The organism is Type-F symbiont of Plautia stali (assembly GCF_059731105.1).
This window is the reverse complement of the sequence record NZ_AP035909.1, coordinates 3,985,613-4,041,255: the sequence shown is the minus strand read 5'-3', so window position 1 is coordinate 4,041,255 and position 55,643 is coordinate 3,985,613. Positions and strand designations below refer to the sequence as shown.

The following is a 55,643-nucleotide window of genomic DNA, read 5'->3' as shown; positions in this document are numbered from 1 at the left end:
GCCGCTGGCCTCACTGCAAAGCCATTTCCGGATGGATGAGGCGTTCGAACAGCATGAACGCGGTGAGATCAGCGATGAAGATTTCGCGCTGGCCCTCTGCGAAAAGCTGGAGATCGCTCTCAGCTATGAACAGTTTGCTGCGGGCTGGCAGGCGGTGTTCGTTGACGTGCGTCCGGAAACGCTGGCGCTGATGAACCGGCTGCGGCTGGAGGGGCATCGGGTCGTGATCCTCTCTAATACCAATAAGCTGCACTGCGCCTTCTGGCCGACGCAGTACCCCGACGTGCAGCAGGCGGCCGACAAGCTCTACCTGTCACAGGAGCTGGGCATGCGGAAGCCGGAAGCCCGCATTTATCAGCATGTGCTGAATGCGGAAGGGGTAACGGCCGACCAGGCGGTCTTTTTTGATGATAACGCAGAAAATATTGAGGCGGCCCGGGCGCTGGGTATCGAAAGCGTGCTGGTGACGGACAGCCGGACGGTTCCCGACTGGTTTGCAGGTCGACAGTAACGCATGAAGTCACGAACATTTCGTCCCGGGCTGCATGCCTTCTGGCTGTGGCTCAGGCTGCTGTGGAAACGTATTGACGAAGATGGCATGACAACCCAGGCGGGCAACCTGGCCTATGTCTCACTGCTGGCGCTGGTGCCGCTGATTGCGGTAGTGTTTGCACTGTTTGCGGCGTTTCCGGTCTTCTCCGACATCAGCGTGCAGCTGAAGCAGTTTGTCTTCAACAACCTGATGCCCGCCGCAGGCAATACGCTGCAACGCTATCTTGAGCAGTTTGTGGCTAACGTCAACCGGATGACGGCGGTCGGGGCCGTCGGCCTGATTGTGACGGCCCTGCTGCTGATGCATTCGGTCGATACCGCGCTGAATACCATCTGGCGCAGCCACAAGAAGCGGCCGATGGTTTACTCTTTTGCGGTCTACTGGATGATCCTGACCCTCGGCCCGCTGCTGGCCGGTGCCAGCCTGGCGATCAGCTCCTATCTGCTGTCGCTGCGCTGGATTAATGCTACCGGGGTCACCAGCCTGGTTGATCAGATGCTGCGTATTTTTCCACTTCTGCTCTCGTGGCTCGCCTTCTGGCTGCTCTACAGTATTGTGCCCACCCAGCGCGTGCCGCCGCGTGATGCGCTGATTGGTGCACTGGTCGCCGGGGCGCTGTTTGAGCTGGGCAAAAAGGCCTTTGCGCTCTATGTTACGATGTTCCCCTCTTATCAGTTGATCTACGGTGTTCTGGCCGTAATCCCGATTCTGTTTCTCTGGGTCTACTGGACCTGGTGTATTGTGTTGCTGGGCGCTGAAATAACCGTGACGTTAGCCGACTACCGGCAGCTGAAACAGCAGCACAAAGATGAGCAACGCGAGGAAAGATGATTGCATTGATTCAGCGCGTAACGCGCGCCAGCGTCAGCGTCGATCAGGATGTGACCGGTGAAATTGGTGCCGGACTACTGGTCCTGCTGGGGGTGGAGAAGGGCGATGACAATGCGCGTGCGGAACGTCTCGCAGAACGCGTACTGGGCTATCGCATCTTTAGTGATGAGCAGGGCAAAATGAACCTGAGTCTCCGCCAGACGGGGGGAAGCGTGCTGGTGGTGTCACAGTTTACGCTGGCCGCTGACACGCAAAAAGGGATGCGCCCCTCCTTTTCTGGTGGCGCCGAGCCGGCTGAGGCTGAGCGTCTGTATGAGTACTTCAGCGACTGCTGTCGGCAGCAGGGCATTACCACGGCGAATGGCCGTTTCGCGGCAGATATGCAGGTTTCACTGGTGAACGATGGTCCGGTGACGTTCTGGTTACAGGTGTGAGATCGTCAGCTGAGCGGCAGGGAACAGGCCACACCTCCGAGCGGGAGAAACATTTTATGTATCACCTTCGTGTGCCTCAGACAGCGGAAGAGCTGGATATCTACTATCAGTTCCGCTGGGAAATGTTACGTAAACCGCTGCGTCAGCCGCAGGGGTCTGAACGTGACGCCTGGGATGCCTTAGCGCATCATCAGATGGTGGTGGACGAGCAGGGAAATCCGGTCGCCATCGGTCGTCTCTACATTAATGCCGACAACGAGGCCGCGATCCGCTTCATGGCCGTTCATCCCTCCGTGCAGGGCAAAGGGCTGGGAACGCTGGTGGCGATGACGCTGGAGTCAGTGGCGCGTCAGGAAGGCGCAAAGCGGGTGACCTGCAGTGCCCGGGAAGATGCTGTCGCTTTCTTCGCGAAACTCGGCTACGTCAATCAGGGCGAGATAACCGCGCCGCAGACCACGCCGGTTCGTCACTTTCTGATGATTAAGCCGGTCATTACGCTGGATGACATTCTGCACCGCGCCGACTGGTGCGGGCAGCTGCAACAGGCCTGGTACGATCACATCCCGCTCAGCGAGAAGATGGGGGTCCGCATTCTGCAGTTTACCGGGCAGAAATTTATTACCACCATGCCCGAGGCGGGCAACCAGAATCCGCACCATACCCTGTTCGCCGGCAGCCTCTTTTCGCTGGCAACACTGACCGGCTGGGGATTGATCTGGTTGCTGCTGCGCGAGCGTCATCTCGGTGGAACGATTATTCTGGCAGATGCCCACATTCGCTATAGCCATCCCATCAGCGGGCGGCCCGGCGCGATTGCCGATCTGGGCTCATTAAGCGGCGATCTCGATCGTCTGGCGCGTGGCCGTAAAGCGCGCGTGCAGCTTGAAGTGGAGCTGTTCGGCGATGATGAGTGTGGCGCAGTGTTTGAAGGCGTTTATATCGTGCTGCCCGCCGATCCCGACGGACCGCTGGAAGAGGGCGGTTCCGGCGCACGTATCAATTAATCAGCAGGGCCGCACCCGCGGCCCTGCTGCGATTATCGGACCTCACCGGCCTGCATGGTCTGCTGCAGCTGCTGACTGTCGGTTGTCACCGACAGCGTGCCATTTACCGTCGGACGGAGTGGCTGATCAGCGCGTAACGCACCGTTGAGTTGCAGCTGCATATTGCTGTCTCCCGTTAGCGGCAATGCGGGCCATCCCCAGTTCTGCAATACGTTCGCCGGCACCGCACGACCGGTCAGCTGCAGCGTCAGCGGACGGGCGGATTGCTGGCCCACGGTGGCCGTTCCTTCGAGCAGTCCCTTGTTACTGAACGCGCTCAGCTCCGTCACCTTAATCTGCTCTGCATCAGCACTCAGCGCAATGGATGGGTGACGCAGATCGGTACGGTTAAAGGTGGACTCCGCCGCGTTCAGGCTCAGCTTACCCGACCAGATCCCCCACTGATGCTGCTGCGCCAGTCGCAGATTCTCACCCGTGCCATCCAGTGATGTCAGCTGGAAAGGAAAGGCCGGATTGATATCGATAATCAGGTTCCGGTTCGACATAAAACGCGTTACCTCTACACTCTCCAGCCACGCGGGCAGGGTTGCCTGCCAGCGGTCGCGCCAGTCCTGCGGCAGGGTATATTCCAGCCCGGCAACGGCCAGATTTTTCAGGGTCAGGCGTTTATCGCTGCGCGACCAGTCACCGTCAGCCCGAATCACACCGTTCGCCCAGCGTGAACTGAACTGCGTCAGTGCGATGCCCTGCGGAGAAAAATCCAGGTTAACGATAGGGTCGTTAAGCTCGAAACCCCCGTTGATAAAATTGCTGGCATTCAGCGCCAGTGAACCATCATTACTCTGCCAGTCGTCTCCCTGCCAGTTAACGTTTCTCAGCGTCAGGTCGAGGTCAGTTACCGCCCAGTCCGGTCCCTGCAGACGGGCATCGGTCAGATCGAGGCGCGTAATCGCGATGGAGGGAACCACCTGCAGGCTGTGCAGGAAGTCTTTCAGGCTGCTGGCGGTCTGCAGACGGATATCGTTCAGTCGCAGCTGGTTGATTTTCCAGTTGCCTTGGGCATCCCGTTCACCGTTACCGGTCATGGAGCCGCGCGCCAGATCGGCACCGATATTGTCAAAGCGCATCCGGCCCTGGGAAACACTTCCCTGAATCAGTACGTTCTCGCCCGCCACATTGTTCAGCGTCATGCTGCCGGCGCTCATCTGGAAGCGGGCATCGCGGCCCAGCATATCGCGGGCGGTCGGTTTCCACGGCAGAATGCCGCCATTCACCTGCTGAGCAAACAGCGGTAACGCGCTGCCGGGGCTGTCGAGACGCATGTTATTGAGTTGCAGGCGGTCAGCCTGAATCGGAAGCGCGCTGTCTGGCGTCAGGTTGGCCAGATTCACTTCCCCGTCGCGCAGCTCAAGGCTGCTGAAATGCAGCGGGTCGCTGAACTGAATCAGGGCCAGACCTAGATCGACCCGCTTTGCTACCAGCACCGCCGGCTGCCCATCGTGACCAAAGCTGAAATCATCCAGAATGATGTGAGAGGGCGAGGAGAAATTGTGTTCAATTTTACTCAGGGAGAGATGCCATTCGGTTTTGTCGCTCACCCACCGGCTAAACCAGCCTGCACCCCACTGTGTCTGCAGCAGCACATAGATCACCACCAGGGTGAAAAGCAGCAGTAACAGTATGGTGAGGAAAAACTTTCCAAGAAATTTCATCGCATCCTTCCCGCGTTCAATCCGGTGAGAGGTTGTTATGCCTGAATTACCGTTACAGCTCAACAGCCTGGATGTAAATACGAAGAAATAGCAGGCAGGCCGAAGCCTGCCCGTGGACTTACTTCTCTGGCGGGAAAATCAGGTTGAGCAGGATAGCGGTAATACCGCCCGCGGCAATGCCCGAAGAGAGCAGGGTTTTCAGCCAGTCAGGGGCAAACTGCAGGATCAGTGGCTGCTGGGAAACACCCAGGCCCACGGCCAGCGACAGCGCGATGATCATGATGGCGCGGCGGTTGAGCGGCTCGCGTGACACGATGCGAACGCCCGACGCAGCAATGGTGCCGAACATCACAATGGTGGCACCGCCAAGCACCGGCTCAGGGATCAGCTGCACCAGACCACTGACCGCCGGGAACAGCCCCAGCACAATCAGCATCAGCGCCACCACAAAGCCCACGTAGCGGCTGGCCACGCCGGTTAACTGAATCACCCCGTTATTCTGCCCGAAGCAGGAGTTAGGGAAGGTGTTAAACAGCGCAGAGACAAAGGAGTTCAGGCCATTCGCCAGCACGCCGCCCTTCAGGCGTTTCATATAGAGAGGGCCGCTCACCGGCTGCTCTGATACATCCGAGGTGGCCGTGATGTCGCCGATGGTCTCCAGTGAGGTCACCATAAACACCAGCATCAGCGGGATGAGCAGGTTCCAGTCGAAGCCCAGTCCGTAATAGAGCGGGCTGGGCACCCTGATCAGCGGCTGATCGGCCGGGAGACCTGATGCAGGCAGCATGCCCATGGCCCAGGCCAGCAGATAGCCGACCGCCATCGCAATCACCAGGGAGGCGACACGCAGGTAAGGGTTTTTCTGCCGGTTAAGCAGCACGATCACCAGCAGCACCGCGCCGGCCAGCATCAGGTTTTTCGGCGCGCCAAAGGTGTGATCGTTAATCGCACCGAATCCCCCGCCGATAGAGGTGAGTCCCACCTGAATCAGCGACAGGCCGATAATCATGACCACGATACCGGACACCAGCGGGGTAATGATCCGGCGTGCCAGGTGCAGGACGCGGGACAGCACCATTTCAGTACAGGAGGCCACCATCAGCGTACCAAACAGGGCCGCCATCATGGTGGGAACATCCGCACCGCCGTTTTTCAGCGCCATCCCCCCCATGATTAAGGGGGTGACGAAGTTGAAGCTGGTTCCCTGAATCGACAGCAGGCCCGAACCGACCGGCCCCCAGGTTTTGATCTGCAGCAGTGATGCCACGCCCGAGGCAAACAGCGACATGCTGATAATGTGCCGGGTGTCTTCTGCGGGCAGGCCCAGAGCCTGACAGATCAGTATCGCGGGCGTGATGACGGCAACAAACATGGCCAGCAGATGCTGAGCGGCAGCAAACAGCGTCTGCGGAAGGGGAGGACGATCGTCGAGGCGGTAAATCAGTTCGCTTTGCAGGGCGGAGGGCTGGTCTGGCTGCGGATTGGTGGACATCTTCTGCTCTTCCCGAAAAAGTGTGTGGCGATTGTAATCATCCGCAGGCCAAAAGCAATCGTTTGCCCGTCTGAGGTGAAAAGTGGGTGCGGGCAGGGGCGTGACTCAGACGTTGGTATAACGGGTATTTTCCGGCAGCCAGCGTTCAATCAGGGCGCTGGCCTGTTCGGGATAGTGCTGGTGGATGTGACGCGCCACACGCTGAACTTCGGGCACCATCGCCTGATCGCGCAGCAGGTCGGCCACTTTAAACTCGGCGTTACCGGTCTGGCGGGTGCCCAGCAGTTCACCTGGCCCGCGTATCTCCAGATCGAACTGGGCAATGACGAAGCCATCGTTGCTGTCTCGCAGCACCTGCAAACGCTTCTGCGCCGTCTTGCTGAGCGGCGCTTTGTAGAGCAGCACACAGTGTGAAGCCACCGCACCGCGACCGACCCGGCCCCGCAGCTGATGCAGCTGTGCCAGGCCTAACCGTTCCGGATTCTCAATAATCATCAGGCTGGCGTTAGGCACGTCTACCCCGACTTCAATCACGGTGGTCGCCACCAGCAGTTGCAGCTCGTTCGCTTTAAACGCCTGCATCACCGCCTGTTTCTCGGCGGGTTTCATCCGGCCATGCACCAGGCCAATGTTCAACCCAGGCAGCGCCGTTTTAAGGGCTTCCCAGCTCGCCTCTGCCGCCTGCGCCTCCAGTAATTCTGACTCTTCAATCAGGGTGCAGACCCAGTAGGCCTGACGCCCTTCGCGGCAGGCGTGTTCCACCCGTGCGACGATCTCATCCCGTCGGGAGTCGGGAATGGCCACGGTGGTCACCGGTGTGCGTCCCGGCGGCAGCTCGTCGATGGTTGAGGTATCCAGATCGGCATAGGCGGTCATCGCCAGGGTGCGCGGAATGGGGGTGGCGGTCATGATCAGCTGATGCGGATGGAAACCCTGCTCCTCACCTTTTTCCCACAGCGCGAGGCGCTGGTGGACGCCGAACCGATGCTGTTCATCAATGATGACCAGCGCCAGTCCCTTAAACTGCACCTGTTCCTGAAACAGAGCATGGGTGCCGACGACCATCGCCACCTGACCGCTGGCGATCGCTTCCTGCTGCGCCTGACGCGCTTTGCCTTTCTGTTTTCCTGCCAGCCAGCCGACTTCAATTCCCAGCGGTGCAAACCACTGACGGAAGTTACTGGCGTGCTGTTCAGCCAGTAGTTCGGTCGGTGCCATCAGCGCCACCTGTTTACCGTGGGCGATCACGTTCAGCGCCGCGAGCGCAGCCACCAGCGTCTTGCCTGAGCCAACATCACCCTGCACCAGCCGCATCATCGGAAAGTCATTCGCCAGATCGTTTTCTATCTCCGCCACTACCCTTTTCTGCGCCTGGGTGGGCGAGAAGGGCAGCGCGGCCAGCAGCTGGTCACTCAGGTTATGGCGCGGCGGCATGGGCAACGCGTAATAGCGCTGCGCACCGGCGCGCACCGCCAGCATACTCAGGTTGTGCGCCAGCAACTCTTCCAGAATCAGACGGCGCTGGGCCGGATGGCGGCCACTCTCCAGTTCGCTGAGCCGGAGGTCGGGCGGTGGACGATGCAGCGTGCGTAAGGCATCGGGCAGGCTGATCAGACCGCCGCTCAGCTCCTGCGGCAGCAGTTCGGCTATCGGGCAGCTCTCCAGCAGCGTCAGCGCCTGATCGGTCAGATTACGCAGCGTGGCCTGGCGGATACCTTCGGTGGTGGGATAAACCGGCGTTAAGGTCTCTTCCAGCGTTACACTGCTCTGTTCGCCCTGGATGCGGTATTCAGGATGGATAATCTCAGCACCACGCTGGCCGCGCTTGATTTCACCATAGGCGGTAACGTGACGACCCGGCGACAGGTTGTTCTTCATACCGGCATTGAAATTGAAGAAGCGCATGGTCAGCACGCCGCTGCCATCGCTGATCTGGCAGACCATCATCCGGCGGCGACCAAAGGTGATATCCGTGTGCAGCACTTCGCCTTCTACGGTGGCCCAGATGCCAGGCAGCAGATCGTTAATGGCATAGAGCTGAGTGCGATCTTCGTAGCGCAGCGGGAGATGAAGCAGAAGATCCTGGATGGTGTGCAGGCCTAATTTGGCCAGCTTTGCTGCCTGGCTGGCACCGACGCCGGTCAGGGTACTGAGCGGGATGGCATCCAGCAGACGGCCTTTCATCGTCTTTTACCGGTCGATTGCATCGTCGCCCACCAGCTGAGATCGGCGTCGACTTCACCCTGAGCGTTGATGCGCGGATAAGGCAACCCTTTCTGTCTGGCGACGCGTGCCAGCACCGGGAATCCGCCTTCGAACAGCAGGCGCTGCTGTTCCTCTTCGTCCAGCAGGCTGTAGTCGCGCAGATAGAGCCCCGCATTCTGCCGCTGCCGCTGTGCTTCGTACAGGATCAACGCGCAGGCGACCGAGACATTCAGCGACTGAACCATCCCCACCATCGGAATAACGATCTGCCGATCGGCCAGCGCCAGTGCTTCTTCGGTAATCCCGGTTTTTTCCTGTCCCATCAGGATGCAGGTCGGCAGGGTGTAATCGATCTCGCGGAAATCAACGGCATCCGCAGAGAGATGGGTCGCTAAAACCTGCATCTTCTGCTGTTTAAGCTGTTTTACGGCATCGCCGATGGTGGGATGGGTGACCACTTTCACCCAGCTGTTGCTGCCGGCAGAGGCAGAAGCCTGCGTGCGCATCCGCTGGCTGGGCCAGACCGCATGCACTTCGTGGATGCCCACGGCGTCGGCCGTGCGGATCACTGCAGAAACATTGTGCGGCTTATGCACCTGCTCCATACAGACCGTGAGATCGTGCTGGCGCAGTGCCAGCATCGCCTGAATCCGGGCAAAACGTTGATCGTTCATGCACTAATTACGGTTACGGTGGACTTTAATCACATCCGGCATCACGCGGATTTTCCGCATAATGTTGGCCAGATGGACGCGGTCACGGGCGGTCAGGCGGATAAAGGCGCTGTAAACGCGGCCATCGCGCTCTTCGGTATTCAGGCTCTGAATATTCGAGCCGGCGGTATTAATCGCCGCCGTCAGGTTAGCCAGCGCGCCCTGATGGTTAAACATGTCGACCTTGATCTCCGCCACGAACTCCTGCTCGGTGACTTTGTCCCACTCGACCGGCATGAATTTTTCAGGCTCTTTCTGATAGCCGCGAATATTCCGGCAGGATTCGTGATGCACCACCAGCCCTTTTCCGGGGCTGACGTGGGCCACAATCGGGTCACCAGGAATAGGGCGGCAGCATTTGGCGAAGGTAATCAATACGCCATCAGCGCCCTTGATCGGCAGCTTACCGCGTTTGCTGTTGCTGATCGTTTTGTTGTCAGCCTGCAGCAGGTTCTTCGCCACCACCACGCTCATCGCGTTGCCCAGACCGATCTCGGCCAGCAGATCGTCGAGCGAGGTCAGCTTCATGCGATCCAGCTCCTGGCGGATATTCTCAGCCGGGATTTCAGCCAGTTTACGGCTGCCGCCCAGCGCATGGCTGAGCAGACGGCGGCCCAGATTGACCGAGTCTTCGCGCTTAAGATTCTTCAGCAGCTGACGGATTTTGGCACGGGCTTTGGAGCTGACGACGAAGTTAAGCCAGGCGGCGTTAGGCCGGGCGCCTGGAGCGGTAATGATCTCAATCGTCTGCCCGCTGGTCAGCGGCTGCGACAGCGGATAAGGCTGGCGATCGACGCGCGCGCCGACGCAGGCATGACCAATATCGGTATGAACCGCATAGGCGAAGTCCACCGGCGTCGCGCCGGTGGGCAGTTCCACAATGCGGCCTTCAGGCGTAAAGACGTAGATCTCGTCAGGAAAGAGATCGGACTTCACGCTCTCAATAAATTCAAATGAGCTGCCCGCACTCTGTTGCAGCTCCAGCAGGCTTTGCAGCCAGCGCTGGGCGCGAATCTGTGCGGTGGTGCCACTTTCGCCCGCCTGTTTGTAGGCCCAGTGCGCAGCAACCCCCATCTCCGCCATCTGATCCATATCCTCGGTGCGAATCTGCACTTCAACCGGCACGCCGTGCGGGCCAATCATGGAGGTATGGAGCGACTGATAGCCGTTAGCTTTGGGGATGGCGATGTAATCTTTCACGCGACCCGGACGCGGCTTATAGAGGCTGTGCATCTGGCCCAGAACGCGATAGCAGGTATCCAGGTCTTTCACGATGACGCGAAAGGCGTAGATATCCATAATCGAGTGAAAACGCTGCTCTTTCAGCGTCATTTTGCGGTAGATCGAGTAAAGATGCTTTTCACGGCCGCTGACGCGGCAGGGGATGCCCGCTTCCTGTAAACGGCCATCAATCTCAGAAAGAATCTTCTGGATCATCTCTTTACGGTTACCGCGCGCGGCTTTCACCACCTCTTTAATCACCCGATAGCGGTTCGGATAGAGGGCCTCAAAACCGAGCTCTTCCAGCTCCGTTTTCAGATGGTGAATACCCAGGCGGTGCGCCAGCGGACTGTAAATCTCTAACGTCTCCAGCGCGATGCGGCGACGTTTGTCCGGGCGTAATGACCCCAGGGTGCGCATATTGTGGGTGCGGTCAGCCAGCTTGATGAGAATGACGCGGATATCCTGCACCATCGCCATAATCATCTTGCGGAAGTTCTCTGCCTGCGCCTCTTTCTTGTCGCGGAATTTCAGCTTATCCAGCTTGGAAACGCCTTCGACCAGTTCCGCCACGCTTTTACCGAACAGCTGTTCCATGTCCTGGTAAGTGGCAGGCGTATCTTCGATGACGTCATGCAGCAGCGCGGCCATGAGGGTCTCATGGTCGAGCTTCATTTCCGCCAGAATACAGGCCACGGCAACCGGATGGGTGATATAAGGCTCACCGCTGGAGCGTGTCTGTCCCTCGTGGGCATCACGTGCGACAAGGTAGGCTTGCTGGAGGCGCTTGATCTGCTCCTCTGGCAAGTATTTTTCAATCAGTTGATTGAGGCTCTCAAACAGATACAAGGGCGACCTGCAGGTGGCTGTTAACGACGACCTTCAGCGATAGCGGTAACGGCCTGTAACTCAGCGGCTTCCTGCTCTTGCTGTTCCTGACGATCACGCACATCTAAAATCTGATTGGTGACCAGACCTTCTTCGATTTCGCGCAGAGCGATAACGGTAGGTTTGTCGTTCTCTTCCGGAACCAGCGGATCTTTACCGCCAACCTGCATCTGACGTGCACGACGTGCAGCGACCAACACCAGGTCAAAACGATTACCAACTTTTTCTACTGCGTCCTGAACGGTTACGCGTGCCATAGGTGTGCTACTCCACAGATGAAGAAATGACTGCGCATCATACTGAAACTGTATTCAGACTGCCAACAGTTTGCTGATTAAAGCATCGTGACGCGCCTTCTGACGTGCCATGCGCAGACGTTCTGCGCGAATGATGGTTTTCAGATCGGACAGCGCCAGATCGAAATCATCATTCACAATTAAATAGTCATATTCGGCGTAGTGGCTCATTTCCGCGACGGCCTGCGCCATGCGGCGCGTGATGACCTCTTCGCTGTCCTGGCCACGACCGCGCAGACGGCGATCGAGCTCTTCTTTCGACGGCGGCAAAACGAAGATGCTGCGTGCGCCGGGCATTTTCGCGCGAATCTGCTGCGCGCCCTGCCAGTCGATATCGAGAAAAACATCCACGCCGGTCGCCAGCACCTGCTCAATTGCCTGACGTGAGGTGCCGTAGTAATTGTCGAAAACTTTGGCGTGTTCGAGAAAAGCTTCTTCCTCAATCATCCGCTCAAATTCATGTTTTTCAACAAAGAAGTAGTGTTCGCCATGGGTTTCACCCGGACGCATACCGCGCGTCGTGTGCGAAACAGAGACCTGCGTGTCATACAACGGCTGGGTCTTTAACAGTGCCTGAATCAGGCTGGATTTACCTGCGCCGCTGGGAGCAGAAACAATATAGAGCGTGCCTTGAGCCATGGTTTTTTTGAATTGATTAAAAGCGGAGTCGATTTCCTGCACAGTATACACAGCTTCCGGTTGCCACGCAGCGTTTGCGCAGCGGCAATCGCCAGTTTTTGCGCATCCTGACGCAATGACCTGTCGTGCCGCTGCAATAGCGGGCAGATGACGACAGCCTCTCTTCCATCTTTGTACATTGCCGCTGGCTGCTGCTGATGGCCTGAGGTTGAATGCCACAAAACCTCAGGAGAGAGAAGATGAAAGGAGTTGGCTGGAGGCTGTTTGGGGTGGCGCTGGGGTTCGTCCTCTGTCCGGCGCACAGCGCCCTGTGTCCTGTCTGGACCCCCATCCGGGCGGAGAAAGAGATCGCTCGCCTGCAGCAGCAGCTGCAACACTGGGACGAGGCCTACTATCAGCAGGGGCAGAGCCCGGTGGCGGACAGCGATTACGATGCGCTGCAGCAGCGCCTGAATCACTGGCAGCATTGCTTCAGTCCTTCGCTGCCTGCTTATACACCGCAACTGCCGAACAAGGGAGAACATCTGCATCCGGTTGCGCATACCGGCGTGAAAAAGCTGCGGGACAAGCTGGCTCTGGCCTACTGGATGCAGGGACGGCACGATCTCTGGGTACAGCCGAAAGTCGATGGCATTGCTGTTTCGCTGGTTTATCGCCAGGGCCGGCTGGTTTCCCTGTTGAGTCGCGGCGATGGCTTACGCGGTGAAGAGTGGCTGAGTAAAGCCGCTGAGATTCCGGCGATCCCACAGCATATCGACACCCGCCTTGACGAGGTGGTGCTGCAGGGTGAGCTCTTCCTGTCGATGACCGGTCATCAGCAGGCAACGGATGGCGGCAGGAATGCGCGCGCTCAGGTGGCGGGTGCCATGATGAGCAAAACGCGGGCTCCGCTGCGGCAGTCGCTCAATATCTTTATCTGGGCCTGGCCCGATGGTCCCGCCGCAATGACGGAACGCCTGCAGCAACTCAGCCGCTGGGGACTGGGTGTGGCGGAAAAATGGAGTCACCGGGTAAACGACGAAGAGGATGTCGCCGCCTGGCGAACGCGCTGGTTCTATGCTGCGCTGCCTTTTGTGACTGACGGTGTGGTGGTACATCAGGCCCGGCGACCTGCGGGTAAAAACTGGCTGCCGGGCGAGGGGAGCTGGGCCGTTGCCTGGAAATATGATCCTCCTGAAGTGAGCGCGGAAGTGCTTTCGGTCGATTTCTCCATCGGCCGGACCGGGAAAATCGCGGCGGTTCTCAATCTGCAGCCGGTTCAGCTGGATGATAAGACCGTCAGACGGGTCAGCGTCGGATCGCTGCGTCGCTGGCAGGAGATGGACATCGTTGCAGGCGATCTGATTACGCTGAGCCTGGCGGGCCAGGGTATTCCCCGGCTGGAGCGGGTGATCTGGCGCGTGGCAGAAAGGCACTACCCTCAGCCTCCCGATGCGGCGCGCTATACGCCGCTGAGCTGTTTCACCTTCAGTGCCGCATGTCAGAAACAGCTGCTGGCAAAATTACGCTGGCTCAGCCAGAAAGCGGTGCTGAATATTCCGGGCGTAGAGCGCAGCACCTGGCTGCGCTTACTGGAAAGCGGCGCAATGACGCACCTCTTTGGCTGGCTGACGTTAACACCGGAACAGATCGCCGCCGCAACAGGCCTCTCTCCGGAACGGGCAATGGCGATCTGGCACCGCTTTAATCTCACCCGCCAGCAGCCCCTTCGCCGCTGGGTGGCGGCGTCAGGCGTTTCGCTACCACGCAAGGCGCTGAACACGCTGCCCGACAGGCAGTGGGAAAGCTTAACGCAGCGGGATGTGATGGCCTGGCAGACCCTGCCAGGTGTGGGCGCAGCACTGGCCCGGCGCCTCGTTGCGCAGTTTCATGATGCCCGGCTGCAGGCCGTGATCGCGTTCCTGCAGCAGCAGAACATCCCCGCTTCCTCAATGCTCGGGATGGGGATAGTTGAAAATGGGCAAACCGAGACGGAAGCGCAGCGCCAGTAAGCGCGCAAGGAATCCGAACAGCAGAGTAATGATGATGACGGCTTCATGCGCCAGGGTTGTTTTCAGCAGCAGGATATACATCCAGCCCGAGGCGAAGGCGATACCGGCGTAGAGCTCTTTCTGAAACACCAGCGGAATGCGATTGCAGAACATGTCGCGCAATACGCCGCCGAAGACACCCGTAATCACCGCGCTGATGGCGGCAATAATCATGGCATGTCCGGAATCCAGCGCAACCTGTGCGCCAATGATGGAGAAGACCACCAGGCCCAGCGCATCCAGCACCAGAAACACTTTGCGCAGGTGCGTCATCAGGGGAGCCACGAATGTCGTCACCACCGCTGCTGCCGCAACGATCATGATGTATTCAGGGTGCTTCACCCAGCCCAGCGGATAGTGACCGAGCAGAATATCGCGCACCGACCCGCCGCCAATGGCGGTCACCGAGGCGATAATAATGACGCCGAACAGATCCATTTTGCGGCGACCGGCCGCCAGCGCGCCGGTCATGGCTTCGGCGGTAATACCAATGATGTAGAGAACAGTCAGTAACATAGCAGGCTCCAGTGAGACGGCGACAAGGCTACGGCATTACCTTAGCGCCAGCGACTGAGATTTTCTGGCGAGCGGCGTCCGGTATGAGCGCAGTTTATACCAGCCAGCGATGGCGTCAGCATATAAAGGCTCTCTGACGAGCGGACTGAGCTGAACGCATGAGAAAATCTGAGATGAAGGCGCAGAGATCCGGGGCAGGTTTCTGTCCGGATTGCGCTTACGCAGAACGGGGGACGTCGTGACCGCAAAGGCTTTTTCGCTACCCGGTGGAGATTCATCCGGACAGGAAAGAATAAGCAGAGGTGAGGATAGAGGAAATAACCGGTCAGAGGGAAAAGATATCCGGCGCAATAAAAAAGAAAGGCGTGCTGGTTAACAGCACGCCAACGCATCGTTTCGGATGCTCAGAGCCCACCTTACAGACTTATTATATTATTTGTTTCTTGCACGAATTTTAGCAAAGGCATTCAGACTAAAACGATATTCTGGCTGGAACCATGAACGACCGTAGTAGCAGTAAATCAGCATGCGAATAGACGCCATCGCCAGATAACCCCAGATTGCACATAATACGGAAGGTGTCAGCCAGACGGTAAATAAGGTCACGCCCAGTCCGGCCAGTACTGACGATGTTTCCGCAAAGGCGATACGGGTGTACTGTTTTTCGCGCTGTAATATCGCACGATAATGCTGGCCCTGTGGAATAATAATAAAGACCACGGAGACCATCTGTAGCATTAATGCCAGCTCGGGCTGATCAAACAGGTTACTGAGCAGATGGCTGCCAGAAAAAAGCAGGCCAAATATTGCCACACCCACCAGGACATTCCCCCAGTAAAGGATGGACAGATCATTGATCGAGAGCATGCAGCAACGGATCAGTGAGTTTGAGAAGCCCCGATCGGCCAGCGTATCGATAGCCAGCAGAGCAATCACGGCGATCGCCAGCAGGTTAAGTTCGTTTGCCTGCAGAATCTGCGCCAGCAACGAAAGCTGCAGAACGCCGATGCCAATAATTTTAATGGAAGAGAGCAGAGACCATTTTGCGCTATTAAGACTGCTTTCGCGTATTGCCATAATATACTCGTTAGAGTCCGGCGACTCTGTGAGAATGTTGTCTTTGTGCAACGGCAAGAGATGATTGCTGTGACACCGTTAATGAGTGCAATTCTTTCTGAGCGGAGTCCTGGAAAAATTTATCAGGCTTGCCCTGTTATTATGTGCTGCTTTAAATAATCCTGGAAAGTATCCCTGGTAAAGTCCCTGTTTCGTGTCATGGCGGAATTCCCTGCTGTCACAAAGAATTCCGCCAGATCACGAATAAATCCTGTTGTTGTTTTATATTCCCCTGCCAGCATCCTTGCGGCAAACTCAACGCTTTCATTTAAAGATTCGCTGAGCGGTCCATGACTTTTTACTGCTTTATCATTATGGGTATTGCTGTGTGTGAAATGATTTATACATTGTTTTATTTAATTTAACACCATAAGAAAAGTCTGATAACGGGGCCGCAGAAATAAATGGTTTCACTTTGTGCATGATAAATATTAAATCCTCAGTGGTGGCATAATAAACGCCGATTAAGGATTAATGTGTGCAGGAAACAATCAAAACATGCAGGAGACATTAAAAGCCCTGAAATCCCGGGGAATCCCTGCTTCTGACAGGGTTTTCCCAGGAATTTTCCTGGAAGGGAAGCTTAAGCAGGGTTGTTACTAATGGTGAAGGCGCGGTCATCAATCAGATAAGTGCTTTATGCTTTATTCGCGCAAATTTTTCTGTTTTTTTTTCATTACCGGCCAGCCATAACTACAGAAAGAAATCGCGCTAAGTTATTGATTTACTGAGTCAGCAAATGATTAAGTTTTTCCAGATCGTTGCTAACCCATTCAATATGCTGCTTAAATTTCTCATCAGAGGTAAATGGCTGGCGATAGACTGTCACCATCACTTCGGCGCCCTGTTCATTCGCTATCACGCGCATAGGCACGTAAATCTCTCTGCCAGAGCCGCTATCAATCCAGTGATCCATCACACCAAACGGATTATGGGGCGAGAAACGGAGCTTCACATTTCCCTGCGGGCCTTTAGCACGCCAGCGATTGCCATCAGGTTCTAACGCGCTGTGCGTCAGGCCGGAAGCCCACTTAGGAAAAAATTCGGGCTTCCAGATGGTTTCATAGAGATCTAACCAGTGGCGCGGAATCGTCAGGCTCAGCGTGCGCGAGGAGAGCATATAACCTCCGGGGGAGAAGCAAAAAAGCATTAAAGCACGGCCACCGGTATGTTAAAACGTTGTAACGACAGAAGTGTGGTGCTGGCAGGGTTTCGTACAGGGCGCAGACAGCGTAAGGTGCTGTCTGCAACGGATTCAGATGAAGTTACCGCGCGCAGACACCGCCTGCTCTTCACTCTGGCCGGTGGCGTGACGCAGAACAAAGCCATCTGACTGGGCCATTACGGCGCAACTGTGATTGGGGAAAATGCGCAGCAGCGTGCCGACTTCAGGGCGATGATGCTGATAAAGCAGGAACCCATGTTCTTCCGATAGTTTCGTAACCTCATAGGTCTGACCTGCTTCATCCACGGCAATGCCAAAGCCGCTGGCATTGGTGCCGTGCGGCCCTTTATCCGAACTCAGCATTTTTGATCCTGCATCCACAATCACAAAGTGATCGTTCACCGCGACCACACGGGTAATCACGCTCATTGCCAGCTGATCGACGCAGCTTAAACCGAGACGGCAGGCGGTCAGGTCCAGCAGGGCATAATTGCCGGGCCGGATTTCCCTGGTGCCGGGCGCAATATCTGCCGCCAGTGCGGTCGGGGTTGAGCCGACAGAAACAGGGCAGTCATTAAACCCGGCAGCCTGCAACTTTAACTGCAGTCGCTGCATCAGGGCCATTTCCTGTCGGGCAATCTCAGCAATGGCCGTGGCATCACCGGCACCATAAGCGTGACCGGCATGCGACACCAGTCCGGCAAAACGTAACCCTTTGTCCTGCAACGCCTGCGCTATCTCCACAGCTTCATCGCTCTCAGGATTAACGCCAATCCGGTGTAAACCGACATCAACTTTAATCGCCACCGCCAGTTCGCATTGCGGTTGCTGCTGCCAGGCCGCAGCTATCGCCTCCACACCCTGTAGTCTGTCCGCAATCAGTGTGACTTTCGCCTGGTGCTGCACGGCGAGACGCAGTAATTCTGCCACGCTCTGTGGTTGTACCACCGGATAGGCTAACAGCAGATTGCGAATGCCACCCTGAATGAAGGTGATGCCTTCGCTGGGTTTAGAAACGGTGACGCCCTGTGCGCCGAGCGCAAGCTGCTGCTGAGCAATCCAGACGCTTTTATGCGTTTTGATATGAGGGCGAAGCGCAATGCCGGCCGCCTGTGCTTTTTGCTGCATTTGCTGCAGGTTCTGCTCCAGTCGCGCTGCATCCACTTCAATATAGGGGGTGAGGCGGTCATCAATCAGCGGACGCTGCCACTGCTGTTTATCGTTGATATCCATATGAAGGTCCGGCCTTGAGGTAATAAGGGTGTTTATGATTGCTGAATTAACGATCTGATACCAGTCTGCCCACTCGCCGCGTGAGGCCGGACAACAGAAATGACAGGAACAGGTTAAGCAAAGCCCGACAGGGAACCGGAAGAAGGCGCGAACGCCAGACTGCAGGAAGGAGAAGCTGAAAAAATAAAGCAGGCGCGTGGCCTGCTTTATCCGTTAATTCAGACGTAGAGCGATGCTTCGCCCGGTGGCCGGGTTTTGAAGCGACGATGCAGCCAGAGATACTGCTCGGGCGCTCGCAGGATCTGATTCTCAATGACTTTATTCATATAAGCCGCGGCCGCTGCCTCATCCGTATGCGGGTAGTTTTCCAGCATCGGTTCAATGATCAGGTGGTAGCCATAATTATCGGGATTACGGATCAGCATAATCGGCACCATCGCGGGCTTCGCCAGACGCGACAGGACAAATGTCCCATTGGTGGTGGCGGCTTTTTCTACCGCAAACAGTGGCGCAAAGGTGCTGCCTTTAGGGCCGTAATCCTGGTCCGGTGCGAACCAGACTGATTCACCCTGTTTCAGCGCATGCACCATACCGCGCAGGTCGCGACGGTCGATCATCGCTTTGTTTGAGCGCATCCGACCCCGGGTCTGTACATACTCCATTGCCTGATTGTTATGCGGGCGATACATCGCCATCATCGGCTGGCAGAGACCGCTGATGCGACCGCCCAGTTCCAGCGACATAAAGTGCACGCCAATCAGCATCACACCACGCTTTTCGTTCTGCGCCGCATGAAGATTTGCCATCCCGGTGACATTAAACAGACGCCTTACGGCGCGATCGGACCAGAACCATGCGATACCGGTTTCTGCCAGTGCCATGCCCAGTGAGGCAAAATTGCCGGCGATCATCGCCTCTGTTTTTTCTTCACTGATGCCCGGAAAGCAGAGTTCAATATTCCGGCGAGTGATGCGCTCGCGACGCTGCAGGAAATGACGGGAGATCTTGCCTGCACCGGCACCCAGACGCATAAGAAGAGGGTAGGGAAGCTGGACGATGAGCCACAGCACACTAAGACCAAACCAGGTAAACCAATAACGCGGATGCAGCAGCGAGCTGCTAAATTTTCCGGTGTTTTTCATTAAAACCTTCATGAGATAAATGGATGCATCGCATAAAGAACACTTCCATAAAGTCTCCAGGCGCTACAGCTGTACTGATTTCGACCAGCACTTTATCAAAAAGTGCCTTCAAAGAAAGGGAAACTACTGACTCCACAGGATTGACCAGTTTCATGGAACGAGCGCATTGAGGGTGTTCAGACGGGTTTTTTGTGAAAAAGTATTTTTAATTCAGTGCATTAGGAGGCATGCCCCTGAAAGGGAAAACGTGACAAACGACCGTTCAGGAACAGTCCGGAAATGATTATTTATCTATCTTTACGAAATCCCGCGGCACTTAAGCAGCACGATCCTTCTGTATGCCACTACATCTCAGCCCACCCTGTACAAAAAGTGAGTAAGCTGCCATCGCTGACGCTTACTCACTTTCCATCGAATAAAGGCTTACGTGACATTAAGAATCTGAACGTTGATTAATATTTAAATATCATTAATTTTCAATTACTTAATTTGATTTATATGGATAGTTAAAGTTTCACTCCTCAATTAACCCCTCCATTTTTTGCAGTGACTATCTGGTCATCTTAAGGCTCTAATGGTGGTCGTAAATCGTTCACCCTTGATGAGTTCACCAGAAGGTTTTCGATAGTAAGATTCACCATCAAAACGATAGTAAGTGTAGCCATCCTTAGTTTTAGTAATGTCCATGAGCCAGTTTGATTTGTCTATACAATTTTCTTTTGTCTTCATGTCATCGAAGCAAAACAAGTAATCAATATCATGATCTGGAAATAAGCCAGAGTTCTTAGGGGCAAGCTTTTGATACTTACCGTTAAAGTTCCAGATTGAAACATTGTAAGTTTCAGGCGAAGAGATGGTTTTAACACCATTGTTATCCCACCATTTTATTTTATTACTATCAGTGAAAGGGATGTTTTCAGCTAACAGTTCTCTGTTAACACCCGAGCCGTGAATAGCGATAATTTTAGGAGAGTTAAAAAACATTAAGTAAAAAAAAGAAAGTAAGATTAATAAAAATATGGAGATTAAAATTTTTCTGGTTCTCATCGATTCCTCCGGCCACTAATTTCTAATACTGCTTTCATATTTGTAAAAAAGGGTTTGTAGGCGAACTTTTCCCATCGTTGAAGTACAAACCAGATACGAAATGCTCTTATATAATGAAACTTCATACTTGTGATATCTGTTTTGTCGAGACCAAAATGATCTTGTCCTGTAAAAGTTACTTTAGCTACATAACCACTATCAGTTATATCCAGTTGTGTGAGTTGTATATTCGTAGCATATATATCATGTATTGACATGCCTAAACCATTAAAGCTATCAGCCCATCTGTTGAATCTGGGAAGTCTTGATTTACTTATTCCCACAGTTAATGCATTTTTAGCATCATCAGATAAGCCATTTTTTGAATCATTGGCAAACTTATCCAGGATTGCCTGGATAATTGAAAGAGGTGAAGATGCAGAGGATTTACCATTCAATATTAAACTCTCATATGCCCTATCCAGAAAGGGGCTGGAATAGCTTTTTCCATTGCCGTGATAAAGATGCTTTACGAGATTGTTGAATATTTGATGCTGTCCAAGATAATATGCAGGCATAGAAACACGAAGAAACTCATTGAAAAGAAGTTCAGCCATCTCTGCTCTGGATTTTTGACGGGTATCCCGGAATGAGTTGAAGATTGATACTTCTTTTCCAGTCCAGGGATCAACCACTTCAGAAACATCATCCAGACCCAAATCGCCTCTGAGTTGCTTCTCAGTAAGATCACCACACTTCATATCATCAGTACTATAATCGTTAAACTTATGCTTTGTTTGATAGATCGTAGCAGGCAACGTTAATACTGACATGATAACCTCCTTGTGATATCAATATTTCGTACTCTATTTTAATATAATTAAAACTTTCAGAATCGCTACATCTGTAAAAACTGAACCCTTGTTTATTACAGTTCAGTTCATAAAGCTACCACTCTAAAGATAGAACCGATCCCTGCAATGTTAAACGGCATAATTGAGAAAGTGAAGTGGTGTGTGTCTCACTTTTCATTTTGATTCGGTTTTTCCTGCTGAATTAACCGGAACTCAGGACCTATTTAAAAGCCCATTTAACATGGACTTATGGATATTCATGGATGGGAGTGGAAATTACTCGATATTCTGAATCTGCTCACGCATCTGCTCGATCAGCACTTTCAGCTCAATGGCTGAAGCGGTGATATCGGCGTTAATCGATTTTGACGCCAGCGTGTTTGATTCGCGATTAAACTCCTGCATCATGAAATCGAGACGACGGCCCACGGCCTCTTTCTTTTTCAGGATGTTGTAAGTCTCTTTAACGTGCGCATCCAGACGATCCAGCTCTTCAGCGACGTCAACACGCTGCGCCATCATCACCAGCTCCTGCTCAAGGCGATTATTTTCCAGCTGGACTTCCGCATCTTCCAGCTTAGCGACGAGGCGCTCGCGCTGCCATTTGATCACTTCAGGCATCTGTGCGCGAACCTTACTGACTTCCTGTGAAACGCCTTCCAGACGCTGTTCAATCATCGCTTTCAGCGCGGTGCCTTCGCTTTCGCGAGCTGCAACGAAGTTATCCAGCGCATTGTCCAGCGCCTGCAATAACTGCGTGTTGATGGCATCCAGATCCTGCTCCTGGGCAGACATCACGCCAGGCCAGCGCAGAATATCCAGCGGATTAATCGCACCTTCATCGCTCTGCATTTTGACCCAGTTAGCGGCCTGAACCAGCTGTTTTGCCAGCGTTTCGTTCAGCATCAGCTCGCCCTGTGCGCTGGGATCGGCGTCATAACGCAGATTGCACTCGATTTTCCCGCGCGTCAGACGCTGGCGAATGCGCTCGCGGATAACCGGCTCCAGCCCGCGAAACTGTTCCGGCAGGCGGATGTAGGTTTCCAGATAACGCTGGTTCACGGAACGCAGCTCCCAGGCGGCGCTGCCCCATTCGCCTTTGGCTTCGCTGCGGGCATAAGCGGTCATACTGCGGATCATAAGTGGCACTCTTTTACGGAAAGATGGGTGAAGTATAGCGAGGCGAGCCACGGCATAACAGGCATAAGCGTCTCACAGGGCAATAACGAACGCTTTACGCCTTCAGTGACAGCCACTTATGATGACCACTGACCCCCTGTGTGAGGATTACTGATCGATGTCTCGCGTGATTGCTCTTCCCGTTATGCTGGCGCTGCTGCTGTCAGGTTGCCAGACTCGCCATCCGGCACCCACTAAACCGCAACCGATCTGCGCGGGTGGCGACATGATGATGCAGACCACCTTGTGGTTTGGACTGAGTAAGCCCGATGGCGGTACGGTCAGCTCACTCGACTGGATGAACTTCGTGGACAATGAGGTCACGCCACGCTTCAAAGCGGGCATGTCGGTCTATGACGCTAAAGGTCAGTGGCTGGGGGAAAACGGGAAGCTGGCACGAGAAAACAGTAAAGCGCTGATGCTGATCCACGGCATCGATCCCGCCATCAACCATGATATTGAGGCGCTACGCAGCCTCTATAAAAAACGCTTTCATCAGGAGTCGGTCATGCGGGTGGATGCGCCCGTCTGTGTCGGGTTCTAGGGCGAAGGGGCGGCAGAGCCACCGCCCCTGCATCATCAGATAAACAGACCGGCAAAGGCCGCAGAAAGCAGGCTGACCAGCGTAGAGCCGTAAACCAGCTTCCAGCCAAAGCGGGACACCACATTACCCTGCGTCTCGTTCAGGCCTTTTATCGCTCCCGCCACGATGCCGATTGAGGCGAAGTTGGCGAAGGAGACCAGGAAGACCGACAGAATCCCCAGTCCGCGTGCGCTCATACCTGCCGCTACCTTCTGCAGCTCGATCATCGCCACAAACTCATTTGCCACCAGCTTGGTCGCCATAATGCTGGCCGCCTGCAGGGCATCGGCTTTGGGAATGCCAATCAGCCAGGCCAGCGGATAGAACAGATAACCGAGCAGTTGCTGGAAGCTGTACCCGAACAGCGCCGCGAACAGCGCATTAACGGCGGCAATCAGGGCGATAAAGCCAATCAGCATAGCCAGGATGATCATGGCCACTTTGAAACCCGCCAGAATGTACTCGCCGAGCATCTCGAAGAAGCTCTGCTCTTCATGCAGTTTTTCCAGGGCGATAGGCTGCTCATCCTGCTGTTTCATCGGGTTGATGATCGACAGGATAATAAAGGTGCTGAACATGTTAAGCAGCAGTGCGGCAACCACATACTTTGCTTCGATCATCGACATGTAGGCGCCGACAATCGACAGCGACACGGTAGACATCGCGGTCGCCGCCATGGTGTACATCCGGCGCGGCGGGATATCACCGAGGATCCCTTTGTAGGCGATAAAATTTTCCGACTGACCGAGAATCAGCGTGCTGACGGCATTGAACGATTCCAGCTTACCCATGCCGTTAATTTTCGACAGCAGCGTCCCGAAAATACGGATCAGCAGCGGCAGGATACGCCAGTGCTGCAATATGCCGATCAGCGCGGAAATAAAGACAATCGGGCAGAGCACGCCGAGGAAAATAAAGGCCAGCCCCTGTTTGCTCATGCCGCCAAACACGAACTCCGTGCCCTGTGCAGCGAAGCCCAGCAATGTCTCAAAGAAGCCGGCGAACGAACTGACCAGCGCCAGCCCTCCGGCGGAGTGAAGGAAGAACCAACCCAGCGCGGCTTCCACCACAATCAGTTGAATAATAAAGCGCAGGCGAATCTGTTTACGGTCATGACTGACCAGCAGCGCAAGGGCGAAAATCACCACCAGCGCCAGCAGGAAATGAAGAATGGCGGCCATATGTCTTTTTAATCAGAGTGAAAGGAACGCGCATTTAGCCACAGCTGGCGCGGAATTTCATCTGGAGCCTGCGCCCGACCAGCGCAAGAGACAGCGGGCATGGAAGTCCGTATAATGCGCAGCCAATCATTAGCAAGCCGGAGATAACCCATGCGTCCAGCAGGCCGTCGCGCACAGCAGGTGCGTCCAGTCACATTGACCCGCAATTACACCAAACACGCAGAGGGTTCCGTTCTGGTGGAGTTCGGCGAAACGAAAGTGCTTTGCACTGCCTCCGTAGACGAAGGGGTTCCGCGTTTCCTTAAAGGGCAGGGCCAGGGCTGGATAACAGCTGAATATGGCATGCTGCCGCGTTCGACCCACAGCCGCATGGCGCGTGAGGCCGCAAAAGGCAAGCAGGGTGGCCGCACGCTGGAAATTCAGCGTCTGATTGCCCGCTCACTGCGCGCCGCCGTCGATCTGAAAGCGCTGGGGGAATTCACGATTACACTCGACTGTGACGTGATCCAGGCCGATGGCGGCACCCGCACCGCGTCCATCACCGGTGCCTGTGTGGCGCTGGCCGACGCGCTGAACAAACTGGTCGCCAGCGGCAAGCTGAAAGCCAATCCGATGAAAGGCATGGTCGCCGCTATTTCCGTAGGGATTGTGGCGGGCGAAGCGCTGTGCGATCTGGAGTATGTGGAAGATTCAGCCGCAGAAACCGACATGAACGTCGTGATGATGGAAGATGGCCGCATGATTGAGGTTCAGGGCACCGCCGAAGGCGAGCCGTTCAGCCATGAAGAGCTGCTGGCACTACTGGCGCTGGCACGCGGCGGAATTGAGGAGTTAATTCAGGCGCAGAAAGCGGTACTGAACAGTTGATGTAACAGGCGACCACAGAGTCGCCTTTTCTTTATTTGAGGAGTGAGAAATGAAAGCCTGGCAGCGTCAGTTTATTGAATTCGCCCTGAACAAACAGGTGCTGAAGTTCGGTGAGTTCACTTTGAAGTCCGGACGTAAAAGTCCCTATTTCTTTAACGCCGGTCTGTTTAACAGCGGACGGGATTTAGCGCTGCTGGGACGCTTCTACGCGCAGGCGCTGGTGGATGGCGCTGTCGATTTCGATCTGCTCTTTGGCCCGGCCTACAAAGGTATTCCGATTGCGACCACCACCGCGGTGGCGCTGGCCGATCATCATGACCGCGACGTGCCTTACTGCTTCAACCGCAAAGAAGCCAAAGATCACGGCGAAGGCGGCCTGCTGGTGGGCAGCCCGCTGCAGGGCAAAGTGATGCTGGTTGATGACGTGATCACCGCAGGTACGGCGATTCGTGAGTCGATGGATATCATTGGCGCGCACAACGCTACGCTGGCGGGCGTGCTGGTTTCGCTTGATCGTCAGGAGCGTGGCCGCGGTGACATGTCAGCCATTCAGGAAGTGGAACGTGATTATGGCTGTAAGGTGACGGCGATTATTACGCTGGCAGACCTGATTACGTGGCTGGAAGAGAAGCCGGAGATGGCCGATCACCTGGCTCAGGTGCGTGCCTATCAGCAGGCGTACGGGATTTAACACGGGCGGGCGTGATGCCCGCCTTTGCTCAGACCAGCTGGGCCGCGATAAGTGGCCAGCGGCTATCGAAGTCTGCGGTAGGACTGAAGCGAAACTCCGAGCGGACATAGCGCGACAGTAAGCCTTCACAGAAGGCCAGCAGCTGACTCGCCAGCAGTGCTTCATCAGCCTGAAAGGCTTCACCCTCACGCATTTTACGCTCACGCATGACCTGTCGCAGCTGCACTTCAATCCGCTCAAACAGCTGGTTGATGCGTCCCTGCAGCCGGTCCTGCTCAAACATCAGCGCATGACCGGTCAGAATGCGCGTCAGTCCCGGATTACGCTCACCAAAACCCAGAATCAATTGCACGATCAGACGCAGGCGCGTCATGGTCTCTTTTTCATCTTTGAGGATCAGATTGATGCGGGTAATGAGACTGTCTTCGATAAACTCGATCAGACTGTCGAACATCCGTGTTTTGCTGGGAAAGTGACGATAGAGCGCCGCTTCGGATACGCCCACGTTGGCTGCCAGTTTGGCTGTGGTAATACGCTGACTGCCATCACCGGACTGCAGCATCTGCGCCAGCGCCTGCAAAATCTCTTCACGACGATTTCGCTTCACGACTTTTTTTTCTGCCATGACCTTAAAAACCCCTGAAATTCACCTGAAACAGGCAACACCTACGCATCTGCCACAAGAACGCGTCTCATGGCGATGAGGAAAAATAACGGGCGTAAGTGAAAGTCGGTATTACGGGTTACTGGCGGCCTGAGTGGCCGAAGCCGCCTTCGCCGCGCAGGCTGGCGTCAAACTCTTCTACCAGATTAAATTCCGCCTGCACTACCGGAACGAAGACCAGTTGCGCCATGCGGTCGCCAGGCTGCAGTGAGAAGCTTTCCTGACCGCGGTTCCAGACGGAAACCATCAGCTGTCCCTGATAGTCGGAGTCAATCAGACCGACCAGGTTGCCCAGCACGATGCCATGCTTATGGCCAAGGCCGGAGCGCGGCAGGATGACCGCAGCCAGATCGGGATCGGCAATATGAATCGCCAGACCGGTCGGAACCAGCGTCGTGGTGCCCGGTGCGATGTCGAGAACATCATCAATACAGGCGCGTAAATCTAACCCAGCGGAACCTGACGTAGCGTAGGTCGGCAGCGGAAATTCTTTGCCGACGCGCGCATCGAGGATTTTAACGTCTATTTTTTTCATCATAACGGCTGACAATCTCGTCTATTAATTGTTGGCCAAGGAGAGACTTATCGCTGAGCGGTAAGCGCTTTTCTCCATCCTGCCAAAAAAGGTGAAGAGCATTGGTGTCGCTATTAAACCCCTGTCCGGTTTGAGCGACGTTGTTAGCGCAGATCAGATCCAGATTCTTGCGCACCCGTTTTTGCCGGGCGTATTCTTCCACATTCTGTGTTTCAGCAGCAAATCCAACGACGAATGGCCGGTTTTCCTGAAGTGCGGCGACGCCGGCAACAATGTCGGGATTCTTTATCAGGTTCAGCGTGACGGTATCATCGCCGCCCTGTTTCTTGATTTTATCGGCCGCAATATCGGCTGCCCGGTAGTCTGCCACGGCTGCGCTTGCAATGAAAATATGTTGTTTATCTATCTCACCCATCACGGCGGCCTGCATCTCCAGCGCGCTGGTGACATCTATGCGCCGCACGCCGGCAGGGGCTGACAACGTGACCGGGCCGCTGACCAGCGTAACCGTTGCGCCGCGTCGGGCGGCGGCGGCGGCAATTGCAAACCCCATTTTTCCGGAGCTGTGGTTGGTGATGTAGCGCACCGGGTCCAGCGCCTCACGGGTCGGACCGGCGGTAATCATAATGTTGAGATGTTGCAGATCGTTGACGGGGGTGGCCCACGTGACCGCATGGTCCACAATCGCCAGCGGATCGAGCATCCGGCCGGGGCCGACATCGCCGCAGGCCTGGCTGCCGCTGTCCGGTCCCCAGATCAGCACGCCACGCGCCTGTAACAGCTCCAGGTTGTGCTGCGTCACCGCCGCGCGATACATCTGCTGATTCATGGCGGGTACCACGGCCACGGGCGAGGCGGTCGCTAACACGGCGGTGGTCACCAGATCGTTTGCCATACCGGCGGTGATACGGGCTATCAGGTCAGCCGTCGCCGGTGCCAGTACAATCAGGTCGGCCCACTTTGCCAGCTCAATGTGACCCATCGCGGCTTCCGCCGCCGGGTCGAGCAGATCGTCAAACACCGGATAGCCGGAGACGGCCTGTAAGCTGAGCGGCGTAATAAACGCCTTCGCGCCCTGCGTCATCATGACGCGGACATCGGCACCGCGATCGCGCAGGCGGCGTACCAGCTCCGGAGTTTTATAAGCAGCAATGCCGCCGCTTACGCCAAGAAGAATTTTTTTGCCGGCTAATCCCATCATGATGTTGGCCTCACTAAGCTCTCTGCCGCACGGGGCGGCGAATGCACGGACTTTATCACAAAAGTGCGGATGCGCCTTTTCACGGACTGCGTTTGCGAGCCGCCTCGAAGATTGTGGCTGCGCTGATGGCACCCCGGGCATGGCTGGGTCATGCTGAGGTTGATCTCAGGGAGAGCAGACATGAAAAACAGTGGACCACGGGAAAAACTGCAGAAGCTGGGCGCGCATGCCCTCAGCGATACCGAACTGCTGGCCATTTTTCTCCGCACCGGCTCGCCCGGGCAGAACGTCATTGAGCTGGCCGGACAGATGCTGCAGGAGTTTGGCTCGCTTTATCAGCTGATGACATCGGGCAAGGCGGCTTTCAGTAACATAAAAGGCGTTGGTGATGCCAAACTGGCCCAGCTGCACGCGATTGCCGAACTGGCGAAGCGTTTCTTCGCCAGCAAGCTGGCGCGCGAAAGCGTGATGGAAAATCCCCAGATCACCCGCCAGTATCTGCAAAGTTTATTAGCCCATCAGGAGCGCGAGATCTTTATGGCGCTCTTTCTGGATAATCAGCACCGGGTGCTGCGGGCACAAAAAATGTTCTCGGGGTCGATTAACAGTGTGGAAGTGCACCCACGCGAGATCGTCCGGGAGGCGCTGAAGCTCAACGCCGCCGCGCTGATTCTGGCGCATAATCATCCGTCGGGCATGGCGGAACCGAGCCGGGCTGACCGCCAGGTAACCCATAAAGTCAGCGAAGCCTGCCAGCTTCTCGACATCCGCCTGCTCGATCATCTGGTGATAGGTCATGGCGAATATGTCTCCTTTGCTGAGCGGGGATGGCTCTGATAGCGGGAAAATTCGCGCCAGGTGGCGGCTTTTTGCCCGATCATTCGGGATCTTTATCTGTTCGGGACTTGAGCACTTGGGCTGAGCGGCGTATACTACGCCACCTTTGAGAATCTCGGGTTTGGCGGTTAGGCCAGCTTAGCGGGTTCCATGGAACTCGCCTGGCGGGCTGCAAGCCTGACGAGGCGGCCAAAACCTAATTTTTAAAGCTCGAGCTGATTTGATTTTTGGAGAATAGACATGTCACGAGTCTGCCAGGTAACTGGAAAGCGTCCGGTGACCGGTAACAACCGTTCCCACGCAATGAACGCGACGAAACGCCGTTTCCTTCCGAACCTGCACTCACACCGTTTTTGGGTTGAGAGCGAGAAGCGCTTCGTTACTCTGCGTGTATCTGTAAAAGGTATGCGTATTATTGATAAAAAGGGCATTGATACGGTGTTAGCCGACATGCGTGCCCGTGGTGAGAAGTACTAAGAGTACTAAGGAACTGAATCATGGCTAAAGGTATTCGTGAGAAGATCAAGCTGGTTTCCTCTGCTGGTACAGGTCACTTCTATACCACCACGAAGAACAAACGTACTAAACCAGAGAAGCTGGAACTGAAAAAGTTCGATCCGGTTGTACGTCAGCATGTGATCTACAAAGAAGCTAAAATTAAGTAATTTTAGTGTTCTGCTAAAAACCCGGCTCCGGCCGGGTTTTTTGTTTGTGTAAAACGCTGAGGAGAGGGTATGCCAGAGTTGCCAGAGGTTGAAACCAGCCGCCGCGGTATTGAGCCGCATTTGGTGGGTGAAACCATCCTTCACGCCGTGGTGCGTAATTCCCGTCTGCGCTGGCCTGTTTCACAGGAGATCCATGCGCTGAGCGATCAGCCGGTGCTCAGCGTGCAGCGCCGGGCTAAATATCTGCTGCTGGAGCTGCCGCATGGCTGGATCATTATCCACCTGGGCATGTCCGGCAGCCTGCGCGTGCTGCCGGAAGAGCGGCCTGCGGAGAAGCATGACCATGTTGATTTGGTGATGAGCAACGGCAAAGTGCTGCGCTACACCGATCCGCGGCGTTTTGGTGCCTGGCTCTGGAGCAGCGAACTGGCAGGCAGCAGCGTGCTGGCGCATCTGGGACCGGAGCCACTGAGCGACCAGTTTGACGCGGCTTACCTGTTTGAGAAGTCACGCGGCAAGCGAACGGTGATTAAGCAGTGGCTGATGGATAACAAAGTCGTGGTGGGGGTGGGCAACATCTACGCCAGCGAGTCACTGTTTACCGCCGGGATCCTGCCCGATCGTGCCGCCGGCAGTCTGTCGCAGGCGGAAGCAGAGCTGCTGGTCAACACCATCAAGGCGGTGCTGTTACGTTCCATTGAGCAGGGCGGAACCACGCTGCGGGACTTCTTACAGAGCGACGGTAAACCGGGCTATTTTGCGCAGCAGCTGCAGGTCTATGGCCGGGCAGGTGAGCCCTGCCGGGCCTGCGGGACACCCATTATCAGCGGCAGGCATGGGCAGCGCAGCACCTACTGGTGCCCCCGCTGCCAGCACTAAGCCAGCTTAGCCAGCAATGCCTGATGGACGGGCGCGGACAGGAAGGCGGAGACATCACCGCCGTGACGCGCCACCTCTTTGACCAGCGAAGAGGAGATAAACGAGAAGCCCTCAGACGGCATCAGGAAAACGCTCTCCAGCGTCGGCAGCAGGTGACGATTCATCTGCGCCAGCTGCATTTCATACTCAAAGTCTGACACCGCACGCAATCCGCGCACCAGCACATTCGCCTGCTGGTCTCGCGCAAAATTGGCCATCAGGTCGCTGAATCCTACCACCTTAACGTTGGGCAGATGGGCCATCATCTCACTCGCCAGCGCCACGCGCTCCTCCAGACTGAACAGCGGCTTTTTGCTGGGGCTGGCGGCAACGGCCAGAATAACCTGATCAAACATCTGTGCGGCCCGCGTCACGATGTCGAGATGGCCAAGGGTGACAGGATCAAATGTTCCGGGATAGATGGCTTTCGTGCTCATACCTGCCCTTTTTTCGCAGCCTGATTCAGCGCCCAGAGGGCGGCATATTTGTTAAAGGTATATTGTGCGTTGACCACCGCCAGTATCCAGCCCTGCTTTCCGTCGAGAAAACCGGCGCGCAGCAGCAGCGTTTTCACAAACGCGCCCAGCGTATGACCGAACAGCGAGAACAGACCGCAACGCTTACCACGCTGGTGGCGTTCCGTGGCCCAGGCTTCGGCATAGGCCAGTTGCTTACGCTGAAAAGCGATCAGATCGCGGCAGGTCAGATGCTGTAAATCGCCGGGTAACGCCACCACCGGTGCGCCGTCACGCTGCAGCGATTCATGCACCAGATTATCATTGTAGCGAAAGGTGCGCGGATAGAGCCGCATCACGCGGTCAGGGTACCAGCCGCTGTGGCGCATAAAGCGCCCCAGAAACAGATTGCTGCGACTCAGGCTGTAAATCGTGCGGCCCGGCGGCGCGATAAGCACCTGCTCAATCGCCGCGCGCAGTTCCGGTGTGACGCGCTCATCGGCATCGATCATCAGAATCATATCGCCGGTGGCATAGTGCTGCGCGCGCTGTCGCTGGATACCATACCCCTGCCAGTCATCGCTGTGGTAGACCTTCGCGCCAGCCTGCGTGGCGATATCGGCACTGTTATCGTGACTGCCTGAATCCAGCACGATAATCTCATCCGCCCAGCTGACTGAAGCCAGACAGTCGGGCAGCAGTTCCGCTTCATTTTTAGCGATCATAACGACTGAAAGACGCTGGCGTGCTGACATCAGTGAGCCCGTGGAGGTAAATGCGGTTCAAGTAACTGGAGCAGACGCTGTAACGCACCCTGGTTCTGGTGCAGCACGTCCACGGCATGACGGCCGTAATAACGACGATAGTCATCATCCTGCAACAGGTTGGTGACCTCTTTTTCCAGCGAGAACACGTCGGTGACAGTAATCAGTCCCTGGCCTTCCTGCAATTTGCCGCAGATATCTTTGAAGTTCCAGATATGTGGCCCCATCAGAACCGGAATCGCGTGCGCTGCAGGCTCCAGCGGATTGTGTCCGCCGCGCTCCACCAGGCTGCCGCCGACAAACGCCAGATCGGCAATGCCGTAAAGCAGCATCAGTTCACCCATCGAGTCGCCGATGACCACCTGGGTGGAGCCCGAGGGGATCTCGCCGCTGCTGCGCAGAATAAAGCTGAAGCCGCGCGACTGGGTCAGTTCACGCGCATCGTTAAAGCGCTCAGGATGACGCGGAACCAGAATCAGCAGCAGATCAGGGAATGTCTGCAGCAGGCGGCGGTGGGCATCCAGCACAATGGCCTCTTCGCCTTCGTGGGTGCTGGTGGCAATCCAGACCGGACGGCGTGGCGCCCACTGGCGACGCAGCGTGACGGCTCTGGCGGCCAGTTCTGGCGTGACAGAAATATCAAACTTCAGGCTGCCGGTGATCGCCAGCTGAGAGCGTTTCAGGCCCAGCTCCAGGAAGCGGTCGCCATCTTCACTATTCTGCGCTGCTATCAGCGTGATGCTCTGCAACAGCCTGCGCATGAATTTACCCAGCTTGCGATAGCCTTTGGCGGATCGGGCTGAGAGACGCGCGTTGGCGATCACCAGCGGAATGTTACGCTGATGCAGAATGCGGATGATGTTCGGCCACAGCTCGGTTTCCATGATGATCACCAGCCGGGGGTTGACCGTGTCCAGAAAACGATTAATCGATCCGGGCAGATCGTAAGGCAGATAGACGTGGTGCACATCTTTGCCAAAGGCTGACTGTGCACGCTCAGAGCCGGTTGGCGTCATGGTCGTGACGGTAATCGGCAGGGTCGGGTAACGATGACGCAGCGCGCGCACCAGCGGCACCGCGGCCAGGGTTTCCCCCACGGAAACCGAATGCAGCACAATGCCGTCGGGCTTCACTTTGCCAACGCAATAGCCATAGCGCTCCGCCCAGCGTTTGCGATACGCCGGTGCTTTACGACCGCGCAGCCACAGGCGCAGCCAAATCAGTGGCTGAATAAAGTAGAGCAATGCGGTGTAAATGGTCGTCATAGTTACCGTTACAGCAGGTTCGCGTCTAAAAACAGGTTAAAATCAGATGGCGGCATGTTATCAGAAACCCCGCATGCACTCATCCCGGATTGTCAGTTGGTACTCAATACCTGTTGATAAAGCGAAGTCAGCGCCTGTGCCAGCCGTTGCGGGCTATAGGGTTCAACTTTACGCCGGGCCGCATCACCCATGCGTGAATCTTCCGTCAGCGGCGGAATGGCGCAAACGGCCTGATTTAATCCGTTGATATCCAGCGCATCACAGACGAAGCCCTCCTGACCGGCGGTAATAAACTCAGCCCCCCCGCAGCCGGTGCTGGTAATAACCGGCAGGCCGCAGGCCATCGCCTCCAGCACCACGTTAGGAAAAGGATCGTAGAGCGTGGGCAGCAGCAGGCCGTCCGCCGCGTGATAAAACGGCTGCACATCCTGCTGTACGCCAACAAAGCGCAGGCGATCCAGGCAGTTCAGCTGGTTAGCCAGCTGCTGATAACGCTGCAGCTGTTTATCCTGACCCACCACAATCAGGTAACGGTCACTGGCGGCCAGCGCCTGAATCGCTGCTTTCAGCCCTTTACGCTCAAAGCCGGAACCGACGTAAATCAGTACGGTGGCCGCATCCGGCAGCCCCAGCTGCTGGCGGGTCGCATGGCGGGTCGCTTCCGTGGCAGGCTGAAAACGACGGGCATCGATAGCGTTATGGATGACGTGAATTTTTCCGGCGTCGAGTGAGAAACAGCGCAGGATATCGCGCTTAACCATCTCAGAATTGCAGATCACCGCTTTCAGCGTCGGCGAATTAAACATCTCCGCTTCCGCCTGCAGAACGTAGCGATGATAGGGACTGAGGGTTGCGCTCAGTCGTTGCCACGGTGAGACGATGCGGGCGCGCTGCTCCAGCCAGACGCGATGCACGCCATCACCCGCGCGAAAGATGTCACAGCCAGCGATGCGTTCATGACTCTGCACAATATCGAACTTTTCACGCTCCCAGCAGGCGCGTGCGGCACGGGCAAAGCCGCGCTCGCGGGAAACCCTGCCCAGCTTTGCAGGATTACAGATATGGAGATGCCAGTCCGGATTGGGCGTGCCCTGCCAGCTGCGGGTAATGATGTTGAGATCGAGCTGTTCGCTGCCCAGGGCTTCCAGCGCACGGGAGATAAAACGCTCAGCACCGCCATCCGGCCGGTATTTCTGCCGGACAATCGCCAGCCTTAACTTACTCATTCAGGAAGCTCCTCGCCGCCGCGACCACATCCTTCACCGGAATGGCTGACAGATAACGCTGATCCGTTCGGGTGTCGATAGAATCGGGTGAGGGCAGTGGGCCATAATCCCCCGCCCAGATGACATGGTTGTTGTTTCCCCATGGCCGCCAGTGCTGCAGCTTGGTCGGGCCAAACAGGGCGATACAGGGCGTTTCCAGCGCTGCCGCCATGTGCATCGGCGCGGAATCGACCCCGATAAACAGCGTGGCGTGATCGATAAGCGCCGCCAGCTGCGGCAGCGTAAACTGACCCGCCAGCGACACGACATCCGGCGAGGCGCACAGCGCGCGGATGCGGTTGATCATCGCCAGCTCCTGTTTGTCCGGCCCGGCGGTCAGCACCACCTTCCGTCCAGCCCGTGCCAGCTCATCGACCGTGGCGGCCACGCTCTCCTCTTCCCAGCATTTAAAGCCCCAGCGTGAGGTAGGCTGAACCACGATATAGGGGGTGGTCACCTGATGTTCTGACAGGCGGGTCAGCACGATCTGCTGGTCAGCGTCACTGTAGTGCATCGAAACGCGCGCATTGTCGCTGCTGATACCGAGCGGGGCCAGGGCGGACATGTTCTGCTCAACGGTATGCAGTCTGCTGTGATTATGCGTCGGGACCAGCCGGTTGTGACACCAGCGCCACAGGACGTTATCGCGTTTTTTAAAGGCGAAACCAATGCGCACCGGCGCAGCGGAGAGCCGGGTGATCAGCGCCGCACGCCACTGGTCTGCCAGATTAATCACCAGGTCATAATGGGCGTCACGTATGGCACGGATTAATGCCCGTTCATGGCCCAGCTTGCGCAAGGTGCCCTCCTGCTTCCATTTCCGGTCGATGACGTGCAGATGGCGGATAGCCGGATGCGCTTCCAGCATCGGGCGTGTCTCCTGATAGAGCAACACGTCGATGCTGGCCTGCGGATAACGCGCATGCAGCGCATTGATGGCGGGCGTGGTGAGCAGCATGTCGCCATGATGGCGCAGCTTAATCAGTAAAATACGTTTTGGAGAGATGTTTGCTGGAGTCAGGCTGGCCATAAACAAAGGTTCTCAGATTTCAGTGAACCGATTGTAGGGCAAACGCTTTTTAGGATAAAGCCAGCCTCAGGGGTTATTTATCGCGCCAGCGATAGAGCCGTCCCAGCCACAGCAGTAACTGATACCACTGCTTAATGCCGCGGGCGTTGCGTAACATGCGCCGGTGTGTCCGGGTCGCGAACAGATCGGCGATGATCGCCTGGCGTGCGCGGGCATCAGGCTCACGTCTCACGCTATGGCAGACACTGAGCGCTTCATGCGTCACCTGAGCGTGAAACGACGGGTAGATCCGCACGCGGTCACGATAGCGGATATTAATCTCTTCCAGCAGCCGCGCAATCTTCAGGTAGTGGCGCTGATATTCGACGTTGCGCTCGCCGGTGCGTTTGCGGTTACTGATCGACGCGTCATGCATATAGTAGCGGTAGAGCACCGCATCGGTGTAACGCACGCGTTTTGCCAGCAGCATAAACTCGGTGGTCCAGGGAATATCCTGATGATGCAGGCCCGGCTCGAACTGCAACTGATGCTGCTCGATTAGCGACCGGCGGTAGATGCCCAGCCAGACCACATGCATATAGCGGCGGGTTTTCAGCGCGGTATTGAGCCAGTCAGCGCCGCTCAGCACCGGCGTGCTGCGCAGGCGATCCAGTGGTATCAGGGGTTTTACCCGCTGGCTGTGTTTGAAAAACCATTCGGCGTTGCACTGTGCCGCATCCAGATTGTCCGTTTCCGCCAGCGTCACCAGCGTCTGGTACATCCCGGGCTGCATGGTGTCATCCGCATCCGGAAAGGTGACATATTTGCCGCGCGCTATCGCCAGCCCGGCGTTACGGGCACGCGACACGCCGCCATTTTCCTGATGAATCACGCGAATGTGGGAGTGATGTTCTGCATAGTGGTCAGCGCGCTCGCTTGAGCCGTCAGTAGAACCATCATCGACGATGATGATCTCCAGCGAGGTCAGCGTCTGCGCCAGCAGTGCCTGCATGAACTCATCAAACATGCTGCCCGCATTGTACATCGGGGTAATGATACTCAGCAGAGGAGAAGTACTCATGACAATATCTGCACCAGCATTCTGTTCACTGTCAAAGGGCGTTGCCTCGTCATAAATCATTTCCAAATCAGCAGAATGGCATACATTAATCCACGATTATAAAACGGTGTCGCCTCCCTGCTTCACGAAAAACCACGCGCGCGCGTAATAATGCACTATCTGCCTCTTTTTTACGCAACGCGGCCGCGCCGGTAAACAGCATAGTGTGCCTGGGGTTTATCAGCAGCATTTTAAAAAGGATCTGGCAGACAACGGCGGGGGCACTGACGAAGAGGGCGGCGCGGCAGTCACCGCGCCCGGATCGGTTTGACAGGTGGAGAGCGCTGACTAAAAAAATTTGAGCCTGACGTAATGCATCATCCAGCTCACGCTTTCTGCATACTGCTTCTGATGCCACTTGATACGGGCAAAGCGCTTCATCTCTTTATAATGTCTGGGTAAATCAAGCGGCTGAGAAGCCCAGGGCGAGCGCTGGTAATAGCTGTAGTAGAGCAGGGACAGGTCGCTGCCGGCCCAGGCATGCCAGGGCTTACACTTACCGGTGTAGTGAATCATCACGGTGTCAGCGGGTACGCGGGAGTGGTCCCAGACCTTGTTCGCGATGATGTCGTAGATATAGTTGTAGCGATCCGGCAGGATCAGCACCTCATCCTCCAGCACAATATTCAGCGCATCCTGGTCAGGAAAACCGAACGCTGCGCCCCGGGTCACCAGAACCTCAGTAATCCGCGCGGTAGTCTGCCTGGCGAGCCAGCGTGGAATATTGATCAGCATAAAGCCGGAGTTGAAATAGTCATGGCGCTGCAGCCCGAGTCGCGCGCACTGGTTATGACGCGCACGCGGGGTGTCGTTGCAGGCTGCCAGCGTGTAGTCCGTGATATCCAGCGTGAACAGAGGAGAGTAATCGCCGACGACCAGCGTGTCCGCATCAATGTAGATTACCCGATCGCTGTAGCGCGCCACCGTTTCAGGGATCAGAAAGCGGTAATGGATACTTTTGGGATAGCGCCCGACCGCCGGCAACTGATCGACCCAGGCACTGTTAAAAATATGCAGAGTGATGGCCAGACGATAGCCCGACGCCATTGAGCGCAGCTTTTCCACATCCTCTTCCTGCAGCGAGTCAGAGAAAATATGGGCGTGGAAAGCGGTGTCGGGGTGATGGCTGAGAAGTGAAAACAACGTAATACCCAGACCACGCGCGTAAGCGTGGTTGATGCCAAACGCAACGTGAACCGGATTATCATCCGCATCCGCAAGCGTGTTGACCAGCAGCTGACTTTGCTGAACGGCATCAGCAAGAGGGGTAATTGCCATTACGCTTCACTATTCCAGATTATGAGTAATAAACGTTTGTATTCTAGTCAGTTTGTCGGCATCCAGCCCGAATAATTTTTCAGCGGGCTGATCAAACTTAAATCGCGTGGCAAAAACAAAGGTCGATGCGGCGATATTGTCCGGTCCGATAAACAGGACATTATTAACCGGGCGCTGTTCCCTGATCTCACAGGGGCCATAGAGCATAATGACCGGTATCTGTCGGGCGTCAGCAATATAAGCATTACCGGAATCCGATGAAATATAAAAATCCATCTGCGAGATGGCCCATGGCACCTCTTCCAGCTTCAGCGCGCCAATCAGGCTGACAATATTCTCCTGCGGGCCGGTCAGGCTCAGTAATTCATCCAGCCACGGCTGCTCGGCTGGTGGACCAAAGACATAAAAGGTGCAGGGCAGCTCAGCCAGCGACGCCATCAGCTGCTGCCAGATGGCGGCAGGAATGGTTTTGGCCCGATTCCCGGCAGAAATGCTGATACCGATTTTAATCCCGCTGCGCGGATGCAGCAGCGCGGCGGGAGGCGCAGGCGGCTGCCAGAGCGGTGACGTAGCGTGCTTGGGAAAATCGGTGTAGCGGTAGTCCCGATTAATCAGCTTCAGATAGCTGTCGAGCGTCAAATCCGTTTTTGCGTGGTCGACGATGCCACTGGCGCTGCGATAGAAGATCGCATGATAGGATTTACGCACATAGGTGCGCAGAAACTGTTTGTTCGGTGCGTTGCACAGCGCCGCAAAAAAGAGGTTAACGCTGTTGGGCTGAACCAGATAAACATGGTCATAACGGTTCATTAGCGTAAAGGCGAGTCTGAGTTTGGCAAAAAAGCTGCGCTTCGCCTCTTCAATCAGAAAATAGCGGCTGACCGTGTCATCGTGACGCGCCAGCGGCTCTACCGATTTGCTGATCAGCAGTTCAGACTGACCCAGGGCGCGCAGCATCGGGGTGATGTTAATAAAATCCCCGATCTTCGCCGTCTGAATCACCAGACTGCGGCCGGTGGGCCGGTAAAAGAGCCGCATCAGGGTGCGGAAAGGCAGCAGCAGCAGATAGATCAGCACATAGTTCATGGCGCATTTTTCCCGATAACGGCCTGCAGTTTCTCTGCCACGGCGCCAGCTGTCAGCTCCGCCAGATTGTGATTCGGGGCGCTCAGCGCCTGTTGGTTCTGCCCGTAGCCGCCAATCAGACCCGGATCGGTCGGGCCATACAGCGTGAGATTAGGACGATCCAGTGCGGCGGTCAGATGGCTTAAACCGGTATCCACAGAGACCACCGCGCGTGCACCTGCCAGCTGTCGGGCGATCGCTTCCAGCGTCAGCTTAGGCAGCACCTCGACATGCTCAAAACCTTCAGCCAGGCGCAGCGCACGCTGATGCTCATGTTCGGCACCCCAGGGCAGCTTCACCCGCAATCCGCTGGGCTGCATCTGCTCAATCAGCTGTCGCCAGTGGGATTCCGGCCAGTGCTTGTTGTCACGCGTTGTGGCATGCAGAAAGACCAGATAGTGATGCGCATCTGCGGACAGATGATGCAGGAAATGCCCGGCAATCGCGTAGTCACCCTGGGTTTGCGGCTTTTCATAGCCCAGGCTTTTGGCGAACAGCTCGCGCGTCCGCTCAACGGCGTGCTGGCGTTTGCTGATCTCATGGCGGACGTCATACCACCAGCTGGCAAAAGGTTCACGCGCGCTGCGGCTATCCTGCCCGTGCTTTACCCCTTTGGATAAACGGGTCACCAGCGCGGCGCTTTTGATCAGCCCCTGGGCATCAATCACGATATCGTACTCGCGCGACTGTAACGCGCGCTTAAACTGCACGCGCTCTTCACGCTGCTGACTGCCAAACCAGTGTTTGCGCCAGCGGCGAATCGCGACCGGTAACACCTGATCCACGGCAGGGTGCCAGCCAGGGATCTGGGCGAAATTCTCTTCCACTACCCAGTCAAAACGGATGCCGGGAATGGCATGCATCGCATCGGTCAGAGCCGGCAGCGAATGCAGCACATCCCCCATTGAGGACGTTTTAACAATCAGGACGTGCATGGCACCTCCTGCGGCGCAAGGAGCTCATTCAGCGTCTGAAGAACGCGCTCAGGCTGAATATCAATCAGGCTCTGGTGATACCCCTGTTCGGCATCGCCCTTACGCACTTTGTGATAGCCGGTAATCAGGCGAATAATGCGCGCCTGGCGGGCCAGCGGTGGCGTAAAGTCAGGGCTGCTGGGTCCATAGAGTGCCACCAGCGGACGATCCAGCGCGGCGGCGATGTGCATCAGGCCGGAGTCGTTACTGACCACGGCGCGGCATTGCGCCAGCAGGATGACCGCCTGCTCCAGCTGGGTTTCACCCGCCAGATTGCGGCAGTGGCTGCGACTCTCTTCCGGCAGTGCCGCGATGATCTCTTCACCGGTCGGGCGATCTTTGGCGGAACCAAACAGCAGGATCTGAAAGCCTTCGGCGATCAGCTGGCGGGCCAGGGCGGCGTAGTGGTAGTGCGGCCAGCGTTTAGCCGGGCCAAATTCCGCGCCCGGACAAAAACCGATGATCGGACGCGTTGCGGTGAGCTGAAACTGTGCGGCCGTTTCCCGCATCTCCCGCTCTTCAACCTGCAACTTGGGCCACAGGAGCGGCTGCGGCAGCTGCGCCGCCGAGGCGACAGGCGTGTCGTAGCCCAGCGCCACGTAGCGCTCAACCATCAGCGGGAACGCGGCTTTATCCAGCACCCGCAGATCGTTCAGCAGGCCATAGCGCATCTCCCCCCGCCAGCCGACGCGGCGTGGGATGCCGGCAAAGAAGGGAACCAGCGCCGACTTAAAGGAGTTAGGCAGCACGTAGGCCCGGTCATAATGGCTGTCGCGCAGTGCCTTGCCCAGCCGGCGACGCTCGCCAAGTTCCAGCGCGCCATGGCCCAGGGGCATGGCCAGCGCCTGACTGACCTCCGGCATGCGTGACAGCAGGGGACGGCACCATGCCGGTGCCATCACGTCTATCACCGCATCGGGATGTTCGGCCTTGAGGGTGCGATAGAGACTTTGCGACATCATCATATCGCCGACCCACGACGGGCCGATTACCAGAATTTTCATCGCCGGAGCAGCTTCCTTTATGCGTTGCGATTCAGCCAGACCATATAGTCAGCGACGCCCTGCGCCACCGTTTTAAACGGCTTGTCATAGCCCGCGGCACGCAGCTTCGTGAGATCGGCCTGGGTGTAAGCCTGATAACGGCCTTTGAGTTTTTCCGGGAACGGGATGTACTCAATCTGCCCTTTCTGATGAAACTTCAGCACGGCGTCGGCCACTTCCTGGAACGATTCGGCGCGGCCTGTGCCACAGTTGTAGATCCCGGAGACGCCGTTTTCCCAGCACCACAGGTTTACGGCTGCCACATCATCAACGTGGATGAAATCGCGTTTGAAGCCGTCACTGCCTTCAAACAGTTTTGGATTTTCATCGTTGCTGATCTGGGTGTTCAGATGGAACGCCACGCTTGCCATGCTGCCTTTATGGCCTTCACGCGGCCCATAGACGTTGAAGTAGCGGAAGCCACACACCGGCGAGTTCGCTTCCGGCAGCATCTGACGAACATAGTGGTCGAACAGCATTTTGGAGTAGCCATACACATTCAGCGGCTGCTCATACTGACGCTCTTCGATGAAGTTTTCATTGCGGCCGCCGTAGGTCGCTGCAGAAGAGGCGTAAAGGAACGGGATCTCGCGCTCCAGGCAGTAGTGCAGCAGCTCTTTGGAGTACTGATAGTTGTTCTCCATCATGTACTTGCCATCCCACTCGGTCGTGGAGGAGCAGGCACCCTGATGGAATACCGCTTCAATCGGGCCTAAATCGTCGCCCGCGATCACGCTCATCAGAAACTCTTCTTTGTCCATGTAATCGACGATATCCAGGTCGACTAAATTGGCAAACTTAGTGCCATCCTTCAGATTATCCACCACCAGAATGTCGGTGTGACCGCGATCGTTCAGCGCTTTGACGATGTTGCTGCCAATCATTCCTGCGCCGCCAGTTACGATAATCATGTTGTTACCTTCAATGTTGTGGGGTGAAACAGGAGGTTTCACACACGAATACCTCACATCATAACATTTCATCAGGGTGCAGACAGCCAGATGACTCTGTAACGCCAGGGAGCTACCACCTCGCGGCGTGAACTATGCTGCAAAAATGACATTCTGTTGGGCGTTTTATCGTGAAGAAGCGGCCTGTTCAGTAAGATATGCCAGGTTTTTGCCATCTGAGGAGAGCAATGATGCCTGCGCAATTTTATCAACAACTTCGTCAGCAACTCGATGATGCACGTCAGGAAGGGCTGTTTAAACAGGAGCGGATCCTCACCTCTGCCCAGCAGACAGAGATAGCGGTAGGTCACGGTCCGGCAGTGATTAACTTTTGCGCCAACAACTATCTGGGGCTGGCCAATCATCCGGCACTGATTCAGGCCGCGAAGGCGGGGATGGATTCGCACGGCTTTGGCATGGCGTCGGTGCGCTTTATCTGTGGCACGCAGGACAGCCATAAGCAGCTGGAAAAGCGGCTGGCCGCGTTTCTCGGTATGGAAGATGCCATTCTCTACTCCTCCTGCTTTGACGCCAACGGCGGCCTGTTTGAAACGCTGCTGGATGCGGAGGATGCCATTATTTCCGATGCGCTGAATCACGCCTCCATCATCGACGGCATCCGGCTCTGCAAAGCACAGCGCTACCGCTACGCGAATAACGATATGGCGGCGCTGCGGAACTGCCTGCAGCAGGCGCGTGATAAAGGCGCACGCCATATCCTTATCGCCACCGATGGCGTTTTCTCCATGGATGGGGTCATCGCCAATCTGTCCGCCATCTGCGACCTGGCTGAAGAGTTCTCTGCGCTGGTGATGGTGGATGATTCCCACGCGGTGGGTGTTGTCGGGAATGGCGGACGTGGCACCCACGAATATTGTGACGTGATGGGCCGGGTTGACATCATTACCGGCACGCTGGGCAAAGCGCTGGGCGGCGCCTCCGGTGGCTACACCGCAGCAAAAGCGGAAGTGGTGGAGTGGCTGCGCCAGCGTTCCCGTCCCTATCTCTTCTCCAACTCGCTGGCCCCGGCGATTGTGGCCGCCTCGCTGCGGGTGCTGGATCTGCTCAGCGAAGGCGATGGGCTGCGTCAGCGTCTCTGGGATAACGCCCGTTTCTTCCGGCAGCAGATGACCGCAGCGGGCTTTACGCTGGCCGGGGCCGATCACGCCATTATTCCGGTGATGCTGGGTGAGGCCAGCGTCGCGCAGCAGTTTGCCCACCTGCTGCAACAGGAAGGCATTTACGTTACCGGCTTCTTCTATCCGGTCGTGCCAAAAGGGCAGGCACGCATTCGCACGCAAATCTCTGCGGCACATACCCAGCAGCAGCTGGAACGTGCGGTGGCCGCCTTTACCCGTATCGGCAAACAGCTGGGCGTCATCGCCTGAGGAGTCCGTTATGAAAGCACTCGCCAAACTGAAGAGGGAAGCGGGCATCTGGATGGTGACTGATGCGCCGATTCCTGAGCCGGGCCACAACGACCTGCTGATTAAAATCCGTAAAACCGCTATCTGCGGTACCGATGTCCACATCTACAACTGGGATGACTGGTCGCGCAAAACCATTCCGGTGCCGATGATTGTCGGTCATGAATATGTGGGTGAAGTCGTAGCAACAGGTCAGGAGGTAAAGGGCTTCACGCCTGGCGATCGGGTGTCGGGAGAGGGGCATATCACCTGCGGGCATTGCCGCAACTGCCGCGCCGGGCGAACGCATCTGTGCCGGAACAGCATGGGCGTGGGCGTTAACCGTCAGGGCTGCTTTGCGGAATATCTGGTCATCCCGGCCTTTAACGCCTTCAGAATTCCCGACAACATTTCCGATGAGCTGGCCGCGATCTTTGACCCGTTTGGTAATGCCGTGCATACCGCGCTGTCGTTCGATCTGGTTGGCGAGGATGTGCTGATCTCCGGCGCGGGGCCTATCGGCATCATGGCCGCGGCGGTCTGTCGCCATGTCGGCGCGCGTAACGTCGTGATCACCGACATCAATGACTACCGACTGGCGCTGGCGCGAAAAATGGGCGTCACCCGCGCGGTCAATGTGGCCCATGAAAATCTGCGCGACGTCATGCATTCGCTGGGGATGACGGAAGGATTTGATGTCGGACTGGAGATGTCCGGTGCGCCTCCTGCGTTTCGCGCGCTGCTCGACGTAATGAATCACGGCGGGCGGATTGCCCTGCTGGGTATTCCGCCGGGTGAGATGGCTATCGACTGGAATCAGGTGATCTTCAAGGGGCTCTTTATCAAGGGCATTTATGGCCGGGAGATGTTTGAAACCTGGTACAAAATGGCGGCGCTGATCCAGTCCGGTCTCGACTTAACGCCGGTCATTACGCATCGCTATGGGATTGACGACTTCCAGCAGGGCTTTGATGAGATGCGTTCAGGACGCTCGGGAAAGGTAATACTGAGCTGGGATTAACACACCGGCCGCCGCAGCGGCCGGATAATCAGCGTTGCTTCTTCTCTTCGTCGGTCAGATAGCGCACCTTGCGCGTGTAATCCTGACCTTTAAAGTGGAGCGGCTGTTGCGGATCGGCCAGATATTTTTGCCATTCCGACAGCGGAAAGCCGCCGTGTGCGCCGACCACTTCCGCCGGGATCACCGCAGACTGACCGCCGATTTTCTTGGAGACCGGCCAGTTAGCCCATTCGCCCAGATTGACAGTTTTAATGTCCAGCATATCCAGCAGCACCGCGAGCGGCAGCTGATCGGTCGGCGGCTGACTGTCGTTCATCAGATGCCAGGTGTCATTGAACAGCGTCAGCCACAGCGGTGAAATACGCTGCCAGACCTCACGGGTCGCCGCCAGATAGGCACCGTTAACGTGATCCACCAGATAAGGCCGGATACTGTGCGGGTAGTAGGCAGGAATCGCCTCCTGTGGCGCATCAGCCAGCTTGGCAATCATTTTCCCCTGACGAAAGCTGGAGTAGAGATGGCCAGGTTTCATCATGATCTCCGGCATCTTTAGCAGATTGAGGTCGGAATCGATCATCAGAATGCCGTCGCCTTTTGCCTGCAACGGGGCCTGCAGTTTGATTAAGCGACTGCGATAGATCTGCTTGTAGCGATAGTGCTCTTCGCGCTGCGGTACATCCAGCGTGGCCACGCGGGTTTTAGCGGGCAGGCTGCCAAAGGCGTCGGCAGGCTGATCGCTGACAATCACAATCTCCTCTGCCTGCGTGGCAAAGCGCGCCGCAAAATCGGCACTGAGCAGCGCCTCTTCGATATAGTCCGCGCCCGTGCAGGGGATCACAACAGAGGTAACCGGTACCGAGCCCTGAACTTCTTTTAGCGAATAAGGCAGGTTATGGCTCGCCCGGATATGGCGATAACGGGGATTTAAAAAATTAAGCATGAGGTTTCTTATTAGCGACACTTTGCAGAATATTTTCAACGCCGCTGATGTAGGTTTCAATGGCGTACTGTTCACGAACGCGTTTCGCTGCCGCATTGATCAGGCGCTGACGTAAGCCGGCATCCTGCCACAGCGCGGTTAAGTGCTGGGTCAGCTGCACCACGTTGCCATAATCAAACAGCAACCCGGTTTCGTCATGACTGATCAATTCGGCAGTACCGACCACACGGGAACCGATGACGGCGGTATTCACCAGCATCGCCTCCAGCACGACCCGAGGTAAGCCCTCACTGCGTGAGGCAAGAATAAACGTATCAAAGGCGGTGAGGTAATCCAGCGCATTGTTCTGAAAGCCCGTAAAGACCACATGCTGCTGGATATTCTCCGCCGTTGCGAGTTGCAGCAGGTGCTGGAGTTCCGGGCCGGCACCGACAATCACCATCCGCCAGTCTGCGTCGGGATGAGCCCGTTTGAAACGGCCCAGCGCCTGCAGAATGTGATGATTGGATTTACGTAATATCAGTGAGCCGATGGTGCCAAACACAAAGGTGGTCGGGGAGAGTTTAAAACGCTGGCGAACGTCGAGGCGGTCAGGTAAAGGCTGGTGGATGTCGATCGCATTGTTGACGGTAAAACAGCGTTCCGCATCAACACCGTGGCTGATCAGCGTCTTATTTACCCCCTGCGACACGGCAATAATCGCCTGGCAGTCCTGGTTCACCATGCTGACCAGTCGTGGTTCCAGCACCGGGTCGATACGGCAATGCTGCACCACCGCCACATCCAGGCTGCGCGCGGCCAGATAGCCCTCCACATTGGTGCTGGGCTGGTTATTCATGTAGAGCGTGTCGAATTTTCCCAGCTGGAGCAGGGAGTTAATTTTGCTGGCGTTGGGCATGATGCGCCAGCGTGTATCGATCTCATCGATAGCCCGCTTCTTCAGCTTTTTATTAAAAAACAGCAGCGCCCGCACGGCCTCTTTGACAAATTTTGCCCAGCGCGGCTGCCTGATCTGCGGGATAAAAAAGACCGGAATGGCCAGCGCGTTGAGCGTGGCCTCAATGGTTTCGTCGTTGCCACGGCTGTAGTTGTGATAGAAGCAGCAGGTAATATCAAATTTCTGACGATCGATACGTTTCAGCAGCTCCAGCATACTGTTGGTGCCGCCTCCCCACTCTCTGCCGTTATCCAGCAGCAGGATTTTTTGTTTATTAATCGTCATCCGTCTTACTATTCCCGCACCGCATGTTATCGCCCGACCGGGATTATAGTAATTTTTACCTGCAATTGAACTTTAAGCTTAGCACTTAGCATTCATGGCAAATTCAGAACAGACTTTTCAGGGTGCTAAACAGCGGGCTGTGACTCACGCTTTCGCCTACCACCGTTAACGCCCGGGTCGCCGGAACCGGCGCCAGCGGCTGTTTCACTTTACACAGTTCTGCTGGCTGGAAGCGCGGTTTCGCCGGTTTCACCGGAACCGCTGGCGTCCGTGAGCCGCTGTGGCGTGTTTCGTTCAGCAACTGGCTGGGGCGAACCAGCGTAATGTCTGCGGGCAGCGAGGGCAGCATCTGCTGCAGCACCCGAACGGTGTTGGGGTGGGGATGACCGATAGCAATGGCATACCCGTCGCGCTGTGCCAGCTTCACCGCCCGGCTGAACTGCTGGCGGATAGCGTTAATATCCTGACTGTCATCCAGGAACACCCGGCGTTTCAGAACTTTGACCTGGGTGCCCTGCGCGGCAGGAATCGCCTGACTGTTGGCGATGGTCATGCTATCCAGGAAGTAGAGGTTATAGTGATTCAGCGCCTGCATCACCTTCTGCATACCGGAAAGGCTCGAGGTCATCCTGCTGCCCATGTGGTTGTTCAGGCCGACTGCGTAAGGCACGTTGCTGACCGCATTGCGCATAATGCGGGTGATCTCTTCGCTGCTCATCTCCGGGGTCAGCGTATCTTTTTCCAGCGGCTGTTTGCTGAGTGGCGCCATCGGCAGATGGATCAATACTTCGTGTCCACCCTGATGGGCTCTGGTGGCCATCTCCCGTGCATGAGGTGCGTTGGGCAGAACAGCCACTGAAATCGCCTGCGGCATCTGCAGAACTTTGTTCTCTTCGGCAGGCCGGTAGCCCACATCATCGATAACAATAGCCAGCTTGCCTGCCTGCGCCGCGAAGCTGAACAGCAGCGCGCTGAATAAAACGGAGATTTTTCGACGTTGCAGCAAAACTTATTTTCCTAACCACGGGAGTGGATTGACAGCCTGTCCCTGACGTCGGATTTCAAAATAGAGCGACGGGGTACCGCGCCCCCCGCTGGTGCCCACCAGGGCGATAGGCTGTCCTGCCTTCACCTGTGTCCCCACGCTCACCAGTGCACTCTGGTTATAGCCATAGAGGCTCATGTCGCCTTTACCGTGCTCCAGCACCACGACCAGACCGTAGCCCTGCAACCAGTCGGCCATCAGGACCCGCCCGTCGGCAATGGCTTTCACCTCGGTGCCTTCCCGCGCATCAATCACCAGGCCTTTCCAGCGCAGTTCACCCTGCAGCTGTTCACCAAAGCGATGTTCGATGCGTCCGCGCACCGGCCACAACGCCTGTCCGCCCGCGCGACCGAGTCCTCCGGTACGGGCAACCAGTTCGCGTTCGCTCTGGGTCGGCTGATAGCTGGAGCCTTTGGCTTTGGCCTGCGCCTGGCGCTGGCGCACTTTTTCTGCCTCACGGGCTTCGCGCGCCGCGCGCTCACGCGCTTCCCGTTCTGCCCGGGCGATCTTATCCTGCAGACGGCTTTCGTTCTGACGCATCTCGACCAGATCGGCCTGATCTTTTTCCAGCGCGCTTTCCAGCGACGTAAGGGTTTTCCTGCGCGCGTCGCTCGCCTGTTGCAGCTTCTGCTGCTGGCCCTGCTGCTGGGCTAATAGTGCTTTCTGCTGCTGTTGCTTCTGCTCCAGCGTAGCGCGTTGCTGATCCAGGTCCTGACGCGTCTGTTGCAGTGAGGCGATACTTTTCTGGCGCGCCGCGTTCAGATAGCCAAAATAGGCCAGAATACGCTCGCTGCGCTGGCTCTCTTCTCCGCCCATCAACAGCTGTATACCGTTGTGCTGGCCCTGACGAAATGCGGCATCAAGCTGTTGCGACAGCAGGCTTTCCTGCTGGCTTTGCTGCTTCTCAAGCCGGGCGATGGAGGTGGTGAGCTGTTTAATATCGTTATTCAGGGCGGTGAGGCTGTTGCGGGTTTCGCGCAACTGACGGCTTGCCTGGGCGATGATTTTTTCCTGACTCTGCAACTGATCCAGTAATTTGCTGCGCTGCACTTTCTGCGCCTTAACGCTTTTCTCTTTTTCAGCAATGTTCTGCTGAATGGATTGCAGCTGAGATTTACTGTCTTCCGCACTCTGCGCCACGGCCGGCAACAACAGTGCTCCCGCGCAAAGCAGGCTGAGGGAGAGGGTGGACAACGGTGTGAACAACGGCTGATTTTCGCCGCTGGAACGGGTCCTTGTGTGCAAAACGGTAGTTTTTCCCTTCATAGGCCAATGATTATTCCACGATGAATCGCCGCTTACCAGTGCTCCCCACCGGCATTTGCTTTACCAGTTATGTCCGCTTTCACAATGAGATGGATTAAGCCTTACGCCATTTTTGCTATTCAGCCACTTTTTTTGGAAAATGGCGCACAAATCGATACTCTCGCCGCATAGCATCTGTACATGCGAAGTGGCGCAGGTATACTCAGAACCCTTGTTTTAGCTTATTAGCCCGGTCTGGAGTCGTTACCCCTCATGCAAGAAATTATGCAGTTTGCAAGCAATCACCCCATCCTGAGTCTCGCATGGGTCGTTTTACTCATTCTGGTGATTGTGACTACCGTTAAAGGAATGTTCTCTAAGGTAAAAACGATCAGCCGTGGTGAAGCGACCCGCCTGATTAACAAAGAGGACGCGGTGGTTGTCGACGTGCGTTCGCGCGACGATTTTCGCAGAGGGCATATTTCAGGTGCGCTGAATGTGGCAGCCGCTGAGATTAAAAAAGGCAACGCAGACGAACTGGAAAAGCACAAAGCGCAGCCCATAATTGTGGTATGTGCAACCGGACAAAGCGCGGCTGATTCCGCTGCACATCTGAGTGCTGCTGGCTTCCCGCAGGTCTTTGTTCTGAAAGATGGCATCAGCGGCTGGAGCGGCGAAAATCTGCCGTTAGTTCGCGGTAAATAACCTGTAACCTGACAGAGGTGCGTAGCATGGCAAATGTTGAAATGTACACCAAGGCCACCTGCCCTTACTGCCATCGGGCGAAAGCGCTGTTAACGCAAAAAGGCGTGTCGTTCCAGGAGATCCCCATTGATGGAGACATGGCGAAACGCGAAGAGATGATCAAGCGTAGTGGCCGCACCACCGTGCCTCAGATTTTTATTGATGCGCAGCACATTGGCGGCTGCGATGACTTATTCGCACTCGATAATCGCGAAGGTTTAGATCCCTTACTGCAGGCGTAAGTTTACGCCGGACAATCTCATACATAGGATTTGGTCACATGTCAGAACATAACACGAACGAAATGCAATTCCAGATTCAGCGCGTCTTCACAAAAGATATCTCTTTTGAAGCGCCTAATGCCCCGCAGGTTTTCCAGAAAGAGTGGGAACCGGACGTCAAACTGGATCTGGATACTGCATCTTCTCAGCTGGCTGACGATGTTTACGAAGTGGTACTTCGTGTGACTGTAACCGCCAACGTGGGTGAAGAGACCGCTTTCCTGTGTGAAGTTCAGCAGGCCGGTATCTTCACCATCAGCGGTATCGAAGGAACGCAGATGGCACATTGCCTGGGGGCTTACTGCCCGAACATCCTGTTCCCGTATGCCCGTGAATGCATTACCAGCCTGGTATCACGTGGCACCTTCCCGCAGCTGAACCTGGCACCGGTCAACTTTGATGCACTGTTCATGAACTATCTGCAGCAGCAGCAGGGTGAAGAAGGTGCTCAACAACATCAGGATGCCTGATGACCACTCACGCTTCGATTAGCGTCATCGGTGCCGGCTCCTACGGCACCGCTCTGGCGATTACGCTGGCCCGTAATGGCCATCCGGTACTGTTGTGGGGACATAACCCGGCGCATCTGGCGCAGCTTCAGACCGACCGCTGCAACACGGCTTTCCTTCCTGACGTTCCGTTTCCCGATAACCTCTCTCCTGAACCCGACCTGCAAAAAGCCATTGCAGCCAGCCGCGACATATTGATCGTGGTGCCGAGTCATGTCTTTGGCGACGTACTGCAACAGATAAAGCCTCATCTGCGGTCTGACTCGCGGATTGTCTGGGCGACCAAAGGGCTGGAAAAAGAGACCGGACGCCTGCTGCAGGATGTAGCGCGTGAGATTCTGGGCGAGTCCATCCCGCTGGCCGTGATCTCGGGGCCGACCTTCGCCAAAGAGCTGGCCGCAGGCTTACCGACGGCTATCGCGCTGGCCGCCACGGATGCGCAGTTTGCTGACGATCTGCAGCTGAAGCTGCACTGCGGTAAAAGTTTCCGCGTTTATAACAACCCCGATTTTGTCGGTGTCCAGCTGGGCGGCGCGGTGAAAAACGTGATTGCTATCGGAGCCGGGATCTCTGACGGTATCGGATTCGGCGCCAACGCGCGAACCGCGCTGATCACCCGTGGACTGGCTGAGATGAGCCGGCTCGGTGCTGCACTGGGCGCCGATCCCACCACCTTTATGGGGATGGCGGGCCTGGGCGATCTGGTCCTGACCTGCACGGACAATCAGTCGCGCAACCGCCGGTTTGGCATGATGCTGGGCCAGGGCGAAGATGTAGATAGCGCACAACGCATTATCGGACAAGTTGTAGAGGGCTACAGAAACACCAAAGAAGTCAAAGCGTTGGCTTCAAGATTCGGTGTGGAAATGCCGATTACCGAGCAGATTTATCAGGTGCTGTATTGCGAAAAACCGGCGAGAGATGCAGCATTGAGCCTGCTGGGACGAACAAGGAAGGACGAAAACAGCACTGGCTAACGCAGGACGCGTAGCATCATCACCTGCAGCGCCCATTCAGGCGCTTTTTTTATCGGGAGAAAGCAGCAATGTCGTCTGATGAGTTAGAACTGGTCTGGAATAATATCAAAGCAGAAGCGCGAGCCCTGGCTGATTGTGAGCCGATGCTGGCCAGCTTCTTTCACGCGACATTGCTTAAGCATGAAAATCTCGGTAGCGCACTGAGTTATATGCTGGCTAACAAGCTGGCAAATCCGATTATGCCCGCCATCGCCATCCGCGAAATTGTTGAAGAAGCCTACCGTGAAGACCCGTCGATGATACTGTCAGCGGCTTACGATATTCAGGCGGTGCGTCAGCGCGACCCGGCAGTCGATAAATACTCCACGCCGCTGCTCTACCTTAAAGGGTTTCACGCCCTGCAGGCGTACCGCATCGGCCACTGGCTATGGAATGAGGGCCGTCGTGCGCTGGCGGTTTATCTGCAGAATGAAATCTCCGTCTCGTTTGCAGTCGACATCCACCCCGCTGCCAGCATCGGTCACGGTATCATGCTCGACCACGCCACAGGCATCGTGATCGGTGAAACCGCCGTAGTAGAGAATGATGTCTCTATCCTGCAGTCGGTGACGCTGGGCGGCACCGGTAAAACCAGCGGCGACCGTCATCCTAAAATCCGTGAAGGGGTCATGATTGGAGCCGGTGCGAAAGTGCTCGGCAACATTGAAGTGGGCCGGGGGGCGAAAATCGGTGCCGGTTCTGTGGTGTTGCAGCCTGTGCCGCCGCACACCACGGCAGCAGGCGTACCCGCCCGTATCGTCGGCAAGCCAGGCAGCGATAAGCCATCAATGGATATGGATCAGCACTTCAACGGCAGCCTGGCGGGTTTTCAGTTCGGCGACGGCATCTAGTCTTTAATCAGCGCGCCGGCATAATCCAGCTGGCGCCACGCTTCATACACCACTACCGAAACGGCGTTCGACAGGTTCATGCTGCGGCTTTCTGCCCGCATCGGGATGCGGATTTTCTGCTGCGCGGGTAACGCCGCCAGGATCTCAGTCGGCAGTCCACGGCTCTCCGGTCCGAACAGCAGATAATCGCCCGCCTGATACGTCACAGCACTGTGTGCAGGCGTGCCTTTGGTCGTCAGCGCAAACAGACGTTCTGGTGCCTCTGAGGCGAGAAACGCCGCATAATCCGCATGGAATCTGATGGCCGTAAATTCATGGTAATCCAGCCCGGCGCGGCGTAAGCGCTTGTCATCCCAGGCGAAGCCAAGCGGCTGGATCAGGTGAAGCTGAAAGCCACTGTTGGCGCACAGGCGGATGATATTGCCGGTATTCGGCGGAATTTCTGGTTCAAACAAGACAATGTTAAGCATTAAGGCCCCCGATGACAGGGGCCGAAGCATAACAAATTATTGACGACCGGAGGAGTAGAGCGGTAACCAGAGGGTCAGTCTCAGACCGCCCAGTGGGCTGTCATCGGCTTTCACCCAGCCGCGATGCTGCTGCACGGCCGTGTCGACAATGGCCAGGCCCAGCCCGGTGCCGCCCGATTCGCGATCGCGCGCTTCATCGGTCCGGTAGAAGGGACGGAAAATCTGTTCCCGATCTTCCGGGCTTACGCCAGGACCATCATCATCGACGTGAACCGTGATACCGGAAATATCGACGGAGAAGCTGACGCTGATGTGAGTGTGTGAATAGCGCAGCGCATTGCGCACGATATTTTCGAGCGCACTCTCCAGAGCGTGCGGATTGCCATAGAGCGGCCACGGGCCCGGAGGATAGGGGATATCCATCTTCTTGCCCATCTGCTCAGCTTCGAAACGGGCATCTTCCAGCACCCCATTCCACAACTGATTGGCCTTCATCGCTTCGCTGACCAGCGCATTCTTGTGCTGTGTGCGCGAGAGCACCAGCAGGTCGTTGATCATGCCATCAAGGCGTTGCGCCTCCATCTCAATGCGTCCCAGCTCTTTACTTTCACCCTGGCGACGACGCAGCAGTGCGGTTGCCAGTTGCAGGCGGGTCAGCGGCGTACGAAGTTCATGACTGATGTCCGATAGCAGGCGCTGCTGACCGGTCATCATCCGCTCCAGCGCACTCACCATCTGGTTGAAGCTCGATCCGGCGGCCAGAAACTCCTGCGGGCCTGACTCCAGTTCCGGATGCTGGCGCAGGTTTCCGCTCGCCACCTCATCGGCGGCATATTTCAGCTTACGCGCCGGGCGCGCCAGGCTCCAGGCCAGCCACAGCAGCAGCGGGGAGCTGATCAGCATCGTCACGATAAGCAGCAGTAACGGGCGGTCAAACAGCAGATTGACAAAATCGAGCTGGGAGCTGTTGGCGGGACGGATCATGTAAAGCTGGTAGTTGTCTTCGCCATCCTGCACGGAGAAAGGCCCGACCAGCTCCACCCGACCATATTTCTTTTTCTGCGGATGATCGGCATTGTCAGACTGGCCGATAAAGTTACGGATCACCTGCATTTCGTTATGTTGCGCGCCAATCACCCGACCTTCGCTGGTGACTAACAGCAGCCGCTGACCTGGCGGTGCCCATTTTTCGACAGCACGAAACAGACGACGCCACCACATCAGATCGTTAGGGGGATCCTGTGACAGTTCGGCTTCGACGTGCTGCTCAATCATGATGCCCTGCCGCTGTTCACTTTCCAGCAGCGAGGTCATCTGACGTGAATCGAGTTTGGGCACCATGAGCACCAGCATCAGCACCAGCGCCAGGGTTAACCAGAAGATAGCGAAGATGCGGGTGGTCAGACTGCCAATCATGATGCCGAAACCATCAGATAGCCGCGGCCGCGTAACGTTTTAAACCAGGGATGACCATCACGGCGCTCAGGCAGCTTGCGACGCAGATTGGAGATATGCATATCAATGGCGCGGTCAAACGGCGTCAGACGCTTGCCCAGCACTTCCTGACTCAGGTGTTCGCGTGAGACCACCTGGCCCAGATGCTGCGCCAGCAGATAGAGCAGGGTAAATTCCGTGCCGGTCAGATCCAGCGTCACATCATCAAAGCTGGCCTCCTGACGACCGGGATTGAGACGCAGGCAGTCCACTTCCAGCGTCGGTGAGCTGTTATCGTGTTGCTGTTGCTGTTCACTCCAGTTCGAACGCCGCAGAATCGCGCGGATACGGGCCACCAGTTCACGATCGTTAAACGGCTTAGGCAGATAGTCATCTGCACCCAGTTCGAGGCCCAGCACGCGATCCAGCTCGCTGCCGCGCGCGGTCAGCATGATGACGGGAGTCTGATGTTGCTGTCGCAGTTCTTTCAGGGTGTCGATACCGTTTTTCTTCGGCATCATGACATCCAGTAAAAGCAGATCAATAGAGTTGTCGAGCAGGTTCAGCGCTTGTTCACCATCGCTGGCCACTACCACTTCAAACCCTTCCATTTCTAACAGTTCTTTCAAAAGCGAAGTTAATTCGCGGTCGTCATCTACCAACAGGATTTTATTCATTTTTGTAGCCCTCCGCAGGCAAAATACCGTGTTCCTGGCGCACCTATCCATCGCTTTACGTAGTTTTACACCCCCTGACGGATGTTTGCAGCTGTCGCCGTACACTGGCTCTCGTTGAATCGCAAAACGGAACGAACTGGAGTACACGATGCGCAAATTAACCGCCGTCGTCCTTGCCTCAGCGATGACCCTGAGTATCGCCAGTGCAGGTGCTAAAGATGCGACGACGATTGACGAGATGCATCATGGCGGATTTCCGACAGGCAGTATGACGCAAAATCCGCAAAGCCACATGTTCGATGGCATTGAGCTGACTGAAGAGCAACGTCAGCAGATGCGTGACCTGATGCAACAGGCCCGACATGATCGCCCGGTGGTTCATATTGACGATATCGCAGCACTTCATGAGTTAGTGACTGCAGACCAGTTTAACGAAGCGGCCATCCGCAACAGAGCGGAAATTATCGCCAGAGTTCAGGTTGAACAGCAGGTTGAGATGGCACGCGTACAGAATCAGATGTTTCAGCTGTTAACGCCGGCCCAGCAGGCCACGTTACAGAAGAACTACCAGCGGCGGCTGAACGAGCTGCGCCAGTTTTCGAATTTGCAGTCGGCCTCATCGCTGCAGGCAGTGAGTAGTACCAGCAGTAACCAGTAACATAGTATCCCTGTTTTCCTTGCCATAGACACATCCCTGTCTTCCCCCGCCATGATGGCGGGGGTTTTTTTTATCTTTTTTTCACTTTTTCTGTTTTGACCCGAATCATCACCGCACAACAAAACCCCGGTTTTGTTAGCGCCTGTTGGCCCTTTACCGGCTTTTAGTTGCTGAAAGATGAACTGACCGGGGTTCTGATTGCGTTTAAGCGCACTGGCAGGGCAAAACAGGGAAAAAATATTTTAACCCGTTGAAAAGAGTATATTTATTCGTCTGGTCGGAAAAATAAATACTATTTTTCAGTAAGATAGGGATTTTACCGTTGCGCTTGCTGGCGCCCTGGCTTTATCTACACTTAATCCTGTCACTGCAGGGAAGTGAAGTGATTTCGCGAAGTCTCAGGGAGCAACAACCACATTATGTAATCCCGAATGAATCTATTAACGGAGTAAATTATGGCAGAGCATCGTGGTGGTTCAGGTAAT

59 protein-coding genes (2 of these 59 running past the window's edge) are annotated in these 55,643 nt (G+C 56.0%); 21 read left to right on the top strand and 38 right to left on the bottom strand.

The window, feature by feature from the left end; genetic code table 11:
• The 4 genes in view from yihX to fabY are tightly spaced (at most 56 nt apart) and all read left to right on the top strand, a layout consistent with a single transcriptional unit that may run on beyond the window.
• Nucleotides 1-511 carry the 3' portion of a glucose-1-phosphatase gene (yihX, locus tag AC6I7A_RS19285; protein ID WP_058957388.1) on the top strand. Its footprint begins 86 nt before the window's first position, so 511 of the gene's 597 nt are visible here — the last part of the coding sequence; the start codon falls outside the window, past its left edge; its stop codon occupies nt 509-511.
• A 3-nt stretch (nt 512-514) separates the two neighbouring features.
• On the top strand, nt 515-1,384 hold the full coding sequence (locus AC6I7A_RS19280) for a virulence factor BrkB family protein (protein WP_009088146.1): 870 nt from the start codon (nt 515-517) through the stop codon (nt 1,382-1,384).
• Entirely contained in the window at nt 1,381-1,818 is a 438-nt protein-coding gene (gene dtd, locus AC6I7A_RS19275) for a D-aminoacyl-tRNA deacylase (RefSeq protein WP_009088144.1), read from the top strand. Before AC6I7A_RS19280 ends, dtd begins: the two co-directional genes overlap by 4 nt.
• A gap of 56 nt (nt 1,819-1,874) precedes the next feature.
• Entirely contained in the window at nt 1,875-2,822 is a 948-nt protein-coding gene (gene fabY, locus AC6I7A_RS19270; protein WP_009088141.1) for a fatty acid biosynthesis protein FabY, read from the top strand.
• 32 nt (nt 2,823-2,854) lie between these two features.
• Here fabY and AC6I7A_RS19265 read toward each other — a convergent pair whose 3' ends face one another.
• The 7 genes from AC6I7A_RS19265 to gmk all read right to left on the bottom strand — a co-directional run bounded on the left by AC6I7A_RS19265 (nt 2,855) and on the right by gmk (nt 11,988).
• Nucleotides 2,855-4,534, bottom strand: coding sequence for an AsmA family protein (locus AC6I7A_RS19265; protein ID WP_058957387.1), 1,680 nt, complete (start codon nt 4,532-4,534; stop codon nt 2,855-2,857).
• A 118-nt stretch (nt 4,535-4,652) separates the two neighbouring features.
• Nucleotides 4,653-6,026, bottom strand: a complete 1,374-nt coding sequence (locus AC6I7A_RS19260) for a uracil-xanthine permease family protein (RefSeq protein ID WP_058957386.1) — start codon at nt 6,024-6,026, stop codon at nt 4,653-4,655.
• Between the two features lie 105 nt (nt 6,027-6,131).
• Nucleotides 6,132-8,210 carry an ATP-dependent DNA helicase RecG gene (gene recG, locus AC6I7A_RS19255; RefSeq protein WP_058957385.1) on the bottom strand — a complete coding sequence of 693 codons (2,079 nt, stop codon included), beginning with the start codon at nt 8,208-8,210 and terminating at the stop codon, nt 6,132-6,134.
• On the bottom strand, nt 8,207-8,905 hold the full coding sequence (trmH, locus tag AC6I7A_RS19250) for a tRNA (guanosine(18)-2'-O)-methyltransferase TrmH (protein WP_058957384.1): 699 nt from the start codon (nt 8,903-8,905) through the stop codon (nt 8,207-8,209). The genes recG and trmH overlap by 4 nt, the downstream gene beginning before the upstream one ends.
• A gap of 3 nt (nt 8,906-8,908) precedes the next feature.
• Nucleotides 8,909-11,014 (bottom strand): bifunctional GTP diphosphokinase/guanosine-3',5'-bis pyrophosphate 3'-pyrophosphohydrolase, encoded by a 2,106-nt coding sequence (spoT, locus tag AC6I7A_RS19245; RefSeq protein ID WP_009088134.1) that lies wholly within the window; start codon nt 11,012-11,014, stop codon nt 8,909-8,911.
• A 20-nt stretch (nt 11,015-11,034) separates the two neighbouring features.
• Nucleotides 11,035-11,310 carry a DNA-directed RNA polymerase subunit omega gene (rpoZ, locus tag AC6I7A_RS19240; RefSeq protein ID WP_003851346.1) on the bottom strand — a complete coding sequence of 92 codons (276 nt, stop codon included), beginning with the start codon at nt 11,308-11,310 and terminating at the stop codon, nt 11,035-11,037.
• Nucleotides 11,311-11,364: 54 nt separating this feature from the next.
• Nucleotides 11,365-11,988 carry a guanylate kinase gene (gene gmk / locus AC6I7A_RS19235; protein ID WP_009088132.1) on the bottom strand — a complete coding sequence of 208 codons (624 nt, stop codon included), beginning with the start codon at nt 11,986-11,988 and terminating at the stop codon, nt 11,365-11,367.
• A 239-nt stretch (nt 11,989-12,227) separates the two neighbouring features.
• Between gmk and ligB the strand changes: the two genes are divergently transcribed.
• Nucleotides 12,228-13,979, top strand: coding sequence for an NAD-dependent DNA ligase LigB (gene ligB / locus AC6I7A_RS19230; RefSeq protein WP_058957383.1), 1,752 nt, complete (start codon nt 12,228-12,230; stop codon nt 13,977-13,979).
• On the opposite strand, the gene AC6I7A_RS19225 is transcribed toward ligB, so the two are convergent.
• The 9 genes from AC6I7A_RS19225 to AC6I7A_RS19185 form a co-directional block, all read right to left on the bottom strand.
• Entirely contained in the window at nt 13,917-14,534 is a 618-nt protein-coding gene (locus tag AC6I7A_RS19225) for a trimeric intracellular cation channel family protein (protein ID WP_058957382.1), read from the bottom strand. The genes ligB and AC6I7A_RS19225 overlap by 63 nt on opposite strands.
• Nucleotides 14,535-14,966: 432 nt before the next feature.
• A complete protein-coding gene (locus tag AC6I7A_RS19220) occupies nt 14,967-15,611 on the bottom strand; it encodes an oligosaccharide flippase family protein (protein ID WP_058957393.1) in 645 nt (214 codons plus the stop codon).
• Nucleotides 15,612-16,374: 763 nt separating this feature from the next.
• Nucleotides 16,375-16,770 (bottom strand): hypothetical protein, encoded by a 396-nt coding sequence (locus AC6I7A_RS19215; protein WP_058957381.1) that lies wholly within the window; start codon nt 16,768-16,770, stop codon nt 16,375-16,377.
• A 135-nt stretch (nt 16,771-16,905) separates the two neighbouring features.
• Nucleotides 16,906-18,048, bottom strand: a complete 1,143-nt coding sequence (locus AC6I7A_RS19210; RefSeq protein WP_058957380.1) for an alanine racemase — start codon at nt 18,046-18,048, stop codon at nt 16,906-16,908.
• 218 nt (nt 18,049-18,266) lie between these two features.
• Nucleotides 18,267-19,190, bottom strand: coding sequence for a kdo(2)-lipid IV(A) palmitoleoyltransferase (lpxP, locus tag AC6I7A_RS19205; RefSeq protein WP_009088122.1), 924 nt, complete (start codon nt 19,188-19,190; stop codon nt 18,267-18,269).
• Nucleotides 19,168-19,344, bottom strand: a complete 177-nt coding sequence (locus AC6I7A_RS19200) for a hypothetical protein (protein ID WP_158000249.1) — start codon at nt 19,342-19,344, stop codon at nt 19,168-19,170. The genes lpxP and AC6I7A_RS19200 overlap by 23 nt, the downstream gene beginning before the upstream one ends.
• A gap of 404 nt (nt 19,345-19,748) precedes the next feature.
• The gene (locus AC6I7A_RS19195) at nt 19,749-20,237 is read right to left on the bottom strand and encodes a DUF943 family protein (RefSeq protein WP_497811017.1); all 489 of its coding nucleotides are present in this window, start codon (nt 20,235-20,237) and stop codon (nt 19,749-19,751) included.
• Nucleotides 20,234-21,049, bottom strand: coding sequence for a DUF3289 family protein (locus AC6I7A_RS19190; RefSeq protein ID WP_058957379.1), 816 nt, complete (start codon nt 21,047-21,049; stop codon nt 20,234-20,236). Before AC6I7A_RS19190 ends, AC6I7A_RS19195 begins: the two co-directional genes overlap by 4 nt.
• 297 nt (nt 21,050-21,346) lie before the next feature.
• Nucleotides 21,347-22,210 (bottom strand): YicC/YloC family endoribonuclease, encoded by an 864-nt coding sequence (locus AC6I7A_RS19185; RefSeq protein WP_009088118.1) that lies wholly within the window; start codon nt 22,208-22,210, stop codon nt 21,347-21,349.
• Between the two features lie 157 nt (nt 22,211-22,367).
• Here AC6I7A_RS19185 and AC6I7A_RS19180 point away from each other — a divergent pair, with 157 nt between their 5' ends.
• Nucleotides 22,368-22,793, top strand: coding sequence for a DUF3574 domain-containing protein (locus AC6I7A_RS19180; protein ID WP_058957378.1), 426 nt, complete (start codon nt 22,368-22,370; stop codon nt 22,791-22,793).
• 35 nt (nt 22,794-22,828) lie between these two features.
• Here AC6I7A_RS19180 and AC6I7A_RS19175 read toward each other — a convergent pair whose 3' ends face one another.
• Nucleotides 22,829-24,013 (bottom strand): NupC/NupG family nucleoside CNT transporter, encoded by a 1,185-nt coding sequence (locus tag AC6I7A_RS19175; protein WP_046100862.1) that lies wholly within the window; start codon nt 24,011-24,013, stop codon nt 22,829-22,831.
• Between the two features lie 150 nt (nt 24,014-24,163).
• Here AC6I7A_RS19175 and rph point away from each other — a divergent pair, with 150 nt between their 5' ends.
• Together rph and pyrE are read left to right on the top strand one after the other, a co-directional pair.
• Nucleotides 24,164-24,880: a ribonuclease PH gene (rph, locus tag AC6I7A_RS19170; protein ID WP_058957377.1), complete on the top strand. Its 717-nt coding sequence runs from the start codon at nt 24,164-24,166 to the stop codon at nt 24,878-24,880.
• 49 nt (nt 24,881-24,929) lie between these two features.
• The gene (gene pyrE, locus AC6I7A_RS19165) at nt 24,930-25,571 is read left to right on the top strand and encodes an orotate phosphoribosyltransferase (protein WP_009088114.1); all 642 of its coding nucleotides are present in this window, start codon (nt 24,930-24,932) and stop codon (nt 25,569-25,571) included.
• Nucleotides 25,572-25,599: 28 nt separating this feature from the next.
• Here pyrE and slmA read toward each other — a convergent pair whose 3' ends face one another.
• From slmA to coaBC, 3 genes are all read right to left on the bottom strand, one after another.
• Complete coding sequence (gene slmA / locus AC6I7A_RS19160; protein WP_009088113.1) at nt 25,600-26,196, bottom strand: nucleoid occlusion factor SlmA; 597 nt, start codon at nt 26,194-26,196, stop codon at nt 25,600-25,602.
• Between the two features lie 118 nt (nt 26,197-26,314).
• Nucleotides 26,315-26,773, bottom strand: coding sequence for a dUTP diphosphatase (gene dut, locus AC6I7A_RS19155; RefSeq protein ID WP_033736106.1), 459 nt, complete (start codon nt 26,771-26,773; stop codon nt 26,315-26,317).
• Nucleotides 26,751-27,971, bottom strand: coding sequence for a bifunctional phosphopantothenoylcysteine decarboxylase/phosphopantothenate--cysteine ligase CoaBC (coaBC, locus tag AC6I7A_RS19150; protein WP_058957376.1), 1,221 nt, complete (start codon nt 27,969-27,971; stop codon nt 26,751-26,753). The genes dut and coaBC overlap by 23 nt, the downstream gene beginning before the upstream one ends.
• A gap of 180 nt (nt 27,972-28,151) precedes the next feature.
• Here coaBC and radC point away from each other — a divergent pair, with 180 nt between their 5' ends.
• From radC to mutM, 4 genes are all read left to right on the top strand, one after another.
• Nucleotides 28,152-28,808 (top strand): RadC family protein, encoded by a 657-nt coding sequence (gene radC / locus AC6I7A_RS19145; RefSeq protein ID WP_009088110.1) that lies wholly within the window; start codon nt 28,152-28,154, stop codon nt 28,806-28,808.
• A gap of 240 nt (nt 28,809-29,048) precedes the next feature.
• Nucleotides 29,049-29,285 carry a 50S ribosomal protein L28 gene (gene rpmB / locus AC6I7A_RS19140; protein WP_006121249.1) on the top strand — a complete coding sequence of 79 codons (237 nt, stop codon included), beginning with the start codon at nt 29,049-29,051 and terminating at the stop codon, nt 29,283-29,285.
• Nucleotides 29,286-29,305: 20 nt separating this feature from the next.
• A complete protein-coding gene (gene rpmG, locus AC6I7A_RS19135; protein ID WP_001051798.1) occupies nt 29,306-29,473 on the top strand; it encodes a 50S ribosomal protein L33 in 168 nt (55 codons plus the stop codon).
• A 69-nt stretch (nt 29,474-29,542) separates the two neighbouring features.
• Entirely contained in the window at nt 29,543-30,352 is an 810-nt protein-coding gene (gene mutM / locus AC6I7A_RS19130; RefSeq protein WP_009088108.1) for a bifunctional DNA-formamidopyrimidine glycosylase/DNA-(apurinic or apyrimidinic site) lyase, read from the top strand.
• Here mutM and coaD read toward each other — a convergent pair.
• The 11 genes from coaD to rfaD form a co-directional block, all read right to left on the bottom strand.
• Nucleotides 30,349-30,828, bottom strand: coding sequence for a pantetheine-phosphate adenylyltransferase (gene coaD / locus AC6I7A_RS19125; protein WP_058957375.1), 480 nt, complete (start codon nt 30,826-30,828; stop codon nt 30,349-30,351). The two genes, mutM and coaD, sit on opposite strands and share 4 nt — an antisense overlap.
• Nucleotides 30,825-31,601, bottom strand: coding sequence for a glycosyltransferase family 2 protein (locus AC6I7A_RS19120; RefSeq protein ID WP_058957374.1), 777 nt, complete (start codon nt 31,599-31,601; stop codon nt 30,825-30,827). Before AC6I7A_RS19120 ends, coaD begins: the two co-directional genes overlap by 4 nt.
• On the bottom strand, nt 31,601-32,875 hold the full coding sequence (gene waaA, locus AC6I7A_RS19115; protein WP_009088102.1) for a lipid IV(A) 3-deoxy-D-manno-octulosonic acid transferase: 1,275 nt from the start codon (nt 32,873-32,875) through the stop codon (nt 31,601-31,603). The genes AC6I7A_RS19120 and waaA overlap by 1 nt, the downstream gene beginning before the upstream one ends.
• A 92-nt stretch (nt 32,876-32,967) precedes the next feature.
• Nucleotides 32,968-34,101, bottom strand: a complete 1,134-nt coding sequence (locus AC6I7A_RS19110) for a glycosyltransferase family 4 protein (RefSeq protein ID WP_058957373.1) — start codon at nt 34,099-34,101, stop codon at nt 32,968-32,970.
• Complete coding sequence (gene rfaQ, locus AC6I7A_RS19105; protein WP_058957372.1) at nt 34,094-35,170, bottom strand: putative lipopolysaccharide heptosyltransferase III; 1,077 nt, start codon at nt 35,168-35,170, stop codon at nt 34,094-34,096. Before rfaQ ends, AC6I7A_RS19110 begins: the two co-directional genes overlap by 8 nt.
• Before the next feature lie 73 nt (nt 35,171-35,243).
• The gene (locus AC6I7A_RS19100) at nt 35,244-36,230 is read right to left on the bottom strand and encodes a glycosyltransferase (protein WP_230200853.1); all 987 of its coding nucleotides are present in this window, start codon (nt 36,228-36,230) and stop codon (nt 35,244-35,246) included.
• A gap of 327 nt (nt 36,231-36,557) precedes the next feature.
• A complete protein-coding gene (locus tag AC6I7A_RS19095; protein ID WP_058957370.1) occupies nt 36,558-37,547 on the bottom strand; it encodes a glycosyltransferase family 8 protein in 990 nt (329 codons plus the stop codon).
• A gap of 9 nt (nt 37,548-37,556) precedes the next feature.
• Nucleotides 37,557-38,633 (bottom strand): glycosyltransferase family 9 protein, encoded by a 1,077-nt coding sequence (locus AC6I7A_RS19090; RefSeq protein WP_009088095.1) that lies wholly within the window; start codon nt 38,631-38,633, stop codon nt 37,557-37,559.
• Nucleotides 38,630-39,607 carry a lipopolysaccharide heptosyltransferase RfaC gene (gene rfaC, locus AC6I7A_RS19085; RefSeq protein WP_058957369.1) on the bottom strand — a complete coding sequence of 326 codons (978 nt, stop codon included), beginning with the start codon at nt 39,605-39,607 and terminating at the stop codon, nt 38,630-38,632. The genes AC6I7A_RS19090 and rfaC overlap by 4 nt, the downstream gene beginning before the upstream one ends.
• Nucleotides 39,595-40,650 carry an ADP-heptose--LPS heptosyltransferase RfaF gene (gene rfaF / locus AC6I7A_RS19080; RefSeq protein WP_009088091.1) on the bottom strand — a complete coding sequence of 352 codons (1,056 nt, stop codon included), beginning with the start codon at nt 40,648-40,650 and terminating at the stop codon, nt 39,595-39,597. The genes rfaC and rfaF overlap by 13 nt, the downstream gene beginning before the upstream one ends.
• Before the next feature lie 17 nt (nt 40,651-40,667).
• The gene (gene rfaD, locus AC6I7A_RS19075; protein WP_009088090.1) at nt 40,668-41,600 is read right to left on the bottom strand and encodes an ADP-glyceromanno-heptose 6-epimerase; all 933 of its coding nucleotides are present in this window, start codon (nt 41,598-41,600) and stop codon (nt 40,668-40,670) included.
• A 230-nt stretch (nt 41,601-41,830) separates the two neighbouring features.
• Here rfaD and AC6I7A_RS19070 point away from each other — a divergent pair, with 230 nt between their 5' ends.
• Entirely contained in the window at nt 41,831-43,027 is a 1,197-nt protein-coding gene (locus tag AC6I7A_RS19070) for a glycine C-acetyltransferase (RefSeq protein ID WP_058957368.1), read from the top strand.
• 10 nt (nt 43,028-43,037) lie between these two features.
• Nucleotides 43,038-44,066 (top strand): L-threonine 3-dehydrogenase, encoded by a 1,029-nt coding sequence (gene tdh, locus AC6I7A_RS19065; RefSeq protein ID WP_058957367.1) that lies wholly within the window; start codon nt 43,038-43,040, stop codon nt 44,064-44,066.
• Nucleotides 44,067-44,094: 28 nt separating this feature from the next.
• Here the strand turns inward: tdh and AC6I7A_RS19060 are convergent, their stop codons facing one another.
• The 4 genes from AC6I7A_RS19060 to envC form a co-directional block, all read right to left on the bottom strand.
• Nucleotides 44,095-45,006, bottom strand: coding sequence for a hypothetical protein (locus AC6I7A_RS19060; protein ID WP_009088083.1), 912 nt, complete (start codon nt 45,004-45,006; stop codon nt 44,095-44,097).
• Complete coding sequence (locus tag AC6I7A_RS19055; protein WP_058957366.1) at nt 44,999-46,228, bottom strand: glycosyltransferase; 1,230 nt, start codon at nt 46,226-46,228, stop codon at nt 44,999-45,001. The genes AC6I7A_RS19060 and AC6I7A_RS19055 overlap by 8 nt, the downstream gene beginning before the upstream one ends.
• A 103-nt stretch (nt 46,229-46,331) precedes the next feature.
• Entirely contained in the window at nt 46,332-47,234 is a 903-nt protein-coding gene (locus AC6I7A_RS19050; RefSeq protein ID WP_058957365.1) for a divergent polysaccharide deacetylase family protein, read from the bottom strand.
• 3 nt (nt 47,235-47,237) lie between these two features.
• A complete protein-coding gene (envC, locus tag AC6I7A_RS19045; RefSeq protein WP_058957364.1) occupies nt 47,238-48,539 on the bottom strand; it encodes a murein hydrolase activator EnvC in 1,302 nt (433 codons plus the stop codon).
• A 252-nt stretch (nt 48,540-48,791) separates the two neighbouring features.
• On the opposite strand from envC, the gene AC6I7A_RS19040 reads away from it, so the two are divergent.
• The 5 genes from AC6I7A_RS19040 to cysE all read left to right on the top strand — a co-directional run bounded on the left by AC6I7A_RS19040 (nt 48,792) and on the right by cysE (nt 51,919).
• Entirely contained in the window at nt 48,792-49,223 is a 432-nt protein-coding gene (locus AC6I7A_RS19040; RefSeq protein ID WP_009088074.1) for a rhodanese-like domain-containing protein, read from the top strand.
• Nucleotides 49,224-49,249: 26 nt separating this feature from the next.
• Complete coding sequence (gene grxC, locus AC6I7A_RS19035) at nt 49,250-49,504, top strand: glutaredoxin 3 (RefSeq protein WP_008926942.1); 255 nt, start codon at nt 49,250-49,252, stop codon at nt 49,502-49,504.
• A gap of 38 nt (nt 49,505-49,542) precedes the next feature.
• Nucleotides 49,543-50,013, top strand: coding sequence for a protein-export chaperone SecB (gene secB, locus AC6I7A_RS19030; protein ID WP_009088070.1), 471 nt, complete (start codon nt 49,543-49,545; stop codon nt 50,011-50,013).
• The gene (gpsA, locus tag AC6I7A_RS19025; RefSeq protein WP_009088068.1) at nt 50,013-51,029 is read left to right on the top strand and encodes an NAD(P)H-dependent glycerol-3-phosphate dehydrogenase; all 1,017 of its coding nucleotides are present in this window, start codon (nt 50,013-50,015) and stop codon (nt 51,027-51,029) included. The genes secB and gpsA overlap by 1 nt, the downstream gene beginning before the upstream one ends.
• A 68-nt stretch (nt 51,030-51,097) precedes the next feature.
• Nucleotides 51,098-51,919 carry a serine O-acetyltransferase gene (gene cysE / locus AC6I7A_RS19020; RefSeq protein WP_009088067.1) on the top strand — a complete coding sequence of 274 codons (822 nt, stop codon included), beginning with the start codon at nt 51,098-51,100 and terminating at the stop codon, nt 51,917-51,919.
• Here the strand turns inward: cysE and trmL are convergent.
• Genes trmL through cpxR form a run of 3 tightly spaced genes read right to left on the bottom strand, consistent with a single transcriptional unit; the run spans nt 51,916 to nt 54,500 of the window.
• Nucleotides 51,916-52,389, bottom strand: a complete 474-nt coding sequence (gene trmL, locus AC6I7A_RS19015; RefSeq protein ID WP_058957363.1) for a tRNA (uridine(34)/cytosine(34)/5-carboxymethylaminomethyluridine(34)-2'-O)-methyltransferase TrmL — start codon at nt 52,387-52,389, stop codon at nt 51,916-51,918. The two genes, cysE and trmL, sit on opposite strands and share 4 nt — an antisense overlap.
• Before the next feature lie 36 nt (nt 52,390-52,425).
• Nucleotides 52,426-53,805 (bottom strand): envelope stress sensor histidine kinase CpxA, encoded by a 1,380-nt coding sequence (cpxA, locus tag AC6I7A_RS19010; protein WP_009088064.1) that lies wholly within the window; start codon nt 53,803-53,805, stop codon nt 52,426-52,428.
• Nucleotides 53,802-54,500 (bottom strand): envelope stress response regulator transcription factor CpxR, encoded by a 699-nt coding sequence (cpxR, locus tag AC6I7A_RS19005; protein ID WP_009088062.1) that lies wholly within the window; start codon nt 54,498-54,500, stop codon nt 53,802-53,804. The genes cpxA and cpxR overlap by 4 nt, the downstream gene beginning before the upstream one ends.
• 148 nt (nt 54,501-54,648) lie before the next feature.
• Between cpxR and cpxP the strand changes: the two genes are divergently transcribed.
• Complete coding sequence (gene cpxP, locus AC6I7A_RS19000) at nt 54,649-55,158, top strand: cell-envelope stress modulator CpxP (protein WP_046100843.1); 510 nt, start codon at nt 54,649-54,651, stop codon at nt 55,156-55,158.
• A 455-nt stretch (nt 55,159-55,613) separates the two neighbouring features.
• A protein-coding gene (locus AC6I7A_RS18995) for a con-10 family general stress protein (protein ID WP_010258211.1) crosses the window boundary here: on the top strand, nt 55,614-55,643 show its start. The gene runs 126 nt beyond the window's last position; 30 of the gene's 156 nt are visible here — the first part of the coding sequence; the start codon lies at nt 55,614-55,616; its stop codon lies beyond the right edge, outside the window.

Bases quoted from the DNA above. Each gene is read 5' to 3' on its own strand.
- AC6I7A_RS19280 (WP_009088146.1), top strand. From the start codon at position 515: ATGAAGTCACGAACATTTCGTCCCGGGCTGCATGCCTTCTGGCTGTGG.
- dtd (WP_009088144.1), top strand. From the start codon at position 1,381: ATGATTGCATTGATTCAGCGCGTAACGCGCGCCAGCGTCAGCGTCGAT.
- fabY (WP_009088141.1), top strand. From the start codon at position 1,875: ATGTATCACCTTCGTGTGCCTCAGACAGCGGAAGAGCTGGATATCTAC.
- AC6I7A_RS19265 (WP_058957387.1), bottom strand. From the start codon at position 4,534: ATGAAATTTCTTGGAAAGTTTTTCCTCACCATACTGTTACTGCTGCTT.
- AC6I7A_RS19260 (WP_058957386.1), bottom strand. From the start codon at position 6,026: ATGTCCACCAATCCGCAGCCAGACCAGCCCTCCGCCCTGCAAAGCGAA.
- recG (WP_058957385.1), bottom strand. From the start codon at position 8,210: ATGAAAGGCCGTCTGCTGGATGCCATCCCGCTCAGTACCCTGACCGGC.
- trmH (WP_058957384.1), bottom strand. From the start codon at position 8,905: ATGAACGATCAACGTTTTGCCCGGATTCAGGCGATGCTGGCACTGCGC.
- rpoZ (WP_003851346.1), bottom strand. From the start codon at position 11,310: ATGGCACGCGTAACCGTTCAGGACGCAGTAGAAAAAGTTGGTAATCGT.
- gmk (WP_009088132.1), bottom strand. From the start codon at position 11,988: ATGGCTCAAGGCACGCTCTATATTGTTTCTGCTCCCAGCGGCGCAGGT.
- ligB (WP_058957383.1), top strand. From the start codon at position 12,228: ATGAAAGGAGTTGGCTGGAGGCTGTTTGGGGTGGCGCTGGGGTTCGTC.
- AC6I7A_RS19225 (WP_058957382.1), bottom strand. From the start codon at position 14,534: ATGTTACTGACTGTTCTCTACATCATTGGTATTACCGCCGAAGCCATG.
- AC6I7A_RS19220 (WP_058957393.1), bottom strand. From the start codon at position 15,611: ATGGCAATACGCGAAAGCAGTCTTAATAGCGCAAAATGGTCTCTGCTC.
- AC6I7A_RS19215 (WP_058957381.1), bottom strand. From the start codon at position 16,770: ATGCTCTCCTCGCGCACGCTGAGCCTGACGATTCCGCGCCACTGGTTA.
- AC6I7A_RS19210 (WP_058957380.1), bottom strand. From the start codon at position 18,048: ATGGATATCAACGATAAACAGCAGTGGCAGCGTCCGCTGATTGATGAC.
- lpxP (WP_009088122.1), bottom strand. From the start codon at position 19,190: ATGAAAAACACCGGAAAATTTAGCAGCTCGCTGCTGCATCCGCGTTAT.
- AC6I7A_RS19200 (WP_158000249.1), bottom strand. From the start codon at position 19,344: ATGAAACTGGTCAATCCTGTGGAGTCAGTAGTTTCCCTTTCTTTGAAG.
- AC6I7A_RS19195 (WP_497811017.1), bottom strand. From the start codon at position 20,237: ATGAGAACCAGAAAAATTTTAATCTCCATATTTTTATTAATCTTACTT.
- AC6I7A_RS19190 (WP_058957379.1), bottom strand. From the start codon at position 21,049: ATGTCAGTATTAACGTTGCCTGCTACGATCTATCAAACAAAGCATAAG.
- AC6I7A_RS19185 (WP_009088118.1), bottom strand. From the start codon at position 22,210: ATGATCCGCAGTATGACCGCTTATGCCCGCAGCGAAGCCAAAGGCGAA.
- AC6I7A_RS19180 (WP_058957378.1), top strand. From the start codon at position 22,368: ATGTCTCGCGTGATTGCTCTTCCCGTTATGCTGGCGCTGCTGCTGTCA.
- AC6I7A_RS19175 (WP_046100862.1), bottom strand. From the start codon at position 24,013: ATGGCCGCCATTCTTCATTTCCTGCTGGCGCTGGTGGTGATTTTCGCC.
- rph (WP_058957377.1), top strand. From the start codon at position 24,164: ATGCGTCCAGCAGGCCGTCGCGCACAGCAGGTGCGTCCAGTCACATTG.
- pyrE (WP_009088114.1), top strand. From the start codon at position 24,930: ATGAAAGCCTGGCAGCGTCAGTTTATTGAATTCGCCCTGAACAAACAG.
- slmA (WP_009088113.1), bottom strand. From the start codon at position 26,196: ATGGCAGAAAAAAAAGTCGTGAAGCGAAATCGTCGTGAAGAGATTTTG.
- dut (WP_033736106.1), bottom strand. From the start codon at position 26,773: ATGATGAAAAAAATAGACGTTAAAATCCTCGATGCGCGCGTCGGCAAA.
- coaBC (WP_058957376.1), bottom strand. From the start codon at position 27,971: ATGATGGGATTAGCCGGCAAAAAAATTCTTCTTGGCGTAAGCGGCGGC.
- radC (WP_009088110.1), top strand. From the start codon at position 28,152: ATGAAAAACAGTGGACCACGGGAAAAACTGCAGAAGCTGGGCGCGCAT.
- rpmB (WP_006121249.1), top strand. From the start codon at position 29,049: ATGTCACGAGTCTGCCAGGTAACTGGAAAGCGTCCGGTGACCGGTAAC.
- rpmG (WP_001051798.1), top strand. From the start codon at position 29,306: ATGGCTAAAGGTATTCGTGAGAAGATCAAGCTGGTTTCCTCTGCTGGT.
- mutM (WP_009088108.1), top strand. From the start codon at position 29,543: ATGCCAGAGTTGCCAGAGGTTGAAACCAGCCGCCGCGGTATTGAGCCG.
- coaD (WP_058957375.1), bottom strand. From the start codon at position 30,828: ATGAGCACGAAAGCCATCTATCCCGGAACATTTGATCCTGTCACCCTT.
- AC6I7A_RS19120 (WP_058957374.1), bottom strand. From the start codon at position 31,601: ATGTCAGCACGCCAGCGTCTTTCAGTCGTTATGATCGCTAAAAATGAA.
- waaA (WP_009088102.1), bottom strand. From the start codon at position 32,875: ATGACGACCATTTACACCGCATTGCTCTACTTTATTCAGCCACTGATT.
- AC6I7A_RS19110 (WP_058957373.1), bottom strand. From the start codon at position 34,101: ATGAGTAAGTTAAGGCTGGCGATTGTCCGGCAGAAATACCGGCCGGAT.
- rfaQ (WP_058957372.1), bottom strand. From the start codon at position 35,170: ATGGCCAGCCTGACTCCAGCAAACATCTCTCCAAAACGTATTTTACTG.
- AC6I7A_RS19100 (WP_230200853.1), bottom strand. From the start codon at position 36,230: ATGAGTACTTCTCCTCTGCTGAGTATCATTACCCCGATGTACAATGCG.
- AC6I7A_RS19095 (WP_058957370.1), bottom strand. From the start codon at position 37,547: ATGGCAATTACCCCTCTTGCTGATGCCGTTCAGCAAAGTCAGCTGCTG.
- AC6I7A_RS19090 (WP_009088095.1), bottom strand. From the start codon at position 38,633: ATGAACTATGTGCTGATCTATCTGCTGCTGCTGCCTTTCCGCACCCTG.
- rfaC (WP_058957369.1), bottom strand. From the start codon at position 39,607: ATGCACGTCCTGATTGTTAAAACGTCCTCAATGGGGGATGTGCTGCAT.
- rfaF (WP_009088091.1), bottom strand. From the start codon at position 40,650: ATGAAAATTCTGGTAATCGGCCCGTCGTGGGTCGGCGATATGATGATG.
- rfaD (WP_009088090.1), bottom strand. From the start codon at position 41,600: ATGATTATCGTAACTGGCGGCGCAGGAATGATTGGCAGCAACATCGTC.
- AC6I7A_RS19070 (WP_058957368.1), top strand. From the start codon at position 41,831: ATGCCTGCGCAATTTTATCAACAACTTCGTCAGCAACTCGATGATGCA.
- tdh (WP_058957367.1), top strand. From the start codon at position 43,038: ATGAAAGCACTCGCCAAACTGAAGAGGGAAGCGGGCATCTGGATGGTG.
- AC6I7A_RS19060 (WP_009088083.1), bottom strand. From the start codon at position 45,006: ATGCTTAATTTTTTAAATCCCCGTTATCGCCATATCCGGGCGAGCCAT.
- AC6I7A_RS19055 (WP_058957366.1), bottom strand. From the start codon at position 46,228: ATGACGATTAATAAACAAAAAATCCTGCTGCTGGATAACGGCAGAGAG.
- envC (WP_058957364.1), bottom strand. From the start codon at position 48,539: ATGAAGGGAAAAACTACCGTTTTGCACACAAGGACCCGTTCCAGCGGC.
- AC6I7A_RS19040 (WP_009088074.1), top strand. From the start codon at position 48,792: ATGCAAGAAATTATGCAGTTTGCAAGCAATCACCCCATCCTGAGTCTC.
- grxC (WP_008926942.1), top strand. From the start codon at position 49,250: ATGGCAAATGTTGAAATGTACACCAAGGCCACCTGCCCTTACTGCCAT.
- secB (WP_009088070.1), top strand. From the start codon at position 49,543: ATGTCAGAACATAACACGAACGAAATGCAATTCCAGATTCAGCGCGTC.
- gpsA (WP_009088068.1), top strand. From the start codon at position 50,013: ATGACCACTCACGCTTCGATTAGCGTCATCGGTGCCGGCTCCTACGGC.
- cysE (WP_009088067.1), top strand. From the start codon at position 51,098: ATGTCGTCTGATGAGTTAGAACTGGTCTGGAATAATATCAAAGCAGAA.
- trmL (WP_058957363.1), bottom strand. From the start codon at position 52,389: ATGCTTAACATTGTCTTGTTTGAACCAGAAATTCCGCCGAATACCGGC.
- cpxA (WP_009088064.1), bottom strand. From the start codon at position 53,805: ATGATTGGCAGTCTGACCACCCGCATCTTCGCTATCTTCTGGTTAACC.
- cpxR (WP_009088062.1), bottom strand. From the start codon at position 54,500: ATGAATAAAATCCTGTTGGTAGATGACGACCGCGAATTAACTTCGCTT.
- cpxP (WP_046100843.1), top strand. From the start codon at position 54,649: ATGCGCAAATTAACCGCCGTCGTCCTTGCCTCAGCGATGACCCTGAGT.